This window comes from Streptomyces sp. NPDC047974, from assembly GCF_040653375.1.
In the GTDB taxonomy this organism is placed as follows: domain Bacteria; phylum Actinomycetota; class Actinomycetes; order Streptomycetales; family Streptomycetaceae; genus Streptomyces.
Genome location: NZ_JBEZNU010000018.1, coordinates 1 through 54,579, shown reverse-complemented (window position 1 = coordinate 54,579; position 54,579 = coordinate 1). Strand labels below are relative to the sequence as shown.

58 protein-coding genes and 3 tRNA genes (1 of these 61 only partly in view) are annotated in these 54,579 nt (G+C 72.9%); 32 read left to right on the top strand and 29 right to left on the bottom strand.

All coding sequences use genetic code 11. From position 1 onward, the window contains the following. On the bottom strand, positions 1-1,574 hold the 5' portion of the coding sequence (locus tag AB0E19_RS24475; protein ID WP_362184022.1) for a helicase HerA-like domain-containing protein. It extends 151 nt beyond the left edge of the window; 1,574 of the gene's 1,725 nt are visible here — the first part of the coding sequence; its start codon is at positions 1,572-1,574; its stop codon lies off the left edge, out of view. 96 nt (positions 1,575-1,670) lie between these two features. Between AB0E19_RS24475 and AB0E19_RS24470 the strand changes: the two genes are divergently transcribed. Together AB0E19_RS24470 and AB0E19_RS24465 are read left to right on the top strand one after the other, a co-directional pair. After that, complete coding sequence (locus AB0E19_RS24470; RefSeq protein WP_003999914.1) at positions 1,671-1,967, top strand: type II toxin-antitoxin system VapB family antitoxin; 297 nt, start codon at positions 1,671-1,673, stop codon at positions 1,965-1,967. A gap of 115 nt (positions 1,968-2,082) precedes the next feature. After that, the gene (locus AB0E19_RS24465) at positions 2,083-2,712 is read left to right on the top strand and encodes a LytR C-terminal domain-containing protein (protein WP_362184019.1); all 630 of its coding nucleotides are present in this window, start codon (positions 2,083-2,085) and stop codon (positions 2,710-2,712) included. Between the two features lie 30 nt (positions 2,713-2,742). Here AB0E19_RS24465 and upp read toward each other — a convergent pair whose 3' ends face one another. Continuing rightward, the gene (upp, locus tag AB0E19_RS24460) at positions 2,743-3,378 is read right to left on the bottom strand and encodes a uracil phosphoribosyltransferase (RefSeq protein ID WP_360604471.1); all 636 of its coding nucleotides are present in this window, start codon (positions 3,376-3,378) and stop codon (positions 2,743-2,745) included. Between the two features lie 92 nt (positions 3,379-3,470). Between upp and AB0E19_RS24455 the strand changes: the two genes are divergently transcribed. From AB0E19_RS24455 to AB0E19_RS24435, 5 genes are all read left to right on the top strand, one after another. Beyond that, the gene (locus AB0E19_RS24455; RefSeq protein ID WP_362184015.1) at positions 3,471-3,689 is read left to right on the top strand and encodes a hypothetical protein; all 219 of its coding nucleotides are present in this window, start codon (positions 3,471-3,473) and stop codon (positions 3,687-3,689) included. A 198-nt stretch (positions 3,690-3,887) separates the two neighbouring features. Beyond that, on the top strand, positions 3,888-4,436 hold the full coding sequence (locus tag AB0E19_RS24450) for a hypothetical protein (protein WP_362184012.1): 549 nt from the start codon (positions 3,888-3,890) through the stop codon (positions 4,434-4,436). Beyond that, positions 4,436-4,912 carry a tRNA adenosine(34) deaminase TadA gene (tadA, locus tag AB0E19_RS24445; RefSeq protein ID WP_360604465.1) on the top strand — a complete coding sequence of 159 codons (477 nt, stop codon included), beginning with the start codon at positions 4,436-4,438 and terminating at the stop codon, positions 4,910-4,912. Before AB0E19_RS24450 ends, tadA begins: the two co-directional genes overlap by 1 nt. A gap of 55 nt (positions 4,913-4,967) precedes the next feature. Then, positions 4,968-5,055, top strand: a tRNA-Ser gene (locus AB0E19_RS24440). Between the two features lie 436 nt (positions 5,056-5,491). Then, complete coding sequence (locus AB0E19_RS24435; protein ID WP_360604463.1) at positions 5,492-5,656, top strand: hypothetical protein; 165 nt, start codon at positions 5,492-5,494, stop codon at positions 5,654-5,656. Between the two features lie 15 nt (positions 5,657-5,671). Here AB0E19_RS24435 and AB0E19_RS24430 read toward each other — a convergent pair whose 3' ends face one another. After that, positions 5,672-7,585 carry a transposase gene (locus tag AB0E19_RS24430; protein WP_362184007.1) on the bottom strand — a complete coding sequence of 638 codons (1,914 nt, stop codon included), beginning with the start codon at positions 7,583-7,585 and terminating at the stop codon, positions 5,672-5,674. A 271-nt stretch (positions 7,586-7,856) separates the two neighbouring features. Between AB0E19_RS24430 and AB0E19_RS24425 the strand changes: the two genes are divergently transcribed. The 4 genes from AB0E19_RS24425 to AB0E19_RS24410 all read left to right on the top strand — a co-directional run bounded on the left by AB0E19_RS24425 (position 7,857) and on the right by AB0E19_RS24410 (position 11,319). Next, on the top strand, positions 7,857-8,150 hold the full coding sequence (locus AB0E19_RS24425) for a Dabb family protein (protein ID WP_362184004.1): 294 nt from the start codon (positions 7,857-7,859) through the stop codon (positions 8,148-8,150). A gap of 251 nt (positions 8,151-8,401) precedes the next feature. Continuing rightward, complete coding sequence (locus AB0E19_RS24420) at positions 8,402-9,250, top strand: RNA polymerase sigma factor SigF (RefSeq protein WP_362184001.1); 849 nt, start codon at positions 8,402-8,404, stop codon at positions 9,248-9,250. Positions 9,251-9,487: 237 nt separating this feature from the next. Next, positions 9,488-10,411 (top strand): RNA polymerase sigma factor SigF, encoded by a 924-nt coding sequence (locus AB0E19_RS24415; RefSeq protein WP_362183998.1) that lies wholly within the window; start codon positions 9,488-9,490, stop codon positions 10,409-10,411. 62 nt (positions 10,412-10,473) lie between these two features. Continuing rightward, a complete protein-coding gene (locus tag AB0E19_RS24410; RefSeq protein ID WP_362183995.1) occupies positions 10,474-11,319 on the top strand; it encodes a hypothetical protein in 846 nt (281 codons plus the stop codon). On the opposite strand, the gene AB0E19_RS24405 is transcribed toward AB0E19_RS24410, so the two are convergent. Beyond that, positions 11,306-12,262: an oxidoreductase gene (locus AB0E19_RS24405; protein WP_362183992.1), complete on the bottom strand. Its 957-nt coding sequence runs from the start codon at positions 12,260-12,262 to the stop codon at positions 11,306-11,308. The two genes, AB0E19_RS24410 and AB0E19_RS24405, sit on opposite strands and share 14 nt — an antisense overlap. 202 nt (positions 12,263-12,464) lie before the next feature. Here AB0E19_RS24405 and AB0E19_RS24400 point away from each other — a divergent pair, with 202 nt between their 5' ends. After that, the gene (locus tag AB0E19_RS24400; protein ID WP_362184276.1) at positions 12,465-13,118 is read left to right on the top strand and encodes a TetR family transcriptional regulator; all 654 of its coding nucleotides are present in this window, start codon (positions 12,465-12,467) and stop codon (positions 13,116-13,118) included. A 71-nt stretch (positions 13,119-13,189) separates the two neighbouring features. Here AB0E19_RS24400 and AB0E19_RS24395 read toward each other — a convergent pair whose 3' ends face one another. Further along, entirely contained in the window at positions 13,190-13,417 is a 228-nt protein-coding gene (locus AB0E19_RS24395; RefSeq protein ID WP_362183989.1) for a hypothetical protein, read from the bottom strand. Between the two features lie 182 nt (positions 13,418-13,599). Here AB0E19_RS24395 and AB0E19_RS24390 point away from each other — a divergent pair, with 182 nt between their 5' ends. Together AB0E19_RS24390 and AB0E19_RS24385 are read left to right on the top strand one after the other, a co-directional pair. Beyond that, complete coding sequence (locus AB0E19_RS24390) at positions 13,600-14,058, top strand: MarR family transcriptional regulator (RefSeq protein ID WP_362183987.1); 459 nt, start codon at positions 13,600-13,602, stop codon at positions 14,056-14,058. Between the two features lie 68 nt (positions 14,059-14,126). After that, complete coding sequence (locus AB0E19_RS24385; RefSeq protein WP_362183984.1) at positions 14,127-15,719, top strand: MDR family MFS transporter; 1,593 nt, start codon at positions 14,127-14,129, stop codon at positions 15,717-15,719. A 79-nt stretch (positions 15,720-15,798) separates the two neighbouring features. Here the strand turns inward: AB0E19_RS24385 and AB0E19_RS24380 are convergent, their stop codons facing one another. The 13 genes from AB0E19_RS24380 to AB0E19_RS24320 form a co-directional block, all read right to left on the bottom strand. Further along, on the bottom strand, positions 15,799-16,581 hold the full coding sequence (locus AB0E19_RS24380) for a TetR/AcrR family transcriptional regulator (protein ID WP_362183981.1): 783 nt from the start codon (positions 16,579-16,581) through the stop codon (positions 15,799-15,801). 34 nt (positions 16,582-16,615) lie between these two features. After that, on the bottom strand, positions 16,616-18,139 hold the full coding sequence (locus AB0E19_RS24375) for an MFS transporter (protein ID WP_362183978.1): 1,524 nt from the start codon (positions 18,137-18,139) through the stop codon (positions 16,616-16,618). 77 nt (positions 18,140-18,216) lie between these two features. Then, positions 18,217-20,382 (bottom strand): glycosyltransferase family 39 protein, encoded by a 2,166-nt coding sequence (locus AB0E19_RS24370; RefSeq protein ID WP_362183975.1) that lies wholly within the window; start codon positions 20,380-20,382, stop codon positions 18,217-18,219. Continuing rightward, positions 20,379-21,662, bottom strand: a complete 1,284-nt coding sequence (locus AB0E19_RS24365; RefSeq protein WP_362183972.1) for a bifunctional glycosyltransferase family 2/GtrA family protein — start codon at positions 21,660-21,662, stop codon at positions 20,379-20,381. Before AB0E19_RS24365 ends, AB0E19_RS24370 begins: the two co-directional genes overlap by 4 nt. 26 nt (positions 21,663-21,688) lie before the next feature. Then, positions 21,689-23,245, bottom strand: coding sequence for a HAMP domain-containing sensor histidine kinase (locus tag AB0E19_RS24360; protein ID WP_362183969.1), 1,557 nt, complete (start codon positions 23,243-23,245; stop codon positions 21,689-21,691). Between the two features lie 5 nt (positions 23,246-23,250). Beyond that, positions 23,251-24,006: a response regulator transcription factor gene (locus AB0E19_RS24355; protein ID WP_169093979.1), complete on the bottom strand. Its 756-nt coding sequence runs from the start codon at positions 24,004-24,006 to the stop codon at positions 23,251-23,253. A 94-nt stretch (positions 24,007-24,100) separates the two neighbouring features. Then, on the bottom strand, positions 24,101-24,979 hold the full coding sequence (locus AB0E19_RS24350; RefSeq protein ID WP_362183964.1) for an amidohydrolase family protein: 879 nt from the start codon (positions 24,977-24,979) through the stop codon (positions 24,101-24,103). Next, positions 24,966-25,301: an antibiotic biosynthesis monooxygenase gene (locus AB0E19_RS24345; protein ID WP_362183961.1), complete on the bottom strand. Its 336-nt coding sequence runs from the start codon at positions 25,299-25,301 to the stop codon at positions 24,966-24,968. The genes AB0E19_RS24350 and AB0E19_RS24345 overlap by 14 nt, the downstream gene beginning before the upstream one ends. A gap of 81 nt (positions 25,302-25,382) precedes the next feature. Next, positions 25,383-26,282 (bottom strand): DUF2797 domain-containing protein, encoded by a 900-nt coding sequence (locus AB0E19_RS24340; RefSeq protein ID WP_362183958.1) that lies wholly within the window; start codon positions 26,280-26,282, stop codon positions 25,383-25,385. Between the two features lie 15 nt (positions 26,283-26,297). Then, entirely contained in the window at positions 26,298-27,119 is an 822-nt protein-coding gene (locus tag AB0E19_RS24335; protein ID WP_362183955.1) for a Bro-N domain-containing protein, read from the bottom strand. 144 nt (positions 27,120-27,263) lie between these two features. Then, the gene (locus AB0E19_RS24330; protein ID WP_362183952.1) at positions 27,264-27,629 is read right to left on the bottom strand and encodes a PH domain-containing protein; all 366 of its coding nucleotides are present in this window, start codon (positions 27,627-27,629) and stop codon (positions 27,264-27,266) included. 136 nt (positions 27,630-27,765) lie between these two features. Then, a tRNA-Arg gene (locus AB0E19_RS24325) sits at positions 27,766-27,838 on the bottom strand. A gap of 339 nt (positions 27,839-28,177) precedes the next feature. Next, positions 28,178-28,268 (bottom strand) — tRNA-Ser (locus AB0E19_RS24320). Between the two features lie 247 nt (positions 28,269-28,515). Between AB0E19_RS24320 and AB0E19_RS24315 the strand changes: the two genes are divergently transcribed. Next, a complete protein-coding gene (locus AB0E19_RS24315; RefSeq protein ID WP_362183949.1) occupies positions 28,516-28,971 on the top strand; it encodes an SSI family serine proteinase inhibitor in 456 nt (151 codons plus the stop codon). A 155-nt stretch (positions 28,972-29,126) separates the two neighbouring features. After that, the gene (locus AB0E19_RS24310; RefSeq protein ID WP_362183946.1) at positions 29,127-32,999 is read left to right on the top strand and encodes a PAS domain-containing protein; all 3,873 of its coding nucleotides are present in this window, start codon (positions 29,127-29,129) and stop codon (positions 32,997-32,999) included. Positions 33,000-33,055: 56 nt separating this feature from the next. Here the strand turns inward: AB0E19_RS24310 and AB0E19_RS24305 are convergent, their stop codons facing one another. From AB0E19_RS24305 to AB0E19_RS24260, 10 genes are all read right to left on the bottom strand, one after another. After that, positions 33,056-34,708 carry a long-chain fatty acid--CoA ligase gene (locus tag AB0E19_RS24305; protein ID WP_362183943.1) on the bottom strand — a complete coding sequence of 551 codons (1,653 nt, stop codon included), beginning with the start codon at positions 34,706-34,708 and terminating at the stop codon, positions 33,056-33,058. A 140-nt stretch (positions 34,709-34,848) separates the two neighbouring features. Beyond that, on the bottom strand, positions 34,849-35,460 hold the full coding sequence (locus AB0E19_RS24300) for a SigE family RNA polymerase sigma factor (RefSeq protein WP_169093991.1): 612 nt from the start codon (positions 35,458-35,460) through the stop codon (positions 34,849-34,851). A gap of 281 nt (positions 35,461-35,741) precedes the next feature. Further along, entirely contained in the window at positions 35,742-36,908 is a 1,167-nt protein-coding gene (locus tag AB0E19_RS24295) for a lipid-transfer protein (RefSeq protein ID WP_362183939.1), read from the bottom strand. Further along, positions 36,905-37,303 carry a MaoC family dehydratase gene (locus tag AB0E19_RS24290; RefSeq protein ID WP_362183936.1) on the bottom strand — a complete coding sequence of 133 codons (399 nt, stop codon included), beginning with the start codon at positions 37,301-37,303 and terminating at the stop codon, positions 36,905-36,907. The genes AB0E19_RS24295 and AB0E19_RS24290 overlap by 4 nt, the downstream gene beginning before the upstream one ends. After that, the gene (locus tag AB0E19_RS24285) at positions 37,300-38,337 is read right to left on the bottom strand and encodes an acyl-CoA dehydrogenase family protein (RefSeq protein ID WP_362183933.1); all 1,038 of its coding nucleotides are present in this window, start codon (positions 38,335-38,337) and stop codon (positions 37,300-37,302) included. The genes AB0E19_RS24290 and AB0E19_RS24285 overlap by 4 nt, the downstream gene beginning before the upstream one ends. A 1-nt stretch (position 38,338) precedes the next feature. Beyond that, the gene (locus AB0E19_RS24280; protein ID WP_362183930.1) at positions 38,339-39,376 is read right to left on the bottom strand and encodes a bifunctional MaoC family dehydratase N-terminal/OB-fold nucleic acid binding domain-containing protein; all 1,038 of its coding nucleotides are present in this window, start codon (positions 39,374-39,376) and stop codon (positions 38,339-38,341) included. Beyond that, on the bottom strand, positions 39,373-40,539 hold the full coding sequence (locus tag AB0E19_RS24275) for an acyl-CoA dehydrogenase family protein (protein WP_362183927.1): 1,167 nt from the start codon (positions 40,537-40,539) through the stop codon (positions 39,373-39,375). Before AB0E19_RS24275 ends, AB0E19_RS24280 begins: the two co-directional genes overlap by 4 nt. A 191-nt stretch (positions 40,540-40,730) precedes the next feature. Next, complete coding sequence (locus AB0E19_RS24270; RefSeq protein WP_043224849.1) at positions 40,731-41,036, bottom strand: hypothetical protein; 306 nt, start codon at positions 41,034-41,036, stop codon at positions 40,731-40,733. Between the two features lie 549 nt (positions 41,037-41,585). Next, the gene (locus AB0E19_RS24265) at positions 41,586-42,110 is read right to left on the bottom strand and encodes an O-acetyl-ADP-ribose deacetylase (RefSeq protein ID WP_362183923.1); all 525 of its coding nucleotides are present in this window, start codon (positions 42,108-42,110) and stop codon (positions 41,586-41,588) included. Between the two features lie 91 nt (positions 42,111-42,201). Beyond that, positions 42,202-42,588 carry a hypothetical protein gene (locus tag AB0E19_RS24260; RefSeq protein WP_362183920.1) on the bottom strand — a complete coding sequence of 129 codons (387 nt, stop codon included), beginning with the start codon at positions 42,586-42,588 and terminating at the stop codon, positions 42,202-42,204. Positions 42,589-43,005: 417 nt separating this feature from the next. Between AB0E19_RS24260 and AB0E19_RS24255 the strand changes: the two genes are divergently transcribed. Next, positions 43,006-43,782, top strand: a complete 777-nt coding sequence (locus tag AB0E19_RS24255; protein WP_362183917.1) for an NUDIX domain-containing protein — start codon at positions 43,006-43,008, stop codon at positions 43,780-43,782. Here AB0E19_RS24255 and AB0E19_RS24250 read toward each other — a convergent pair. Beyond that, positions 43,766-44,902 carry a helix-turn-helix transcriptional regulator gene (locus AB0E19_RS24250; RefSeq protein ID WP_362183914.1) on the bottom strand — a complete coding sequence of 379 codons (1,137 nt, stop codon included), beginning with the start codon at positions 44,900-44,902 and terminating at the stop codon, positions 43,766-43,768. The two genes, AB0E19_RS24255 and AB0E19_RS24250, sit on opposite strands and share 17 nt — an antisense overlap. 787 nt (positions 44,903-45,689) lie before the next feature. Between AB0E19_RS24250 and AB0E19_RS24245 the strand changes: the two genes are divergently transcribed. From AB0E19_RS24245 to AB0E19_RS24175, 15 genes are all read left to right on the top strand, one after another. After that, positions 45,690-45,956 carry a DUF6284 family protein gene (locus AB0E19_RS24245; protein WP_362183911.1) on the top strand — a complete coding sequence of 89 codons (267 nt, stop codon included), beginning with the start codon at positions 45,690-45,692 and terminating at the stop codon, positions 45,954-45,956. After that, on the top strand, positions 45,953-46,294 hold the full coding sequence (locus AB0E19_RS24240; RefSeq protein ID WP_362183908.1) for a hypothetical protein: 342 nt from the start codon (positions 45,953-45,955) through the stop codon (positions 46,292-46,294). The genes AB0E19_RS24245 and AB0E19_RS24240 overlap by 4 nt, the downstream gene beginning before the upstream one ends. Then, positions 46,291-47,292 carry a DUF2637 domain-containing protein gene (locus AB0E19_RS24235; protein ID WP_362183905.1) on the top strand — a complete coding sequence of 334 codons (1,002 nt, stop codon included), beginning with the start codon at positions 46,291-46,293 and terminating at the stop codon, positions 47,290-47,292. Before AB0E19_RS24240 ends, AB0E19_RS24235 begins: the two co-directional genes overlap by 4 nt. Then, the gene (locus tag AB0E19_RS24230; protein WP_362183903.1) at positions 47,292-47,531 is read left to right on the top strand and encodes a hypothetical protein; all 240 of its coding nucleotides are present in this window, start codon (positions 47,292-47,294) and stop codon (positions 47,529-47,531) included. Before AB0E19_RS24235 ends, AB0E19_RS24230 begins: the two co-directional genes overlap by 1 nt. Beyond that, positions 47,531-47,866 carry an RRQRL motif-containing zinc-binding protein gene (locus tag AB0E19_RS24225; RefSeq protein WP_362183900.1) on the top strand — a complete coding sequence of 112 codons (336 nt, stop codon included), beginning with the start codon at positions 47,531-47,533 and terminating at the stop codon, positions 47,864-47,866. Before AB0E19_RS24230 ends, AB0E19_RS24225 begins: the two co-directional genes overlap by 1 nt. 11 nt (positions 47,867-47,877) lie before the next feature. Next, entirely contained in the window at positions 47,878-48,270 is a 393-nt protein-coding gene (locus tag AB0E19_RS24220) for a DUF3307 domain-containing protein (RefSeq protein WP_362183897.1), read from the top strand. A 14-nt stretch (positions 48,271-48,284) separates the two neighbouring features. Beyond that, positions 48,285-48,497: a hypothetical protein gene (locus tag AB0E19_RS24215; RefSeq protein ID WP_362183894.1), complete on the top strand. Its 213-nt coding sequence runs from the start codon at positions 48,285-48,287 to the stop codon at positions 48,495-48,497. Positions 48,498-48,534: 37 nt separating this feature from the next. Then, a complete protein-coding gene (locus tag AB0E19_RS24210; protein WP_362183891.1) occupies positions 48,535-49,149 on the top strand; it encodes a hypothetical protein in 615 nt (204 codons plus the stop codon). Continuing rightward, the gene (locus AB0E19_RS24205) at positions 49,146-49,370 is read left to right on the top strand and encodes a hypothetical protein (protein WP_362183887.1); all 225 of its coding nucleotides are present in this window, start codon (positions 49,146-49,148) and stop codon (positions 49,368-49,370) included. Before AB0E19_RS24210 ends, AB0E19_RS24205 begins: the two co-directional genes overlap by 4 nt. A gap of 633 nt (positions 49,371-50,003) precedes the next feature. Beyond that, on the top strand, positions 50,004-50,570 hold the full coding sequence (locus tag AB0E19_RS24200; RefSeq protein WP_362183884.1) for a hypothetical protein: 567 nt from the start codon (positions 50,004-50,006) through the stop codon (positions 50,568-50,570). 23 nt (positions 50,571-50,593) lie between these two features. Beyond that, complete coding sequence (locus AB0E19_RS24195) at positions 50,594-50,986, top strand: hypothetical protein (RefSeq protein ID WP_362183881.1); 393 nt, start codon at positions 50,594-50,596, stop codon at positions 50,984-50,986. A gap of 13 nt (positions 50,987-50,999) precedes the next feature. Next, complete coding sequence (locus AB0E19_RS24190) at positions 51,000-53,207, top strand: type IV secretory system conjugative DNA transfer family protein (protein WP_362183878.1); 2,208 nt, start codon at positions 51,000-51,002, stop codon at positions 53,205-53,207. Then, a complete protein-coding gene (locus tag AB0E19_RS24185) occupies positions 53,204-53,665 on the top strand; it encodes a hypothetical protein (RefSeq protein ID WP_362183875.1) in 462 nt (153 codons plus the stop codon). Before AB0E19_RS24190 ends, AB0E19_RS24185 begins: the two co-directional genes overlap by 4 nt. 15 nt (positions 53,666-53,680) lie before the next feature. Continuing rightward, positions 53,681-53,848: a hypothetical protein gene (locus AB0E19_RS24180; protein ID WP_362183873.1), complete on the top strand. Its 168-nt coding sequence runs from the start codon at positions 53,681-53,683 to the stop codon at positions 53,846-53,848. A gap of 455 nt (positions 53,849-54,303) precedes the next feature. Continuing rightward, positions 54,304-54,579, top strand: a 276-nt coding sequence (locus AB0E19_RS24175) for a bifunctional DNA primase/polymerase (protein WP_362183870.1), incomplete at its 3' end; no start/stop codon positions are given.

Genomic DNA, 54,579 nt, shown 5'->3' with positions numbered 1-54,579 from the left:
GTTCCGGCCGCCTCCGCCTCCGCCTTCTGCTTGGGCTTCGCGGCCTCCGCCGTGCGCGCCTCCTCGTCCGCCGCCAGGCGCTCGTACGCCGACTCCCGGTCCACCGCCTGCGCGTACCGTCCGTACAGCGGCGAGCCCTGCACCGCCGCGTCGAGCGCGGCCGGGCCGACCGGCCCCATCAGCGACTCGGGCGCCCGCAGCCGGGTCGCCGCCACCGGCGTCGGCGCGCCCCGCTCGCTCAGTACGGTGACCACCGCCTCGCCCGTACCGAGCGAGGTGAGCACCTCCTCCAGGTCGTACGCCGACTCCGGGAAGGTCCGCACCGTCGCCTTCAGGGCCTTGGCGTCGTCCGGGGTGAAGGCGCGCAGCGCGTGCTGCACCCGGTTGCCGAGCTGGGCGAGGACGTCCGCCGGCACGTCCTTCGGGGTCTGGGTCACGAAGAAGACGCCGACGCCCTTGGAGCGGATCAGCCGGACCGTCTGCGTGATCGACTCCAGGAAGGCCTTCGACGCGTCCTCGAAGAGGAGATGGGCCTCGTCGAAGAAGAAGACCAGCTTCGGCTTCTCCAGGTCCCCGACCTCCGGCAGGTCGTGGAAGAGGTCCGCGAGCAGCCACATCAGGAAGGTCGAGAAGAGCTGCGGCTGCCGCTGTACGGCCGGCAGCTCCAGGACCGAGACGGTGCCCCGCCCGTCCGGCGCGGTCTTCAGGAACTCGGCGGTGTCGAACTCCGGCTCCCCGAAGAAGCCGCCCGCGCCCTGCTGCTCGAAGGCGGTCAGGGCGCGCAGGATGACCCCGGCGGTCACCGTCGAGAGGCCGCCGATCCCCTTCAGCTCGGGCTTGCCGACGTCCGAGACGAGGAAGGCGACCACCGCGCGCAGGTCCTTGAGGTCCACCAGCTCAAGGCCCTTGGCGTCCGCGTAGTGGAAGATCAGGCCGAGGGACTGCTCCTGCGTCCGGTTCAGCTGGAGCACCTTGGAGAGCAGCACCGGGCCGAAACTGGTGACCGTGGCGCGGATCGGGATGCCGGGGCCGAGGCCGCCGAGGCCGTAGAAGGCGCAGGGGAAACCGGTGGGCGTCCACTCCTGGCCGACCTGCGCGGCCCGCTCCCGCACCTTCGCGCCGTCCTCGCCGGGGGCGCCGACGCCCGAGACGTCGCCCTTGACGTCGGCGAGGAAGACCGGGACGCCGTGGGCGGAGAGCTGTTCGGCGATCAGCTGGAGGGTCTTGGTCTTGCCGGTGCCGGTGGCGCCGGCGACGAGACCGTGCCGGTTGAGGACGGGCAGCGGGACGCGTACGGGCGCGTCCGGGTGGCAGGCCCCGTCCCACAGCACGGCGCCCAGGTCGAGCGCGGGGCCCTCGAAGGCGTACCCGGCCGCGATCTCCGCGACGGGACCGGGAAGCGCGGCCCGCCCGGGCGCCGCCGGCTCCGGTGCAGCCGGCTCCGGTGCCGTCTGCTCCGGTGCGGCCTGCTCCGGTGCCGCCTGCTCCGGTGCCGCCGGCTCGGGCGTGGTGCGCTCCGCCGTGGCGCGCTCCGGCGCGGCCTGCCCGGACTCCTGCTGCTCCGCCTCGCCCATGCGGCACCCCAATGTCGGTTATGTCATGGTCTGTGACAGCATCCCATCGGTTCCGCGTGGCTGCGCCGGGGACCGCTCGCCCGGTAGGCTTTCCGTGTGATCTTCAAGCGCATCGGAAACGGCCGGCCGTATCCCGACCACGGCCGGGAAAGCACCCGGCAGTGGGCGGACGTCGCCCCGCGCCCGGTCCGCCTCGACCAGCTCGTCACCACCAAGGGCCAGCTGGACCTGGAGACCCTGCTCGCCGAGGACTCCACCTTCTACGGCGACCTCTTCGCGCACGTCGTGAAGTGGCAGGGCGACCTGTACCTCGAGGACGGACTGCACCGCGCCGTCCGCGCGGCCCTCCAGCAGCGCCAGGTGCTCCACGCGCGCGTGCTCGAACTGGACTGACGTCACCGCCGGGGACCCCGCGCGCTGATCCTTTCGGGGGCAGTTCGCGCCCATCCGGCCGTGATCACATGATCATCAAGTAGGCATCGCGCACGGGCGGCATTACGCTGCGCCCATGAGCATGCTCACTCCCCCCGGCATGGGCGGAAAGTACCGCATCACGGGGGATGTCTACCCGCGCATGCGCCGACCCCACCGCCGGCGCAGGATCGTCCTGGCCTCGGCCGCCGCGGTGGTCGTGCTCGGCGCGGCCGGCTGGGGCACGCTCCAGCTCGTCGACGTCTTCTCCGGCGGCGACGACACCCGGCAGAGCGCCGCCGGCAAGCAGGCCGACTGCAAGCCCGCGCCCACCCCGAGCGCCACGGCCGCGGCGAAGCCGCCGAAGCCCGCGCAGGTCACGGTGAACGTCTACAACGCGACCCCGCGCAAGGGACTCGCCAAGGCCACCGCCGACGAGCTCAAGAAGCGCGGCTTCGCCATCGGCAAGATCGGGAACGCGCCCGCCGCCTACGACAAGAAGGTGCCCGGCGCCGGACTGCTGCTCGGCGCCCCGGCCGCCTCCAAGGGCGCCTTCGCCGTCCTCGGCACCCAGCTGACCGGTGCCACGACGAAGGTCGACGCCCGCACCACGGCGGACGTCGACCTGATCATCGGTACGGCCTTCAAGACCCTGTCGCCCAAGGCGACGGCGGACGCGGCGCTCGTGGCCCTCGCCAAGCCCAAGCCCGCGCCGACCCGCTGCTGAGGCGTGGGGCGCCGCTGAACCCCGAAGGGTCTACTCGGCGGCGCCGTACATGCGGTCACCGGCGTCGCCCAGGCCCGGGACGATGTAGCCGGCCTCGTTGAGCCGCTCGTCGACCGAGGCCGTCACGACCGTCACCGGCGTGCCGGCGAGCTCGCGCTCCATGACCTCGACGCCCTCCGGGGCGGCGAGGAGCACCACGGCCGTCACGTCGTCCGCGCCGCGCCGGATCAGCTCCTGGATCGCCGCGACCAGCGTGCCGCCGGTCGCCAGCATCGGGTCGAGCACGTACACCTGGCGGCCCGAGAGGTCCTCCGGCATCCGGGTGGCGTAGGTCGACGCCTCCAGCGTCTCCTCGTTCCGGATCATGCCCAGGAAGCCGACCTCGGCCGTCGGGAGCAGCCGCACCATGCCGTCGAGCATGCCGAGCCCGGCGCGCAGGATCGGGACGACCAGCGGACGCGGGTACGACAGCTTCACGCCGCTCGTCGGCGTGACCGGGGTCTCGATGTCGACCCGCTCGGTCCGCACGTCCCTGGTCGCCTCGTAGGCGAGCAGGGTGACCAGCTCGTCGGCGAGCCGGCGGAAGGTCGGGGAGTCCGTGCGCTTGTCGCGCAGGGTGGTGAGCTTGTGGGCGACCAGCGGGTGATCGACGACGTGGAGACGCATGACCCCACAGTAGCCCGCCGCGCACTGGCACCGACCCACGCCGCTGCGGCAAGGTGGGAGCACAGGGACCCAGTGATGGGGTGGTGTGGCCGATGCCCGACCCGAAGAACACGTCCGGCCGGCTCCGGGGCGACACGGAGCCCCGGCCGCCGGAACCGCAGCCGGAGACCGACGCGGAGCGCCGCAGGCGCCGCGCCCAGTTCCTCCGCGAGCTCGGCGAGGCGAAGGCGCTGCGCGACCGGGTCCAGCCCCGGCGCGCCCGGGCGGCCCGGATGAGACAGGCGATGCGCATGCGCACCTTCCGTTGGTGAGGCCCCTGGCCACGGCCGATGCGCCCCCTCCGTGCGCCGGGGTCGTACGCCCACCCGAACGCGGTGTGGTTCAGACTGATGCACGACGCAAGAGCCGAAGACCTCTCCTGAGGCCGTCGTTTCTGTCACGATGCCGATTGGGCGGGGCTCAGGAGCGCGCCGCCGGATCATCACACCTCTGATCAGTGGGAGAGTCAGGTGTACTTCGCCGCACTGCTCGCGCGCACCGAAGACGGGTGGGAAGCGAGCGATACGGAGCTCGACGACGTGGAGACGCTGGCGGACCTGGCCGAGCTGGCCCGTGAGGCGGCGGCCGACGAAGGGGAGACCGTCCTCGTCTTCATCGAGCAGGAGGACGCGTGGTTCGGCGTCGTCCGCGTCGACGGAGAGGACGACCCCCGGGTCTACGTCTCCCACGCGGCGGCCGCGGCCCGCTCCTCGTACGGGGAGATCCTCACCTCGGAACTGCTCGGCGACGACGACCCGGACAGCGAGCTGGACGAGCTGGACAAGCTCGCGGACCTGGACGGCACCGAGGACGGCGAGCCGGAGCACGCTGCCGACGGGGACGAGGACGACGCCTCCGCCGGCAGCGCCGGCATCGCGCCGGCCGGCCCGCTCGGCGACGGCCGGATCCTCGCCGACCTCGGCATGCCGGAGCGGACCCTGCTCGGGCTGACCGAGGACGCCCTCGGGGAGATCGCCGACGCCATCGGCGCCTCCGAGATCCTGGAGGCCGTCCGCTAGTGCCGACCGCGGTACCCGGCCCCGTGCCGGACTCCTGGCGGGACGCCATGCGTCTCGCCCTCGCCGAGGCCGACGCGGCCGTGCCGGCCGGTGACGTACCGGTCGGCGCGGTCGTGCTCTCCCCGTCCGGCGAGGTCCTCTCCCGCGGCCACAACGAGCGGGAGGCGACCGGCGATCCGACCGCACACGCCGAACTCCTGGCGCTGCGCCGGGCCGCCGCCGCCACCGGCGAGTGGCGGCTGACCGGCTGCACCCTCGTGGTGACCCTGGAGCCCTGCGTGATGTGCGCGGGCGCGCTCGTCCAGTCCCGCGTCGAGCGGGTCGTCTACGGCGCCGACGACGAGAAGGCGGGCGCCGCCGGCTCCCTCTGGGACCTCGTCCGCGACCGCCGTCTCAACCACCGCCCGGAGGTCGTCCGCGGGGTCCTCGGCGAGGAGTGCGCCGAGCTGCTGACCGCCTTCTTCCGCGCCCGCTGACCTGCGCGGGGATACGGATTTCTTGGCTGGGCGACTTTGGGCTAAGCTCTCTCTCGGTAGCGTGTCCGAGCGGCCGAAGGAGCTCGCCTCGAAAGCGAGTGTGGGGAAACTCACCGAGGGTTCAAATCCCTCCGCTACCGCCAGAACGAAGGGCCCGACGCGAAAGCGCCGGGCCCTTCGGCGTTCCCCGTTCCGCGCCGCCGGACCGCGCGGGGGACACGACGAAGGGCCCTGGCGCATCGCCAGGGCCCTTCGTCGTGCCGCCCACGTCCCGCCCTGACGTTGGGACGGGGGGAGCGGCATCGGGGGGACAAGCCGCTCCCCCCGATGAGAACCGGTCCGGCAAGCCCTGCGCCGCAGTCAGGGGGGAAGCTCGCGGCGCGGACCCCGCAGTGCGGGCCGGTTCCATGTGCCCTGCGGATTCCTGCCAGATCCGCCGGGCTCGACATCCATCCTGCTCCCCGTACCCCCTTCCGGGGGACGGCGAAAGACCCCGAACGCAGGGCCCTTGGTCCATAAAGGCTCGGTTAGAGTGGCCACCGCCCAGGCGGGGTCACGGTACGGGGAGGGGAGGGGCCGATGTCCCAGGCGAGGAAAGTCGCGGTCTACGCGTTCGGGGTCTTCGTGCTGTACGCGATCATCACGGCCCCCGACCGGTCCGCCGAGCTGGTCCAGATAGGCTTCGAGGGCCTTTCCAGCGCCGCCAAGGGTGTCGGAGAGTTCATGACCGAACTCATCAACTAAGACTTGGTCCGTCCTTCACCAAGGGGTGAGCTGTGGACTGCACGCGGGGCGGGGTCCGGGCTTTCCGGCGTGGTCGCGCGCGGGGCGCGTCTCATCCGGGGTCGCTCGGTCCCGCCGTCCGGCGGTTGGGGAAGCAGAGGCCCCGTGCTGACGCGGGACTGCCACGCGACCAGCAGCCCGAGGGCTGTTCTGGCACGGTGTGGTTGACTTCCACAGCGCTTCTTCCAGCGCTTCTGTGGATGTGATCTGTGCGTTCCGGGACGCGGTGGTGTCCAGGAACGCGGTCTTGGGGTCGTCCATGTCGGTGAAGCGGACGAACGCGGCCAGTGCGGCGGACACGAGGTCACGCTTGCCGACGAGGCCGCACGCTATGCACTTGTGCTCACGGTCCCGCAGCGTCTTGGGTGCGCGCTCGCCGCACATGCAGTGCTGGGACAGGGCGGTGGACCAGGTGGAGGCCCGTACGAGCCCTCCTCCGGCGGCCTTGCACTCGATCTCCAGGGCGGAGATGAGCATGCCGGGTGTGGTCTGGGCCAGGCGTTTACCCCACAGCCGGTACCAGGTGCGGATGTCGCAGTCCTCCACCACCAGCACGGGGCCGTGGACGGCGATAATCTCCCGCGCTACGAGGCGGGCGCGGTGGCGCCGGTACTCGGCAGCACCGGCGGCGGCTTCGGCCTGGCGGGCGCGCAGCTCCCGGTAGCCGGCGGACAGCCGGTCATGGCGGAACGCCTGCTTCGGTACCCCGTCGACGCGGGAGGCGCGGGCACCACCCGGTACCGTCACGGACTTGGACGTCAGCCCCTGGGCGGCGCGGCGTTCGGCGCGCTGCCGCTGCCGCTTCGACAGCCCGTATTGGGCAGTGTTCGTGGCCCGGCGGGAACGCTCCAGGGCTCGCGTCCGGCCGCGCCGCTTCCTCTCCTCCCTCTCCAGCCGCGCCCGTTCCTGGTCGGTCAGCACAATCTCCGAGGATGCCGGGGCGCCGTCGGCGGGGTCCAGGGTGGCGGGGAAGGAAACGACGGACAGGTTGGCGACGTTGCCGTCCACCCCGCCGACCCGGTCCAGCCCGGCGGCCTCGGCGCGCATGGCACGAACCGCCGGGGAGGCGTAACCGGGGCCGAGGACCATCATGTGCGCCTCGTACACCCAGCCCCCCGGCGCGGACGCCTTGCGGCGGCGGACGAGATCCACCTTGTGCCAGTGCGCGTCGGCTTCGAGGAAGTGCCGTACGCGGTCCTCCTGGCCAGGGCCCTGGGGGATGCGGACGGGCAGGACGAGGTCACCGCGCCTGCCGTCCGGGCCGCCCGCGAACACCACGGCGAGGGGTCCGGTGTGGTCCCACCAGGTCGCCCTGCGCGTGCCCCTGCCGGTGGGGATCCGGCCGTCCGGCTGTGCCGGCGTCGGCATCCGGCGCGGCTGCGTCAGGTCGCGCTGTCCACCGCCGGTGTAGGCCGTCATGTGCCCGGCCAGGGTGCCGACGAGGCGGAATGTCTCCCACTTGCGTTCGGCGGTGTGGGAGCGGGCGCGGCCCGGAATCCGGGTGAAGTCGTGCCACCGCCCGACCTTGGGACGGCCGTTACGGTGGCCGGTTGCGTCCGGGAAGAGGTGCCGCTGTACGCCGTTCCACACCTCATCGGCCATGTGCAGAGCAAGGGCCTTGGACACGTGGTGCTCGAGGTGGCCGGAGCGGTCCAAGTGCCGGTACGCACACCGCTCCAGCGCCTCGCGTGAAAGGCCGAGGCGCTGCCGGACGGCCTTCGCACCATGGGTGTCGCGTTCGCGCTCGGCGGCCCAGTAGGCGTCGACCCTTGCGCGGGCGTCGCGCTGAACGGCCCGCTTGACCGACCACATCGCCCCGAACAACTTCCCCAGCCGGACAAGATCGGCCGGATCGGCGACGGCCAGCGGCAGCACCACCACCGACACCATCCCGTCATCGGGCCTGGTCCACCTCGGGGCCTTGTTCTTCCCCCGGAACTTCTTCGGCACCTGGACCGCCCGCACCGCGATCCCCCCCAGCCGTAAACGAGCCGACCTCAGGCAAATTACGTGATAAGTCCGACGATGGGAAAAGAATCGGAAATAGAGTGATAATCATTCAGGAATCCTGGCCCTGCAGACGCCTGGCGGACGGCCGCAACGGCATCGTCGGCTTCCGTGCCACCATGGCCAACAAACGGAACAAGCCTAAGGAGCCCTCGTGATCCGCCATCTGGTCCTCTTCAAGCTCGACGAGGGTGTCGAGCGGGACGAGCCGCGCGTCGTCGCCGGCGTCGAGGCCTTCCGCGCCCTCGGCGGGCAGATCCCCGAGCTGCGCTTCTGGGAGTGCGACTGGAACGTGTCGGAGCGGCCGATCGCCTACGACTTCGCGATCAACTCGGCCGTGGAGGACCTGGAGGCGCTCCAGCGGTACCTCGACCACCCGGCGCACCAGGCGGGCGTCGCGCTCTGGCGCGAGTTCTCCACCTGGGTGATCGCGGACTACCCCTTCTAGGTCCCCCTCAGGGCCGTTCGGCCCCGTACGCCTTCGAGACCCCCCGCCGTCCGGGCGGGGGGTCTCGCGCGTTTCCGCCCATCACGCCTCTGGCCTCCGCTTTTTGCTCCACCATGCCCTCAACACGTGGTTATGCGGTGCTTGCACACAGTGGACATGTCTTGTGATGCTATGACCGCTTTTGACGGATGAGTTGACCGTAGTTGAACGACCAGTCGACCAGCTACACCAGCCAAAGGGGTGGCGTGAACGTGCCGGCCAGTACAGCGCCTCAGGTCCCGCCCCAGCACGAGGGGGGCGAAGCCCCGGAGACCCCCCGGCCCCGGGACCGGAGCAGCCGCGGCGCCGACACCAGGGCGCTCACCCAGGTGCTCTTCGGGCAGCTCAAGAACATGGAACCGGGCACCCCCGACCACGACCGGGTGCGCGGGGCGCTCATCGAGGCCAACCTGCCGCTCGTGCGCTACGCGGCGGCCCGCTTCCGCTCGCGCAACGAGCCGATGGAGGACGTCGTCCAGGTCGGCACCATCGGCCTGATCAACGCGATCGACCGCTTCGACCCGGACCGGGGCGTGCAGTTCCCGACCTTCGCCATGCCGACCGTGGTCGGCGAGATCAAGCGGTACTTCCGCGACAACGTCCGCACCGTGCACGTGCCGCGCCGGCTCCACGAGCTGTGGGTGCAGGTGAACGGCGCCACCGAGGACCTGACGACCGCGCACGGCCGCTCCCCCACCACCGCCGAGATCGCCGAGCGGCTGCGGATCGGCGAGGACGAGGTGCTCGCCTGCATCGAGGCCGGACGGTCGTACCACGCCACCTCGCTGGAGGCGGCACAGGAGGGCGACGGGCTGCCCGGACTGCTCGACCGGCTCGGCTACGAGGACCCCGCGCTCGCCGGCGTCGAGCACCGCGACCTGGTCCGGCACCTGCTCGTCCAGCTGCCCGAGCGGGAGCAGCGGATCCTGATGCTGCGCTACTACAGCAACTTGACGCAGTCTCAGATCAGTCAGGAGCTCGGGGTCTCGCAGATGCACGTGTCAAGGCTCCTCGCCCGCAGCTTCGCCCGGCTGAGATCCGCAAACAGAATCGAGGCATGACCGGAACGGGTAGACCGGTTCGGAGCAGTTCCACGGCGCCCCAATTGCCGTACACCCCTTGTTTCCTGCGGATATGCGCCCCCTCCTTGTCGACAAGTCACTACAGCGTGTTGCCGACATGTGACATTCTGCTGGGGACGCGTTTGCCGCAGCCCCACGGCCGGTATTGAGGTGGAAGCTGCGTTCCTCCGATGGTCGCGGCCCCACCGCGACCGTCCGCGACCTCAAGGGGGTGGCATGTCCGCAGAACAGGGCAGCTCGAAGGTGCTCACGCTCACGCCCGTTCCGGTCCTCGTGTCCGAGCCGGTACCCACGCAGACGACGGCGACGACCGCGGCCGAGAGCGAAGCGCTCCTCCCCCCGGCACCCACCGTCGCCCCGGAAGCCCTCGACACCCGCACCCTCTCCCGCTCCCTGTTCCTGCGGCTGCGCGCCCTCGACGCCGTGGGCGCCGCGGCGGACAGCCCGGAGCGCACCTACGTCCGCGACACCCTCATCGAGCTGAACCTCCCGCTCGTGCGGTACGCGGCGGCCCGCTTCCGCTCGCGCAACGAGCCGATGGAGGACATCGTCCAGGTCGGCACCATCGGCCTGATCAAGGCGATCGACCGCTTCGACTGCGAACGGGGCGTGGAGTTCCCGACGTTCGCCATGCCGACGGTCGTCGGCGAGATCAAGCGCTTCTTCCGCGACACCTCGTGGTCGGTGCGCGTCCCGCGCCGGCTCCAGGAGCTGCGGCTCGCGCTCACCAAGGCCAGCGACGAGCTCGCGCAGAAGCTCGACCGCTCGCCGACCGTGCCCGAACTCGCCGCCGTGCTCGGGGTGTCGGAGGAGGACGTCGTCGACGGCCTCGCGGTGGGCAACGCCTACACCGCATCCTCGCTCGACTCCCCGTCCCCGGAGGACGACGGCGGCGAGGGCTCCCTCGCGGACCGCCTCGGCTACGAGGACGCGGCCCTGGAGGGCGTCGAGTACCGCGAGTCGCTGAAGCCGCTGCTCGCCAAACTCCCGCCCCGGGAGCGGCAGATCATCATGCTCCGCTTCTTCGCGAACATGACCCAGTCGCAGATCGGCGAGGAGGTCGGCATCTCGCAGATGCACGTCTCGCGCCTGCTCACCCGCACCCTCGCACAGCTCCGCGAGGGCCTGATCTCCGACTGAGCAGCCGGCGGACTTCCGCGAATCCGCCCCTTGTTGACGTGATGTCAGCCACACTGGGGCGCATGAGCCGCAGGAAGCAGCCGGTACTCGTGGCGGTGGCGCTCTGCCTCGGCGGAGCGCTCACCGCGTGCGGAGGCGGAGGAGACGGCGAGGGATTCACGGCGGTCGGCGCCGGCCCCTCGCCCGGCGGCCCGGTCGCCCCCTCGGGCGCGGTCACCCTGGTCCCGCTGGACAGCCCCACGGCGAGCGGCACCACCTCCAGCACCTCGTCCCCGCCCCCGGCGCCGGACGCACCGCCGGACGGACCGGGGCCGTCACCGTCGCCCGGCACCGGTACGCATACGGGCGCGGGCGCGGGTCCGGGCGCCGGATCCTCCGGGTCCGGGTCGGCTTCCGGCGGGCGTACGGAACCGGGGGCGCCGCCCGGCGGCTCCTCCGGCGGAGGCTCGTCCGGCGGGGGCTCCTCGTCCGGCGGGACGGCGGCCCCGCCGCGTACCCCCGGCACCACGCCCGGCACACCCGGCACCACCGCCGCGCCGACCACCTCCCCCGCGCCCACCCCTCCCTCGCCCCGGCCCTCCACGCCGACGCCCGCGCCCGGGCCCGCCGTGCTCACGGTCTCCGCGCCGGTCACCGCCGACGGGGAGCGGCGCTGGTGCGAGCGGGTCACGGTGACCTTCCGGAACACCGGCGGCTCCCCCGCCACCTCCGGCACCGTCGGCTTCGAGACCCATGTCATCGGCGCGCTCGGCGTCGACTGGGGCGCGGTCACGACCACCCAGCCGCTGCCGGCCCCGATCGCCGCCGGGGCGGCGCGGAAGCAGACGTACACGGTCTGCCTGGAGTCCTGGCGGGTGCCGCTCGGCATGCGCGTCGAGACCCGCGAGGTGACCGCTAGCTGGCGGTGAGCCCGTACCGGACGCCCGTCAGCTCCTCGGAGAGGTCCCAGAGGCGGCGGCCCGTCTCCGGGTCGGCGGCCGTGGCGGAGGGTTCCACCCGGGTCGGGTGGCCGCGGAGCTCGCCGAGGCCGTCCGGGCCGATGAAGTCGCCGCCGGCCGCGTCCGGGGCGGTCGCCGCGTAGAGCTGGGGCAGGACGCCGCGCTCCGGGCGCTGGGCGAGCAGCGGGTTGCCGATCCGGCTGTAGAAGAACCGGGAGAAGCCGGTGATGTCCCGGGTCTGGAGGCCGGTCGCGGTGTAGCCGGGGTGGGCGAGGATGCTGCGGACCCCGCTGCCGACGGCGGTGAGCCGACGGTGCAGTTCGTGACCGAAGACCGCGTTGGCCAGCTTCGACCGGCTGTAGAAGGGCATCGGGGCGTAGTCGCGCGCGCCGGTGAGGGCGGCGGGGTCGGCGGGGTCGGCGAGGGGGAGGGTGCCCCGCCGGTGCATCAGCGAGCTGACCGTGACCACCCGGCCGTCGGCCGGCAGGCGGTCGAGCAGCAGGCCGGTGAGGGCGAAGTGGCCGAGGTGGTTGGCGGCGAACTGGAGCTCGTGGCCCTGGGCGCTCAGCGTGTGGGGCGGGCCCATGACGCCCGCGTTGTTCACGAGGACGTCGAGGCGCGGATGGTCGGCGCGCACGCCCTCGGCGAAGGCGCGCACCGAGTCGAGGTCGGCGAGGTCGACGCGGCGGACGGTCAGGAGGTCCGGGGGGACGCCGTCGGCGGTGAGCGCGGCGACGGTCCGCCGGCCCTTCTCCTCGTCCCTTACGGCGAGGATCACCCGGCCGCCCCGCAGGGCGAGGGCGCGGGTGGTCGCGAGGCCGAGGCCGCTGGTGGCCCCGGTGACGACGTGGATCCGGCCGGTGAGGTCCGGGATGGCGTCGGCGGTCCAGTGTGGGGTGCGCGTTCGACTCATGCGACACACATTGCCGTGCGTGTCACTCGGTGTCAAACATGGCGGGTGATGTCATGGACGTCACCGCGTTAGCATCGGTCGGGTGAGCACCCCATCCGCGTCCCGCACCCCGGCCCCCGCGCCCGGCGCCCCGGCCCCCGCCGCTCCCGTCCCGCGTGCCTCGACGCTCGCCCAGCGCAAGCGTCAGCTCGTCGCCACCGAGCTGACCGAGACCGCGCTCCAGCTCTTCGCGCACAAGGGCTTCGAGGCCGTCACCGTCGACGAGGTCGCGACCGCCGCCGGGGTCTCGAAGCGGACCTTCTTCCGCTACTTCGCCTCCAAGGAGGACGTGGTCGTCCAGTTCCTGGCCGGGATGGGCGCCGACATGCGGGCGGCGCTGGCCGCCCGGCCGGCCGGGGAGCGCCCCTCGGCCGCGCTGCTGCACGCGGTCTCCGTGCCGCTCGCCGCCTGCGGCGACCACCCCGAGCGGACCCTCCCCGTGGTCCGGCTGATCCTGGGGACGCCCGCGCTGTTCGCCCGCCTCCTGGAGCACGAGGCCGGCTGGCGGGAGGAGCTTGCCGCGGAGCTGGCGGCCCGGCTCGGGCTCGACCCGGCAGGCCTGTACCCGCCGCTCGCGGCGGGCATGGCGCTCACCGCCTTCGAGACGGTGCTCTCCCGGTGGAGCCAGGACGCGGGCAGCGGAAGCGGGAGCGGGGAGAACGGGGGCGCGGGGAGCGGAAGCGGGAGCGGGAGCGGGAGCGGGAGCGGGGAGAACGGGGGCGCGGGGAGCGGCGGGGGCCGGGGCGCCGATCCGCTCGCGCTGATCACCGAGGCCTTCGGGATCCTCGCCCCGGCGCTGGACGCCGTACAGGGGTGAGGAACGACGGAGGGGGCCGGTCCCGTACGGATACGGAACCGGCCCCCTCCGTCGTACCGGGGGAACGCGGGTCAGGAGACGGCGAGCCAGACGACCGCCGCCACCACCACGATCGCGCCGATCACGCCGGCGATCACGCCGAGGCGCGGGCCGCCCGCCGAGACGGTCGCGGCCTGCTGCGGCTGGTGCTGGGGGCCCTCGTCGACGAAGGCGCGGAACATCTGGGTGCTGCCGGCGGGGTCGTAGCCCTCGGGGCCCTGGGCGCCCTGGCCGTACGGTGCTTGCGGGTTGTGTGCCATGGGCCAGGACCCTAGCGAAAGCGGGGTGAAGGGCCCAAGCCCCGGCACCCCGCCGCACCCCGACCTCCACCTCGCCTCCGCTTTGCCGATTCTTTAGCACCGTTTGACCGATTTAGTTTGCCTGGAGCAACCATCCATCTTTATGGTTGCCCTAAGCAACAAGTTGGAAGGGGTGCGGTGCCGTGGAGCGTCTCGTGGAGCCGAACAGCAGCCGCTACGAGGATCTCGCCCGCGCCATCAGCGCGATCGGGGCCGTGAAGCGCGGCGTCGCCCGCGTCCTGCCCGGCGACTGCCAGGGCGGCGCCGCCGCCGTCCTCGCCATGCTCAAGCACCACGGGGACATGCGGACCAGCCGGCTGGCCGAGCTGATGGCCGTGGACATGTCCGTCTGCAGCCGCCACGTCGCGCACACCGTCTCGCGCGGCTGGGTCGAGCGGCTGCCCGACCCCGACGACGGGCGCTCCCGCATCCTGCGGCTGAGCCCCGAGGGCTTCGCGATGCTCACCGAGCTCGACCGCCGGGTGACCGAAGCCTTCACCCACTACCTCGCGGAGTGGTCCGACGACGACGTCGCACTGCTCACCACCCTGCTCGCCCGACTCCGCGACTCCTTCGGGGACTGCCGGGCCACCCACGCCTGACCACGCCGACCGCGCGTGAGCCTGCCCGACCACCCTGACCACGCTCGCAACCAGAGGAATCCCACTTCATGGCTACGACCACACCCGACACCGGTGTGCGGGGCGCCCCGGCCGCCGAGACCGGAGGCCCCGCGGCTCCGATGACACACCGTCAGATCATGGAGGCGCTCTCCGGGCTGCTGCTCGGCATGTTCGTCGCCATCCTCTCCTCGACGATCGTCTCCAACGCCCTCCCGCAGATCATCACCGACCTGGAGGGCGGCCAGTCCGCCTACACCTGGGTCGTCACCGCGACCCTGCTGTCGATGACCGCCACCACCCCGCTCTGGGGCAAGCTGGCCGACCTCTTCTCCAAGAAGCTGCTCATCCAGATAGCCCTGACCATCTACGTGGCGGGCTCGGTCGTCGCGGGTCTCTCCCAGTCCACCGGGATGCTGATCGCCTGCCGCGTGGTCCAGGGCATCGGCGTCGGCGGTCTCACCGCCCTCTCCCAGGTCATCCTCGCCGCGATGATCGCCCCCCGTGAGCGCGGTCGCTACAGCGGCTACCTCGGCGCGGTCTTCGCCGTCGCCACCGTCGGCGGCCCGCTGCTCGGCGGCGTCATCACCGACACCGAGTGGCTCGGCTGGCGCTGGTGCTTCTACGTCGGCGTGCCGTTCGCGCTGCTCGCCCTGGTCGTCCTGCAGAAGACCCTCAAGCTGCCGACCGTGAAGCGCGAGGTCAAGGTCGACTGGGCCGGCGCCTTCTTCATCAGCGCCGCCGTCTCCCTGCTCCTCGTCTGGGTCACCTTCGCCGGCGACAAGTACGACTGGATGTCCTGGCAGACCGCCGCCATGGTCGGCGGATCGGTCCTGCTCGGCGCGCTCTTCGTGCTCGTCGAGTCGAAGGCCTCCGAGCCGATCATCCCGCTGCGGCTCTTCCGCAACCGGACCATCACGCTCGCCTCGCTCGCCTCGCTCTTCGTCGGCGTCGCGATGTTCGCCGGCACGGTCTTCTTCAGCCAGTACTTCCAGCTGGCCCGCAACGAGTCGCCGACCATGTCCGGCGTCCTCACCATCCCGATGATCGCCGGCCTCTTCGTCTCCTCGACGGCCTCCGGCCTGATCATCACCAAGACCGGCCGCTGGAAGGCCTGGCTGATCAGCGGCGGCGCGCTCGCCGCCGCGGGCCTCGGCCTCCTCGGCACCCTGCGGTACGACACCCCGTACTGGCACATCGCCCTCTTCATGGCGGTGCTCGGCCTGGGCATCGGCATGATGATGCAGAACCTGGTGCTCTGCACGCAGAACCAGGTCGCCCCCGCCGACCTCGGCGCCGCCTCCTCCGTCGTCACCTTCTTCCGCTCCCTCGGCGGCGCGATCGGCGTCTCGGCGCTCGGCGCGGTCATGGCGCACCGGGTCACGGACTACGTGAAGGAGGGCATCGCGGAGCTCGGCCCGAAGGCCGCGTCGGCGATGGGCCAGGGCGGCCCCGGCGGCGCCATCCCCGACATGGACACGCTGCCCGCCCCGATCCGCACCGTCTTCGAGAGCGCGTACGGACACGGCGTCGGCGACGTCTTCCTCTACGCGGCGCCGTTCGCGCTGCTGGCCTTCCTGGTGACGCTCTTCATCAAGGAGGTCGCGCTGAAGAGCAGCACGGTCACGCCCGAGGAGGCGTAACGGACTCCCGGCCGCGCTTCGAGCGGAGGCGCGGCCGGGTCAGGACGGAGCGGCGGGCAGGGGACGGCCCGCCGCTTCGTCATGCTTCCGGTGCCCCCGCGGCCTCGCGGGCCACCATCGCCTCGATGCCGGCGACCAGGATGTCCAGGGCGTAGGCGAAGTCCCGCTCCCAGATGGTCGTGACGGAGCCGTGCGAGGCCCGCTCGTCGAGGATATCGGTCATCGGCTCCAGCGCCTCGCGGAACTGCGGGTCCTCGCGGAAGGCGGCGACGGAGCCGGTGTAGAAGTCGTCCTGCGTCATGCCCGCCTCGGCCGCCCGCCGCTCGAACTGCGACTCGATCGTGCCGTAGCCGTACACGAACTGGAAGACCGCCGACATCGCGCCCGGCTGGCCGCTCAGCGGCAGCCCGGTCTCCCGGACGGCCTCCTGGATCTTCCCGCCGACGGCGATCGCGTGCGGCCCGATGTTCAGGTACTGGCCCGCGCACGGCGACATCCAGGGGTGGCGGACCAGCATCCGCCGGTAGTGCAGGGCGAGCGTCCGGAGCCGCTCGCGCCAGTCGGCCCCGGCGGCGACCGCGTCCAGGTCGATCTCCGCGTACACGGTGTCGATCGCGTACTCGATGATGTCGTCCTTGGTGTCCACGTACCAGTACAGGGACATCGCGGTGACGCCGAGCTCCGCCGCGAGCCGCCGCATCGACAGCTTGGCGAGCCCGTCCCGGTCGAGCATCCGCACCGAGGCGGCCACGATCCGGTCCCGGTCGAGCCCGGCGGGGCCGCCGCCGCTGCGGGCGGCCCGCTGCTCCAGCCAGACGCTGGAGCTCGTCGGGTTCTTGGTCCGGTCCGCGGCCTTGACCATGCTCGTACTCCGTCCGTCGGCAGTCGCCACCATGCTAGGCAGCGACGACGGGCTCGGCCGCCACGGGCTGCTCCGTCCGCTCCGCCCGCCTCAGCAGGAAGGCGGCGAGGAGGCCGCCGACGAGGACGGCGATCGCGCCGACCAGCTGGCTGGTCTGGAGCCCCGAGGCGAAGGCGTCGGAGATCCGCGCCCGTTCGGCGTCGTCGCCGGCCGCCGCGAGAGCCGCCGGGAGCGAGGTGGCGGTGACGGTGACGAGGGCGGCGAAGCGGGCGTTGAGGACGGCGCCGAGGACGGCGACGCCGAGGCCGTTGCCGAACTCGGCGAGGGTGCCGTTGACGCCCGCGCCCACACCGGCCTTCTCCGGCGGGATCGCGCTCATGATCGCGTTGGCCATGGCCGGGTTGGAGACCGCGAGGCCGACGCCCATCAGGACCAGGCCGAGCAGCATGCCCCAGTAGGTGCCGTCCGTGCCGCCGCCGATCAGGGCGATCGACGCGAGACCGGCGGCGACCAGCGTCATGCCGACCGTGACGGTGAGCGGGGTGCCGAGCTTCATCACGATCCGCGGGCCGACGCCGCTGAGGTTGAGGACGACCACGGTCAGCGCGAGCGGCGCCATCCGCAGACCGGCCTCCAGCGGCGCGTAGCCGAGCACGAACTGAAGGTGCTGGGTGAGCAGGAACAGCGAGCCGCCCATCCCGAACATCACCAGGATCGCGCCGGCGACCGCGCCCACGAACTTCTGGTTGCGGAAGAAGTGCATGTCGAGCATCGGATACGGGGTCCGCAGCTCCCACAGCGCGAAGGCGGCGAGCACGACGACGCCGATCGCGGCCGGGACCAGCACCTCGGTGGAGGTCCAGCCGTGCTCGGGGCCGGTGATGATCGCGTACACGGCGGCGGTCATGCCGATGGTGGAGAGCAGCGCGCCGAGCAGGTCCGGGCGGTCCCCCTGGGGGTTCTTCGACTCGGGGACGAGCCTGACCACGGCGACCAGGCCGATCACGGCCACCGGGATGTTGATCAGGAAGATCATCCCCCACCAGAAGTGGTCGAGGATCACGCCGCCGATCAGCGGGCCCGCGGCGAAGCCGAGCGAGCTGACGGTGGCCCAGAGGGCGATGGCCTTCACGCGCTCGGAGTCGTCGAAGATCTGCATGACGACGGCGAGGGTGGTGGTCATCAGGAGCGCGCCGCCGACGCCCATGCCCGCGCGGGCGGCGATCAGCTGCGCGGTGGAGCCGGCGAGGCCGGCGGCGAGCGAGCCGAGGCCGAAGAGGGCGAGTCCGACGGCGAGCAGCTTCTTGCGGCCGTAGCGGTCGGCGGCGTTGCCCGCCGTCAGGAGCAGGCCGGACTGGACGAGCGAGTAGGCGTTGATCATCCACTGGATGTCGCTGGTGGAGGCGTGGAGCTCGGTGGTCAGCGAGGGGATGGCGACGCTGAGGACGGTGTTGTCGAGGAGCACGGTGAGCTGGGCGAGACAGATGACGCCGAGGATCAGCCAGCGCTGGGGATGGCCGCCTGTGGCCGTCGGCGTGGCCGTGGGCGTGGCCGTCATGAGCACTCCTTATACGGTGTACGAGGTCGGGGTCTCGTACACCGTATAGGAGCTCTCGTACGCTGTATAGCGCTTTTCTACGCGGGCGCGGTCAGGTCGTAGAAGGTGGTGTCGCCGACGGTGGTGGCGGTGAAGTTCTCCTGGACCCAGGTGCTGATCTCGGAGCCGCCGCCCATGCCGCCGCCCATGCCGCCTCCGCCTCCGCCGCCTCCGATGAAGTAGTGGATCCGGCCTTCGGCGACGTACTGCTTGAACTGGGCGAGGGTCGGAGACGGGTCGCTGCCGTTGAAGCCGCCGATCGCCATGACCGGCTTCTCGGTGGCGAGCTGGTAACTGGCCGCGTTCTGCGCGCCGACGGCCGCGGCGGCCCAGGTGTACGCGTCGGCGTCCTGGAGCAGCTTCGCCTTGGCCTCGGCACCGACGGAGGCGCCGTTGAGCAGCCCGCCCATGCCGCCGCGCTCGCCGAAAGCCGGCATCCGACCGGTCCCGCCCGTGGGGGGCTGCTGACCGCCCTGGGCCTGACCACCGCCGGGGAAGCCGTTCGGGGGCTGCATGCCGTTCGGGGGCTGCATGCCGTTGGGAGGCTGTGCGCCGCCCGCCTGGCCGCCGCCGTCCGCGCCCCGGCCGCCGCCGTCCGTCCGCTGCGTCCCGGCGGGGAGTTCGCCGCCGCCCGGGAACCCGCGGCCGCCGCCCGGGCCCCGGCCGCCGAAGCCGGCGCCCGCAGGGCCCGCCGTGACGATGGAGCCCTGGTGGCCGGTGGAGAGCGTCTCCAGGGTGTACGCGAACGGGGCCGCGAGGCCCGCGGCCAGGCCGAGGCCCGCCGCCGCCAGGCCCAGGCGCCGGTCGACCCGGCCCGCGGCGAGCAGGCCGAGCGCGGCCACCGCGCCCGCGACGAGCACGGTCCAGCGCAGCCACGGGAGGTAGTCCGGCGTACGGCCAAGGAGCGTCCAGGACCACCAGGCCGTCACGCCGACCGCGGCCGCGAGCGTCGCCGAGGCAGCGATCCGGGTCCGCTCCTCCCACAGCACCGCCGCGCCCATGCCGACGAGGGCGGCGAGGTACGGGGCCAGGGCAACCGTGTAGTACTCGTGGAAGATGCCTGCCATGAAGCTGAAGACGCCGAGGGTCATCAGCAGCGAGCCGCCCCACACGAGGAACGCGGCCCGGGCCGTGTCCGTGCGCGGCGCCCGCCAGGTGACGACGAGTCCGGCGACGAGCAGCAGCAGCGCGGCCGGGAGCAGCCAGGAGATCTGGCCTCCGATGGAGTCGTTGAACATCCGCAGCAGCCCGGTCTCGCCCCAGCGGCCGCCCTGTCCGCCGCCGGGTCCGCCCCCGCCGCCGACGCTGCCGACCTCGTCGCCGTTGATCCGGCCGAGGCCGTTGTAGCCGAAGGTCAGCTCCAGGAAGCTGTTGTTCTGCGAGCCGCCGACGTACGGGCGCGAGGCCGCCGGCCAGAGCTCGACGAGCGCCACCCACCAGCCGCCGGAGACGATCAGCGCGAGCCCGGCGAGGCCCAGCCGGCCGAACCGCTTCAGCGGCCGGCCGGGCGCGCAGACGGCGTACACGAGCGCGAGCGGCGGCAGGATCAGGAAGGCCTGGAGCGTCTTCGCCAGGAAGGCGAAACCGAACGCGACCCCGGCCGCGACCAGCCACTTCGTCCCGCCCTCGGCCGACTCCAGGGCCCGCAGCACCGCGTACGCGGCCACGGTCATGAGCAGGGCGAGCAGCGCGTCCGGGTTGTTGAAGCGGAACATGAGCGCGGCGACCGGGGTGAGCGCGAGGACCGTGCCCGCGATCAGGCCGGCGCCCGCGCCGAAGCGGCGGCGGACGGCCGCGTACAGCACGGCGACCGTGCCCACGCCCATGAGCACCTCGGGCAGCAGGATCTGCCAGGAGCCGAGGCCGAAGAGGCGGACGGAGAGCGCCATCGGCCAGAGCGCGGCCGGCGGCTTGTCGACGGTGATGGCGTTCGCGGCGTCGAGCGAGCCGAAGAAGAAGGCCTTCCAGCTCTCGCCGCCGGCCTGGACGGCCGCCGAGTAGAAGGAGTTGGCGTAGCCGGACGCGGTCAGGTTCCACAGGTAGAGCGCGGTGGTGACGGCGAGCAGGCCGAGGAAGGCCGGGCGCACCCAGGGGGCGTCGTCGGGACGGCCGCGCCACAGCCGGGCGAGCCGGCCGGGGGCGCGGGGGCCGGCGTGCGCGGCCGGGGGCGCGGGTGGGTTCACGGGCGGGGTGAGGGCGGTCATCGGGGGTCCCCCGTGGGGTGTCGGCGGTCCGGGAAGACCCAGAGCCGGAAGAGCAGGAAGCGGAGCACGGTCGCGGCGAGGTTGGCGACGACGAGCACGGCGAGTTCGGTGGAGTGCGCCGGGTCGCCGGTGGCCGCGCCGAGCGCCGCGAGGGAGCCGCTGGTCAGGGCGAGGCCGATGGCGAAGACGACGAGCCCCTGCGCCTGGTGGCGGACGGCCCGGTCGCGGCCCCGGACGCCGAAGGTGAGCCGGCGGTTGGCGGCCGTGTTGGCGACGGCGGAGAGGAGGAGGGCGGCGGCGTTGGCGAGCTGGGCGCCGGTGCCGAGCCGGAAGAGGGAGTAGAGCGCGAGGTAGAAGAGGGTGGAGAGCACGCCGACGACGCAGAAGCCGACGAGCTGGCGGGCGAGTCCGCCGGGCACCCCGGAGAGCTCGCGGTCGCGCGGGTCGTCGCCGAAGGGCCGGGCGAGCCGGTCCAGCGGCAGCGAGCCGGTCGCGAGCGCCCTCCCGACCCGCCAGACGCCCTTCAGGTCGTCGGTGGCGGTCTTCACGATGTGCACGGTGGAGTCGGGGTCGTCGATCCAGTCGACCGGCACCTCATGGATCCGCAGTCCGGCCCGCTCGGCGAGGACGAGCATCTCGGTGTCGAAGAACCAGCCGGTGTCCTCGACCATCGGGAGCAGCCGCTCGGCGACGTCGCGCCGGATCGCCTTGAAGCCGCACTGGGCGTCGGAGAAGCGGGCGGCGAGCGAGCCGCGCAGGATCAGGTTGTAGGCGCGGGAGACGAACTCCCGCTTGGGCCCGCGCACCACCCGCGAGGAGCGGGCGAGCCGGGAGCCGATGGCCAGGTCGGAGTGGCCGGAGATGAGCGGCGCGACCAGCGGGAGGAGCGCGTTGAGGTCGGTGGAGAGGTCCACGTCCATGTAGGCGAGGACGGGGGCGTCGGAGGCCGACCACACGGTCCGCAGCGCCCGGCCGCGGCCCTTCTGTTCGAGCCGTACGGACCGCACTTCGGGCACCTCGGCGGCGAGGGCGGCGGCGATGGCGGGCGTGGCGTCGGTGGAGGCATTGTCGGCGACGGTGACGCGGAAGCCGTACGGGAAGGTGCGCGTGAGGTGCGCGTGGAGCCGGCGGACGCACGGCTCCAGGTCCTTCTCCTCGTTGTAGACGGGGATCACCACGTCCAGAACGGGCCGGCCCGCTTCGCTCACCGGCAGGTGCTCCCGGGCGGGGAGGGTGCCGGGGGCCTGCGTCGCGGGCCCCGCGAGGGTGTGGGTTCGCATGTCCACGACCCTCGACGGGCCCGCTGTCACGGCTGTGTGATCAGCCTGTGGTCAGCCTGTGAGTGCGGGCCCACGGGGTCCTTCTCCGCCGGGAGGATCACCGAGAAGACCGTCCGTCCGGGGACCGACGCGACGGTCACCTCGCCGCCGTGGGCGGCGACGACGGCCCGCACGATGGCGAGGCCGAGCCCGGTGGAGCCGGCCTGCCGGGAGCGGGAGGCGTCACCGCGGGCGAAGCGCTCGAAGACGGCGGGCAGCAGCCCGGGCGGGATGCCGGGCCCGTCGTCCTGGACCTCGACGACGACGGCCGCGCCCTCGCCCCGGACGCGGGCGGTGACGGTGGTGCCGGGCGGGGTGTGGGTGCGGGCGTTGGCGAGCAGGTTGAGCAGCACCTGCTGGAGCCGGGCGGCATCGCCGCGTACCGCCGTCTCCCGCCCGTCCTCGGGCAGTTCGAGGCGCCAGTGGTGGTCGGGCCCGGCGGCGCGGGCGTCCCCGACGGCGTCCACGACCAGCGGGACCAGGTCGGTGGTCTCGTTCGAGAGGGGGCGTCCGGCGTCGAGCCGGGCGAGCAGCAGCAGGTCCTCGACCAGTCCGGTCATCCGGGTCGCCTCGGACTCGATCCGGCCGAGCGCGTGCCGGGTGTCGGGGCCGCACTCCTCCCGGCCGCGCCGGGTGAGTTCGGCGTAGCCGCGGATGGAGGCGAGCGGGGTGCGCAGTTCGTGGCTGGCGTCGGCGACGAACTGCCGGACCCGGGTCTCGCTCTGCTGGCGGGCGTCGAGGGCCGCGTGGACGTGGTCGAGCATCCGGTTGAGGGCGGCGCCGACCTGTCCGACCTCGGTCCGTGGATCGGCCTCGGCGTCCGGCACCCGCTGGTGGAGCGCGACCTCGCCGCTGTGCAGCGGCAGCCGGGCGACCTGGGCGGCGGTGGCGGCGACCCGGCGCAGCGGCCGCAGCGCGATCCGGACGAGGACCGTCCCGGCGAGCGAGGCGGCGGCGAGGGAGGCGCCGGTGAGGCTGAGCTCGACGAGGACGAGGGTGGAGAGGGCGTTCTCGACCTCGGTGAGCGGGATGCCGGTGAGGAAGGCGCCGTGGGCGCCCTCGGTGTAGACGACCCGGTACGAGCCGAGCCCGCCGGGGAGGTCGACGGTGTGCGCCCGGCTGTCGCGGGGCACGGCGGCGAGCGCGCTCTCCTGCGCCGCGTCCAGCTCCCTGACCGGGAAGCGGGGTCCGTCGCCCGTACCGCTGCCGGCCACCTCCGTCGAGTACCCGGCCTCGGTGACCTTCCCGTCGTCGACGACGGCGCCGAGCGTGCCGATCGGCGAGCCCGGCGTGCCGAGGAAGGCGAGCGGCTCACGGCCGCGGAGCGGGTCGGGGCCGAGCGGCGCTCCCGGCGGCCCGGCGGCCCGCTGGGCGAGGCCGGTGAGCTGCTCGTCGGCCCGGTCGTAGAGGTAGGAGCGGTACGCGATGGTGGTGACCGCGCCGATGACGGCCGCGACGACCGCGATCAGCGCGACGGCGGAGACCACGAGCCGTGTCCGCAGCGACCACGGCCGCGGGGACCCGTTCCGGGGACGGAGGCGCACGGGGCCTACTCCCCCGGCTTGATGAGGTAGCCGGCCCCCCGCCGGGTGTGGATCATCGGCGAGCGTCCGGCGTCGATCTTCCGGCGCAGGTAGGAGATGTACAGCTCGACGACGTTGGCCTGGCCGCCGAAGTCGTACGACCACACGCGGTCGAGGATCTGGGCCTTGCTGAGCACCCGGCGCGGATTGCGCATGAGGTAGCGCAGCAGCTCGAACTCGGTGGCGGTGAGGTGGATGGAGTCTCCGCCCCGGGTGACCTCGTGGCTGTCCTCGTCGAGGGTGAGGTCGCCGACCACGAGGACCGACTCGCTGCGGGCCTGCGCCGCGCCCGAGCGCCGGATCAGGCCGCGCAGCCGGGCGACGACCTCCTCCAGGCTGAACGGCTTGGTGACGTAGTCGTCGCCGCCGGCCGTGAGCCCGGCGATCCGGTCCTCCACGGCGTCCTTCGCCGTCAGGAAGAGGACCGGCACCTCGGGCAGCTCGCGCCGGATCGAGCCGAGCAGGCTGAGCCCGTCGACGTCCGGGAGCATGATGTCCAGGATGACGACGTCGGGCCGGAACTCGCGTACGGCCCGCAGGGCACCGGCCCCGTCACCGGCGCTGCGGACCTGCCAGCCCTCGTAGCGCAGGGCCATCGAGAGCAGTTCGGAGAGGGAGGCCTCGTCGTCCACGACGAGGACGCGGACGGCGGTGCCGTCGGCACGGAGCAGATCGGCGCGGGTGCCGCGGCGGGCTGAAGTGCTGCGAGTGGTGACGGTCATGGCACCACGCTGGCCGCCGCCGCTGAGATCGCTCTTTCGCTTTCCTGTGAATTCCCTGAGAAAGCCGTGAGCTCCCGGCCGCCCGGCCTCCCCGTCAGGGTTTCACGTGAAACATCGCGGCGCCGTTGTCGTGCAGGACCGCCCGGAGCCAGTCGTCGCCGAGCCCGAGCCGCTCCAGGGCGTCGAGCTGGTGGACGTACGGGTACGGGATGTTCGGGAAGTCGGAGCCCAGCAGGATCCGGTCCTGGAGGTCGACGAGCCGCTTGAGCGCCTCGCGCGGGAAGGGCGCGAGCCGCTCGCTGAAGTCCGTGAACGCCATGGTGGTGTCCAGGTGCACGCCCTCGTACCGCTCCGCGAGCCCGAGGAAGTCCTCGTACTCCGGCATGCCCATGTGCGCGACGATCATCCGCAGCCGGGGATGCCGGGCGAGCAGTTCCCCGGCCGGTCCCGGCCCGGTGAAGGCGCCGGGCGCGGGACCGGAGCCGCAGTGGACGACGACCGGCGTCCCGCTCTCGGCAAGGAGTCCCCACACCTCGTCGAGGAGCGGGTCGTTGGGATCGAAGCCGCCGACCTGGACGTGCACCTTGAAGACCCTGGCCCCGGCGTCGAGGGCCTGCCGGACGTAAGCGGCGGCCCCGGGCTCGGGGAAGAAGGTCGCGGTGTGCAGACAGTCGGGCGTCCGCGCGGCGAAGTCGGCGGCCCAGGAGTTGAGCCAGGCGCCCATCCCCGGCTTGTGCGGGTAGAGCATCGAGGTGAAGGCCCGCACGCCGAAGCCGCGCAGCAGCTCGACCCGCCGGTCCTCCTCCTCGCGGTAGGTGATGGGCCAGGGCTGCCCGGTCATCGGCCCGACGGCGTCGAAGTACGCCCAGACCTTGTCGAGCACGCTCTTGGGCATGAAGTGGGTGTGGACGTCGACGAGCCCGGGCAGCCCGAGCCGGGCGGTCAGTCCCCGGGCGGCCTCACGCTCGTTCAAAGCCGTAGCTCCGCTCGACCTTCCCGATGTGGCAGCTGTACGCCTCGTACCAGTGCTCGCGCCCGTACGTCTTCGCCGCCACGTGCGCGGAGTCGAGCCGCCAGGCGTCCAGGGCCTCCAGGTCGCGGAAGTAGGCGACGGTGATGCCGAGGCCGCCGGGGGTGCGGGCGGACTCGTAGCCGAGGAAGCCGGGGACGGAGGCGACCCGCTCGCGCAGCTCGGCGGCGGTGTCGGCGTACCCCTCGGGGGCGTCGGGCCGCAGGGAGGTGAAGACGGCGGTGTAGTAAGGCGGTTCGAGCCCGGAGATCGGTTTCTGCGTCATGCGATCACCCTCGCCGGGCGGCCCGGACGCTGTCCACGGCCGCCGGCCAAAGGGATCCAAGACTTTACGAACGGCGGCCGGTCAGAACAGCCCGTCCTGCCCGCTCTCCGCGGCGACGACGCCCACGGGCACGCTCCAGACGTCCGCCTCCCCGCCCCTTTCCAGCCCCCACCCGCCGAGCAGCCGCCCGTCGAGCACGAGATGGCGGCCGGCGGGATCGCTCAGGTGCAGGTCGGGGCCGGCCGCGGCGAGCACCCGCCCGGTGACGATCCCGCCGTCGACGAGCTCGGTGACGCTCCCGTCGAGCGCGGGCAGCCCCCCGAGCCCGAAGGCCTCCCCGTGGTCGTACGCGGCGAACGGCAGCGCCTCCAGGGTCTCGCCCCAGCCCCCGACGCCCAGGGCCCGGCGGTACAGCTCCTCGATCTCACCGCGCCGGGCGGCGGGGTCCGGCAGCCCGACCCGCAGCGCCCGCTTCCGGTCGTACGGCACCCGGTCGGGCACGCCGAGCGCCCGCCGCAGCACCTCCTCGGTCCGCCGGGCGGCCATCAGCGGCCCGCGCCCGAGCCAGCAGAAGGCGACCGCGCCCTGTTCGAGGAGACGCGCGGACCCCCGGTGCTCCCCGGTGATCCCGACCTTCACGGTGCCGGGCCCGAACCAGGCGAGGTAGACGCGGTAGGGCCGGGGGTCGTCGGCGAAGGTGTCGGCGGCCACGGAGTGCGCCCGGTCGAGCCGCGCGCAGGCGGGGCAGAGCCCGCCGGTGGACCGCCCGGGCACGGCGGCGCCGAGCGGGCAGGCATTCCCCCGCACCCCCGCGCAGACCCGGCCGCCGACGGCCCGGAAGCCGAGCGGCCCCCCGTACGCGACCGGACTCGTCCGACCGCCCCACCACCGCAGCACGGCCGCGCCGTCGACCCATCCGACCCCGCCGCTCCGCCACACGCCCCGGTCACCTCCCGTGCCCCCGTCCATGCCCCCGTCCATGCCCCCATCCTCCCCTCAGGGCAGGACGTAGATCCGCGTCCCGTCCGGGCAGGGGTCGCCGACCTCGCGCATGCAGCCCCGCTCGATGAGCCGCCGGACGCAGTCGCGGACGCGCTCGCCGGAGAGGCCGGTGCGCCGGGTGACGTCCTGGGGGCGGCAGCGGACGCCGCCGCGGACGAGGGCGGGGGCGAGATAGCTGGCGACGGCCCGCATGTCGCCGCTGATCTCCCAGGACTCGACCAGCTCCTGCGCGCTGAGCGGCGGCGGGCCTTCGCCACCCCGCTGGCGGGGCACGGCGAACGAGCGCTCAAGGGAGTCGGCGACCCTTGAGAGGCTGCGCCGCGTCTCCCGCAGCAGCTCCGCGTACGCGACGAGGTCCGCGGCGCCCTCGTCGATGTGCCCTTCCAGCCGGACGAGGACGTCGACGAGCTCGGGCGGCAGCACGAACCCGCTGTGCGCGGGCGCCGGTTCGAGGCCGTAGCCGCCGTGCCGCTGCACCTCGGCGACCAGCTCGCCCACCCAGGCCCGGAACGGCCCGGCCTCCGGCGCGCGGCAGGCGGTGACGAGCTGCACGAGCCCGGGGAGGCTCACCATGCGGGCGGTGCCCCGGATGCCGCTGCGCGCGAGTATGTCCGGGCTCGGGGCCAGTTCGCGGGCCGGCGCCAGGCACCAGGCGGGCAGGACCACGCTGCGCAGCGCCTCCCGCGGCCGGGCGTACCCGAGCTGCCGGGCCACGTCCACGACGGGGAACCAGTGCGCCCCGTCGACGGCCGTCAGCCGTCTCAGCCGGCCTCCCGCGGCGGCCCGTACGAAGTCATCGATGTCGATCGCGTCCAACGATCATCACCTCCACCCGCACGCTAGGCCGAAGGCATATTCAACTGACATGCAAATCTGATGGGTTCACCCAAAAGGGGAAGGCCCCGGGCAAACCCGGGGCCTTCGTAGTAATCTCCGCGTCCGCCGTGTCCGGCGGCTCCGCTAGCGGGCGACGAACTGCGTGAGGATCGCCTGCACCTCGTAGATGTCCACGCCCTTGGTGAACGTCTTGGTGACCGGCAGCTGCGAGCCCGAGATCCAGATCTTCAGCTCGGCGTCGAGGTCGAAGGTGCCGGCCGTCTCGACGGCGAAGTGCGTGATGCTCCGGTACGGGATCGAGTGGTACTCGACCTTCTTGCCGGTGATGCCCTGCTTGTCGACGAGCACGAGCCGCCGGTCCGTGAAGAAGATGACGTCCCGGATCAGCAGGTACGCGGCGTGCACCTGCTCCCCCTGTCCGAGCAGCCGTGCGTAGTCCTGCTGCGCCTGCGCCGGATCGATGGCGTGCGCGTTCCCGAAGAGCGCCATGGCTCTACCCCCCACATTTCAGCCAAAAAATACGATCATCCGTACCTAACCCCACCCGCCCCGCCCCTGGCAATGCCCGAAGCCCCTTAACGACAACGCGAGAGGCCCGGACTCTCGTCCGGGCCTCTCGACTCTGTGCACTCGGCAGGATTCGAACCTGCAACCTTCTGATCCGTAGTCAGATGCTCTATCCGTTAAGCTACGAGTGCTTGTTTTTAGTTCTTGTCTCCGTTTCCCGGCCCTTTCGGCCCGCTGTCCCGGCGACAGGAAGAACATTACATGAGTCCCGGCGTCATGTGAAATCCGATTAGCCCACCCCCTCTGACCTGCGGAAACGCCATCGCGAGGGGTCGGGGGCGACGGGGTGGAGCAGCGGGTTCCGGCGTGGGGAACGGGGCTGGAGGGGGAGAAAGAGACCGGGGTCACATGCGGGCGGGGACCGGTCGCGTGCTCCGTGGCAAGAGGGCCTCTCCGGCCGGAGGGCGCGGGTGGGGAAACCGGTCCGGGAACGGCGGAAGCCCCGGCCGTGGGGCCGGGGCTTCCTGAAGCGGAGGCGGAGGGATTTGAACCCTCGATGGACGATAAAGCCCAAACCGCATTAGCAGTGCGGCGCCATAGACCGGACTAGGCGACGCCTCCTCGCACCACGCGCATGCGCGGACGGTGCGTGCAGATGATGACACAGGCGAGCCTCGTGTCACCAATCGCTTTCACCGTACCGGGCGGGCGGGGTGCAGGGCAAAGCCCCGGCGCGTCCCGAGGACCGCGTCCGGGCCCCGCGCGGCGCACCCCGGTTGCGCAACGCCCCCGGGGTCGCAGCGTTAGAGAAGTGTCCCGCTCCTTCTCCCTCCCGCTCCTCCCGTACGCACGTCTCCGGAGTCGTTCCATGCCGCTGCGCCGTCTCGCCCGCCCCGCCGCCCTCTCCGCCGCGCTCGCCGCCGCCTTCGTCACCTCCCTCGCCGGCGCCGCCTCGGCCTGGCCGCTGCCGCCGCTGCCGCTGCTCTCGCCGCCCGACGCGCTGACGGTGACCGTCAGCGGGAGCGGGAACCCGGAGGCCGAGGGGAGCTGGAAGCTGACGTGTGACGACCGGCCGGGCGGCGACCATCCGGCGGCCGCGCGGGCCTGCGAGCGCCTGGCGGGCTTCACGCGCGCCGGGGAGAACCCCTTCGCGCCGGTCCCGGCGGACGCCCTGTGCGCGCAGATGTACGGCGGGCCGGTGACCGCCCAGGTGACCGGCACCTGGCAGGGACGCCGGATCGACGCCCGCTTCTCCCGGGCGAACGGCTGCGAGATCGACCGCTGGGAGAACATGGAACCGCTCCTTCCGAGCGTCCGGGGCTGACGGGACGATCCGGGGCGCCGTTAGACTCCCTCCGTGACAGGGCCGCCGCCCGAGGGGCAAGATGGGGCCGGCCCGCCGTCACGGCACATGCCGGACGGCGCACACCGCGGGCACGGCCCGCGCGCAATTGCAGGCGTCAGGGAGGAAGCGTCGTCGTGAGCAGCAGGCCATCCCGAGGCGCTGCTCGCCTCGCAGCCATACTCGACGCCCTCCCCGACGGCCTCGTGCTCGTCAATTGCAACGGCACGGTCGTCAACGCCAACACCATCGCCCTCGGCATGTTCGAGACCCCCGGCACCGCGCTCGTCGGTCGCGGGCTGCTCGATCTGCTGCCCACCTTCGACTCGCGCCTGATCCCCGGCTCGATGCGCCGCCCCGACCCGGCGGACGAGCGCGGCCGGACCAAGCCGATGCGGATGATGGCCCGCCGCACCGACGGCGGCGAGTTCCCCGTCGAGGTGACGAGCGCCAGCCTGGAGGACGGCCGCGAGGCATACGACTCGTACGCCTCCTACACCGGCGACGAGCTGCTGATGCTCGTCGTCCGCGACCTCACCGGCACCCTCGACACCGAGGCCGAGCTGGCCCGCTCGCAGCGGCAGACCGAGATGATCCTGCGGGCGGCCTCCGAGGGCGTCGTCGGCACGGACACCGACGGCCGGGTCGTCCTCGTGAACCCCGCCTTCGCGCAGATCCTCGGCTATCGCGCCGGCGAGCTGGGCGGCGCCGAGCTGCACCCGCTGATCCTCCCCAAGCGCGCCGACGGCACCCCCTTCCCGTACGAGGAGTCCCCGCTCGCCGACACCCTCAAGTCGGGCCGCAAGCACCGGGTGCGCGGCCAGGTGCTGTGGTCGAAGGCCGGCGACCGGGTGCCGGTCGACCTGACGACGGCTCCGGTGCGCGACGGCGACCAGCTCGTCGGCGCCGTGATGACCTTCACCGACCGCCGCCCCCACGAGGAACTGGTCGCGCAGCAGGAGGAGCTGGTCGAGCGGCACGCCGCCGAGCTGGCCGAACTGACCGAGCGGCACGCCACCGAACTCGCCGACCGGGCCGAGCGGCACGCGGCCGAGCGCGAGGCGCAGGCGGAGAAGTACGCGGCCCTCGCCTCCCGGCACGCTCAGCTGACCGCCGTGCTGGCCGAGTCGCTGCGCGGACCCCTGGAGGCGCTGCGCGGCGAGCTGGGTTCGCTCGCCGCCGACGACGGCGTGCAGCTGTGGCCCGAGGCCAACCGGCTGCTGCACCACCTGGTCGCCGGGTCCGCCCGGATGACCACCCTCGTCGACAACGTCCTCGGCTACCAGCGCCTGGACGCCGGCGAGGAGGAGCTCGACCGGAAGGTCGCGCTGCTCGACGGGATCGTCACCGGCGGCATCGACGCGGCCGTGGAGCTGATCGGCCCGGGCCGCGCGCAGTTCGCCGTGCACGCGCCGCCGATCGAGGCCGAGGTCGACGCCGGCCGGCTGACGACCGCGCTCGCCCACCTCGTCGCGGACGTGGCCGGTGTCGATGCCACGGGCAGGACCCGCGCCTCGGCGCAGGGCACCGCCGGTCCCGCAGACTCCACGATCGTGGTCGCGGCGGCGCAGCGCGGCGAGGTCGTCCGCATCGAGGTCCGCGGCCCGTACGCGGGCGGCGACCCGGTCCACGGGCCCATCGTGCGCGGGATCGTGGCGGCGCACGGCGGTGTCGTGCAGACCCACGAGGTGCCGGGGACCAGCGGCGGCGCGTACGTCCTGGAGGTGCCGATCGGCGCGGGCCGGGGAACCGTTCCCGCAGCCGAGGTGGCACTCGCGTCCGCGTCCGTACCCGAGGCCGCGCCCGAGGCCCTTCCCGAGGCCGGGGCCACGCCCGCGCTCGCGCCTGCGCCCACTCCCACTCCCCCTCCCGCTCCCGCGTCCGAGACCACGCCCGAGACCTCGCCCGAGGCCGAGCCGTCGGCCGGACCCTCCTCCGGCGCCTCGCCGGAGGCAGGGCCCGCGGCCGGTGTGCCCGCGCTGCCCGCGCAGGCCTCCGGTCCGGTGGACGGCTCGACCGCGGGCGGTTCCGGGCGGCGCCGGGCCCGGCGCTCCTCCACCGACGCGTTCCTGGAGAGCGCGACCTCCCCGGAGGGCGGTGCCGGGGCGGTCGCCGTGCCGGCCGCGGGTGGCGGACGCCGCCGCGCCCGTACGGAAGAGGCCCCCGGGCCCGCCGAACTGATCCCCGCCCAGCAGTCCACCGGCGTCGAGCCGACCGGCCGCCGCCGGGGCCGGCCCGCCGAGGGCTCCGTGGTGACCGCCGCCGAGGGCGCCCAGGAGCGGCCCGCGCTCGGTGCCGCCGTGCCGCCGCAGGGCGTGGCCCCCGTCGAGCCCGCCGGTGCCCTCGCGCCGGCTCCCGCCCTGCCGGCCGCGCCGCAGGGCGGCGCGATCGCCGTGGCGTCTCCCGGGGGTGCCGAGGCCGAGCGGCCGACCGGTCGCCGCCGGCGGGCGCTCGCCGCCGCGCAGGAGCGGGCCGCCGCCGCCGAGGCGGGGCCCCGGACGCCGTTCGCCCTGCCGCCGGCCGAGGCCGACCGCGACGAACCGCCGGCCGCCGACGCGAGCGAGGCCGGTGCCGCGCCCGAGGAGCGGCCGCAGCACGGAGCCGTTCGGGACGTGCCCGCCGGGCACACTCCCCCGCAGCCGCACCCCCTCCCGGCGGCTCCGGCGGCTCCGGCCGCCACCGCGGTCCCGGCCACGGGACTCGCGCCCGTGCCCGCGCCCATGCCGGCGCCCGCGCCCCTCGCCGTACCGTCGTCCGCCGCGGCCGCCCCGTCCGCGACGCCCGCGCACGGCACCGCCACGCCGTCCGGCACCGGCACCGGTTCCGTACCGCTGCCTCCCGAGCTTCCGATGCCCGCGCCCAAGCCCGCCGCCGCGCCGTCGGCTCCGCTGCCGAAGGACTCCACGCAGGGTCGGGCGTTCAGCGTGCGCACGCTCGGGCAGGGGGTGCCCTTCGCGCCGCCGCTCCAGGCGGGGACGCCCGTGGCCGCTCCGTCGAACGGCTCGGGCCGTCGCCGCAAGCTCGCGACGCCGCCGGAGCTCGACCCGCCGGCCCCCGCCCCGGCCCCCGCTCTCGCTCCCGCCCCGGCCGCCGCGCCGGCACCGCTCCCGGCTGCCGCGCCCGTGACCGCTCCCGCGCCCGCCGCCGAGTCCGAGGGCCGCGGACGGGCGTTCGCGATAGGGGCGCCGGCCGAGGGGTCCGACGAGGGGCCCGAGCCGCTCGACGGCCCCGGCGGTGCCGTCGAGGTCGTGAACCGGCCCGCGCCGCTGCCCGTCGACGACGAACTGCCCCCGGAGCCGCTCGACAACCCGCGCCGGCTGCTCGTCTGGCCCGCGCCGGACGTCACCACCCAGCAGGCGCTGAGCGACCGCGGCTACCGGCCGGTGATCGTGCACTCCCGCGAGGAGGTCGACGCGCAGATCGCCGCCTTCCCGGCCGCGCTCTTCGTCGACCCGCTGACCGGTCCGATCACCCGGACCGCGCTCCAGTCGCTGCGCCAGGCGGCCGTCTCCGCCGAGGTGCCGGTGCTGCTGGCGGCCGGGCTCGGGCAGGCGGGCCGGGAGGAGGCGTACGGCGCCGATCCCGCCGTCCTGCTCAAGGCGCTCGCGCCGCGCGACAGCGAGCAGCACCCCTCGCGGGTCCTGGTCATCGAGGAGAACGAGCACATCGCCGAGGCCCTCGCCGCCACCCTGGAGCGGCGCGGGATGCAGGTGGTGCGCGCGGCCACGGACACCGAGGCGGTGGCGCTGGCCGGCGAGACGCGGCCGAACCTGGTGGTCATGGACCTCATGCAGGTGCGCCGCCGACGGGCCGGGATCATCGACTGGCTGCGGGCGAACGGCCGGCTCAACCGCACCCCGCTGGTCGTCTACACCTCGGCCGGCCTCGACGCCGAGCGGCTGCCGGAGCTGTCCTCCGGCGAGACGGTCCTCTTCCTGGCGGAGCGCTCCAACAGCGCCGAGGTCCAGGCCCGGATCGTCGACCTGCTGGCGAAGATCGGCACCAACTGACGGGAGGGGGAGGGCCGCTTCTGCGGCCCTCCCCCTCCCCTCTCCCCGTGCGGGCTCTACAGCTGGGTGACGTCCAGCTCGCCCTCCGCGTACTGCCTGCGGATCACCTTCTTGTCGAACTTGCCGACGCTGGTCTTCGGGACCGCCGCCACGATCGCCCAGCGCTCCGGCAGCTGCCACTTGGCGATGCCGCCCTCGGTGGCGAGGAAGTCCCGCAGGGTCGCGTAGTCGGCGGTCTCGCCCTCCTTGAGGACGACGGTCGCGAGCGGACGCTCGCCCCACTTCTCGTCCGGGACGGCGACGACGGCGGCCTCGGCGACGGCCGGGTGGGCCATGATCGCGTTCTCGAGCTCGACGCTGGAGATCCACTCGCCACCGGACTTGATGACGTCCTTGGCGCGGTCGGTGAGGGTGAGGAAGCCGTCGGGGCTGATCACGCCGACGTCGCCGGTCTTCAGCCAGCCGTCCTCGCTGAACTTGTCCTCGGGGCGGATCGGGTCGGCGCCGATGCCGCCGAAGTACGAGCCCGCGATCCAGGTGCCGCGCACCTCCAGCTCGCCGGCGGACTCGCCGTCCCAGGGCAGGTGCTCGCCGGAGGGGCCGACGAGCCGGCCCTCGACGCCCGCAGGGAAACGGCCCTGCGTGACGCGGTACGGCCACTCCTCCTCCGGCGTCAGCCCGGCCGGCGGGTGCGCCATCGTGCCGAGCGGGGAGGTCTCCGTCATGCCCCAGGCGTGACAGAGGCGGACGCCCAGCCTGTCGTACGCCTCCATGAGGGAGGGCGGGCAGGCGGCGCCGCCGATGGTGACCTGCTTCATCGAGGAGAGGTCGCGCGGGTGGGCCGTGACCTCGGCGAGCAGGCCCTGCCAGATGGTGGGGACGGCGGCGGCGTGGCTGGGCTTCTCGCGCTCGATCATCTCGGCGAGCGGGGCCGGCTGGAGGAAGCGGTCCGGCATGAGCATGTTGATGCCGGTCATGAAGGTGGCGTGCGGCAGGCCCCAGGCGTTGACGTGGAACTGCGGGACCACGACCAGGGTCGTGTCCATGTCCGTCAGGCCCATCGACTCGGTCATGTTCACCTGCATGGAGTGCAGGTAGATCGACCGGTGCGAGTAGACGACGCCCTTCGGGTCGCCGGTGGTGCCGGAGGTGTAGCACATGGCGGCGGCCGTGCGCTCGTCGAGCTCGGGCCAGTCGTAGGTGGTCGGGCGGCCCGCGATCAGCTCCTCGTACTCGTGGACGCGCGGGGCGGCGCCGTCGAGGAGGGAGCGGTCGCCGGGGCCGGCGACGACGACGTGCTCGACCGTCGGCAGGTGCGGCAGGAGCGGGGCGAGGAGGGGCAGCAGGGAGCCGTTGACGAGGACGACCCGGTCGGCGGCGTGGTTGACGATGAAGGCCAGCTGCTCGGGGGGAAGCCGCAGGTTGAGGGTGTGCAGGACGGCGCCCATGGAGGGGAGCGCGAAGTACGCCTCGACGTGCTCGGCGTTGTTCCACATCAGCGTCGCGGTGGGCTCGCCCTGCCGGACGCCCAGCTCGTCGCGGAGGGCGTTGGCGAGCTGGGCGGCGCGGTCGCCGATCTCGGCGAAGGTGCGGCGCTGCGGCTCCGGCTCGCCGGTCCAGGTGGTGACGGTGGACCGCCCGTGGACCCGTCGGCCGTGTTCGAGGATGCGGCTGATGGTGAGCTGTACGTCCTGCATGGTGCTGTACACGGGGCGTCCTCCCGGTGGGCGCTACGTGGCAGTAAGGATGTGCAGATTCTGCGCACGTACCGCGCGGTATGTCACTACCCGGGAGTACCGAAATTGCCAGTGATCACTGGCAGAGGTCGACGGCCGGCCGCTTCCGGGCGTCAGGCGCCGACGCCCGCCGTCAGTTCCGGGTCCTCGCGCAGGCGGCCCAGGGCGCGGGAGACCGCGCTCTTCACCGTGCCGACGGAGACGCCGAGGACCTCGGCCGTCTGGGCCTCGCTGAGGTCCTCGTAGTACCGCAGCACGACCATCTGCCGCTGCCGCTCGGGGAGCTTCATCACGGCGCGCCACATGGCGTCGTGGAGGACCTGGCGCTCGGCCGGGTCCGGCTCGGCCGGCCCGGACGGCTCGGGCAGCTCCTCGCAGACGAACTCCTCGACCTTGCGCTTGCGCCACTGCGAGGTGCGCGTGTTCACCAGGGCCCGGCGCACGTACCCGTCGAGTGCCCGGTGGTCCTCGATCCGCTCCCAGGCCACGAAGGTCTTGGTGAGCGCGGTCTGGAGCAGGTCCTCGGCGTCGCTCGGGTTCGCGGTCAGCGAGCGGGCGGTGCGCAGCAGCAGCGGCTGCCGGGCCTTCACGAAGGAGGAGAAGGACGGGTACGCGAACGGGCGCGGGCCCTGCCGCGGCGAGGTGCGCGGGGCCGTGCGCTGTCCGGGCCGGGTGGCGGCCGTCGAGGCGCCGGCGCAGACGGGGCCAGTGGGTGGCGGAGTCATGGTTCCACGCTAGGAGCGGCGGGGTCCGGGCGGATCGGCCCCAGGTCCCGAACCCGGCTCCCCCTCAGGTCGGAGTCCCCGGGGTGCCCCGACCTCCTCTGGGTGGAGCCGCCGTCACCCCGGGGTCAGGGTCGCTCCGGGAACACGGCCGCTCCCGGAGCGGGCCGGCCCGGGCGACGGGGCGCCCGCCCGGGTCGGTCCGGGCGTCCGCCGGGTGTCGGTCCGGTGTCCGTTCAGGTGTCGGTCCGGTGTCCCCTTCAGGTGTCCCTCCAGGTGTCCGTTCAGGTGGCGGTGCCGAGGACCAGGCCCGAGGTCGGGACGCCCGTGCCGGCCGTGACCAGGGCCCGGGCCGCGCCGGGCACCTGGTTCACGGAGGTGCCGCGCAGCTGCCGCACCGCCTCCGCGATGCCGTTCATCCCGTGGAGGTACGCCTCGCCCAGCTGCCCCCCGTGGGTGTTGAGCGGCAGCGCGTCCGCCGCCACGAAGTCCCCGCCCTCGCCCGGCCCGCAGAAGCCGAACTCCTCCAGCTGCATGAGCACGAAGGGGGTGAAGTGGTCGTAGAGGATGCCCACGTCGATGTCGGCCGGGCGGAGCCCCGAGGTCTGCCACAACTGCCGCGCCACGACGCCCATCTCGGGCAGCCCGGTGAGCCCGTCCCGGTAGAAGCTGGTCATGGCCTCCTGTCTGCGGCCCGCGCCCTGCGCCGCCGCGAGGACGACGGCGGGCGGGTGCCTCAGGTCGCGGGCGCGCTCGGCGGTGGTGACGACGATCGCCTGGCCGCCGTCGGTCTCCTGGCAGCAGTCGAGGAGGCGGAGCGGCTCCGCGATCCAGCGGGAGGCGGCGTGGTCGGCGAGGGTGATCGGCTTGCCGTGGAAGTACGCGGCGGGGTTGGTCGCCGCGTACCGGCGGTCGGTGACGGCGACGTGCCCGAAGACCTCCGGCGTGAGCCCGTACACGTGGAGGTAGCGCTGGGCGGCCATGGCGACCCAGGAGGCCGGGGTGAGCAGCCCGAAGGGCAGCTGCCAGCCGAGCGCGGCGCCCTCGGCGGAGGGCTCGCGCCGCTGCACGCCGGAGCCGAACCGGCGCCCCGACCGCTCGTTGAAGGCCCGGTAGCAGACGACGACCTCGGCGACGCCCGCCGCGACGGCGAGCGCGGCCTGCTGGACGGTGGCGCAGGCGGCGCCGCCGCCGTAGTGGACGCGGGAGAAGAAGGTGAGTTCGCCGATGCCGGCCGCCTGGGCGACGGTGATCTCGGGGTTGGTGTCCATGGTGAAGGTGACGAGTCCGTCCACGTCGCCGGGGGCGAGCCCGGCGTCGTCGAGGGCCGCGCGGACCGCCTCGACCGCGAGGGAGAGCTCGCTGCGGCCGGAGTCCTTGGAGAACTCGGTGGCGCCGATGCCGGCCACGGCCGCCCGGCCGCCCAGGCCGTCGGGGCGGAGCAGGCTCATCGGGGCACCTCCACGGTGACCGTGCCGGTGACGTGGTGGCCGAGGCCGTTGGCCCCGGCGATCCGGACGACGGCGGTGACGGTGTCCTCCGGGCCTCCGGTCACCTCCTCCACCGTCCCGGTCAACGTCATCGTGTCGCCAGGGTAGTTGGGGGCGCCGAGCCGGATGGCGACCCTGCGGAGCACCGCGTGCGGGCCGAAGTGGTCGGTGACGTACCGGCCGACGAGGCCGTTGGTGGTCAGGATGTTCATGAAGACGTCCGGGGATCCCTTCTCCCGGGCGGCCTCGGCGTCGTGGTGCACGTCCTGGTAGTCGCGGGAGGCGACGGCCCCGGCCACGATCAGGGTGCGGGTGACGGGGATCTCCAGCGGCGGCAGCGCGTCACCGGCCTTCATATCGAGCCCTTCCTCGCGAGCAGATCGCCGAGTTCGGCGAGGAGTTCGGTGCCGTGGCCCAGGTAGGCGTCGAGCTGCCGGCCCCACAGGAAGTGCCGGTGGACGGGGTGGTCGAGGTCGGCGCCCATGCCCCCGTGCAGGTGCTGGCCGCTGTGCACGACCCGCTTGCCGGCCTCCGAGGCCCACCAGGCGGCCGTCAGCGCCGCCGCGGCGCCGTCGAGGCCGGCGTCGGACCGCCAGGCCGCCTCGTAGGCCGTGACCCGGATCGACTCGGTGTCCATGTAGGCGTCGGCGGCCCGCAGTTGGACCGCCTGCCGGGTGGCGAGCGGCCGCCCGAACTGCTCCCGTACGGCGGTGTACGCGACGGCCCGGGCCAGCGAACCGGCGCAGACGCCCGCCTGCAGTCCGGCGAAGGCGGTACGGGCGGCGGCGAGCACGTCCTCGTACGCCTCCGGCCCCGTCCCGTCCCCGAGCCGCTCGGCGGGCGTCCCGTCGAGCACCAGCCGCCCGGCCGACCACGGCGCGGTCAGTTCGACCGGTGCGACGGCGGCGAGGTCCCCGGCCCGCACCAGCCACAGGATCCGGTCCGCGTCCGGTACGAGGACGTGGGTGGCGTCCCGCAGCCACGGCACCCAGCCGACGGTCCCGGTGAGCCGCCCGCCGCGGGCCGTGACCGCGCCGGTGGCGGGGAAGGCGCCCGTCGCGACGGCGGTCCCGTCCCGCAGCCCCGGCAGGAGGCGGGCGCGCTGCTCCCCGGTGCCGTGCCGGGCGACGGCGAGGATCCCGTACACCCCGGTCGCGGCGAGCGGCACCTGGGCCGTCACCCGGCCCTGCTCCTCCAGGAGGAGGACGAGGCCGAGCAGGCCGATCTCCTCGACGGCGCCGGGCAGTCCGGCCGCGCACAGCGCCTTCCACAGCTCGGCGTCCGTGCCGGTGCCGGCGGCGGCCAGCCGCTCGTGCGTGGAGAGGTCGCCGAGGATCCGGGCGGCCAGCTCCCGCGCGGCGTCCTGCTCCTCGGTGGGCGTGAAGTCCATGTCAGCGCTCCCCTTCCCCGGCCTCGGACGCGTCCCCGCCGTCCGCCGCGCGGAAGACGGGCAGTTCCAGCTCCTCGTCGAACCGCCGGAACTCCAGCCGGACCGGCATCCCGATCCGGACCTTGTCGTACGGCACCCCCACCACGTTCGCGATCATCCGGACGCCCTCGGCCAGCTCGATCAGACCGACCGCGTACGGCGGGTCGAAGGCCGGGAAGGGCGGGTGGTGCATGACCACGTACGAGTGGACCGTCCCCTCGCCGCCCGCCTCGACGGTGTCCCACTCCGCCGCCCCGCACTCGCTGCACCCCGGCAGCCAGGGGAAGCGGAACGTCCCGCAGGCCGCGCACCGCTGGATCAGCAGCCGGTGCGCCGCGACGCCCTCCCAGAACCCGGCGTTGTCCCGGTTGATCACCGGCCGGGGCCGCCGGGGTGCGGCGGCCCGCGGCTTCGGGGGGCGGGCGGCGGGGGCGTACTTGAGGATCCGGAAGCGGTGGGTGCCGGCGAGCTCGCCGCCCGCCCGGACGTCCATCCGGGTGGTCACGAAGTGGCCGGTGCCGAGCTTGGTGGTCTTGCGCGGCGAGACGGACTCGACGACGGCCTCGAAGGAGATCTCGTCGCCGGGCCGGAGCGGACGCAGGTACTCCTGCTCGCAGTCGGTGGCGACCACCGAGGTGTACCCGGCGCCGTCGAGGAGGCCGAGCAGCTCCCCGTACGCCTCCGAGCGGTCCTCGTGCCCGGAGAGCCCGCCCATCGTCCACGCCTGGAGCATGGCCGGCGGCGCCACCGCGTCCGGTCCCCGGTACGCCGGGTGCGCGTCCCCCATGGCCTCGCACCAGTGCCGGATCATCGGCAGGTTCACCGGGTCCTTGCCGCGCCCCCCGACGGCCGCGGGCCGCCCCTCGTACGCCTTCAGCCGCTCGTACAGCGCGTCCTGCCCGTGCCGCGCGTCCTGCCCGTCCTGCCCGTGCCGCGCCTCCTGCGCCTGCCCCTGTCCCTGCCCCTGTCCGTGGCTGTACCCCCCTCGGGTCCCGCTCATCGCCGCCCCCTCCCCCGCATGCCGAGCCGGGCCCGCGCGACGATCTCCCGCTGCACCTCGCTGACCCCTCCCCCGAAGGTGTTGATCTGGGCGGCGCGGTTCATCCGCTCCAGTTCGCCGCCGTCGTACGCCCCCGGCGAGCCCGCCCGCACCGTGCCCGCGTCGCCCGCGATCTCCTGGCAGATCCGGTACACCTCCACGGCCGATTCGGTCCCCGCGAACTTCACCCCGCTGGCGTCCCCCGGGGTCAGCCGGCCGGCCCCCACGTCCCCCACCAGGCGCCAGTTGAGCAGGCGCGTCGCCGCCAGCCGGGCGTGCGCCTCGGCCGCCCGGATCCGCACCCACGGATCGTCGGTCCGGCGCCGGCCGCTCACCGGATCGGGGGTACGGGCCCGGTCGAGGGCGGCGGCGAAGAAGTCCTCGGCCTGCATGCCGATGGCGGCGAGGGCGACCCGTTCGTGGTTGAGCTGGTTGGTGATCAGCCCCCAGCCGCCGTTCTCCTCCCCGACGAGGTTCCCGGCCGGGACCCGGATCCCGTCGTAGTGGGTCGCGGTGGTGGTGAGACCGCCGACCGTCTCGATCGGGGTCCAGGAGAAGCCCGGGGCGTCGGTGGGGACGAGGACGAGGGAGATGCCCCGGTGCGGGGGCGCCTCGGGGTCGGTGCGGCAGGCGAGCCAGATCCAGTCGGCGTTCTGCGCGTTGGAGGTGAAGACCTTCTGGCCGTCGACGACCCAGGAGTCGCCGTCGCGCACCGCCCGGGTCCGCAGCGACGCCAGGTCCGTACCGGCCTCGGGCTCGCTGTAGCCGATCGCGAAGACGCACTCGCCGCGCAGGATCCGCGGCAGGAAGGCGGCCTTCTGCTCCTCGGTGCCGTACCGCATGAGGGTGGGGCCCACGGTGTTGAGCGTGACCATCGAGACGGGGGCGCCCGCCCGGTACGCCTCGTCGAAGAACACGAACTGCTCGTCGGGGCCGCGGCCGCGACCGCCGTACTCCTCCGGCCAGCCGAGGCCCAGGAGCCCGTCGGCGCCGATCCTCCGCAGCAGCCGGCGCTGGGCGGCTCCGTCGCTCGCGGGCGGCGGCCCGTCGGGCATCGTCTCGCGGAAGTACGCGCGGAGTTCGGCGCGCAGCCGGAGCTGCCGCTCGGTCGGGGCGAGGTGCACGGACGGCCTCCCGGAGGGGACGACGAAGGTTTCTGACTGTCCGTCAGATCGACCCGCCCTGTCAAGGCACCCCCGTGCGCGAAGGCCCCCGGAAACGGCGAGGCGGCCCGCGCGGCCGGTACCGAAGTACCGTCGCGCGGGCCGCCGTTCACACCGCGGTCACGCCCCCTCGGGCCGGGCCCGTGGGCGGGTCACCACCACGGGTAGAAGTTGACCGTGTTGTTCGCCTGCGAGATGTGGGTGAAGGCGGAGCCGTTCACGCTCGCCGTGTTGTTCTGGTTGGAGGCACCGGAGCCGGTCGCCACCTGCTGCGTGGTGGTCGAGTTGCCGTTGTTGTCGCCACCCACGCCGCTGCCGATGATCGTGGCGACGCTCGTGTTCGATCCGTCGTCCGCGAAGCCGCCGTTGTCGGCCTGCGCCACACCGCCGAAGAGGGCTGCGGCGAGCGGCAGGGCGACGACGGCGGCGGCGATGCGGGCGGTACGGATGCTTGCCATGTCTGTTCCTCCGGGAACTGAAGCCAGTCTGCTGTGCACGGAAATGCGGATCACTGAAGGCGGGCCGTGAACTCCGGCCCTGACCAGGGAAGTTGGCCGACCGCCCCGGTCGTTTTCTGCTCGACGTCGCGAATCCAGAGTTGCCCACCGAATCCCCGGCGAACCACCCCGGAGTGCCCGATTCCCCCGCAAGCGTGAGGACAAGCCGATAAACCCTTCGTAGCCGAGAAGCCCCCAGCTCACCGCGGACGGCACCGGCGAAACCACCCTGGATCCGTTACACCGCAAGGGAGGAAGCGTTCCGTCAGAACCCCCGACAAACCGGACCCCGCAGGAGGAGACCAGCCCCCTCACCCGAGTGAGCCGAGGAGCTCTCGAACAGACGCCCCATTCGCCCCTCGCCCTCGTCCGCATCCTCGCCCTCGTCCGCGCCCGAGGCCGCAGCCGAGGCCGCAGCCCCGACGTGGACTCCGGCGGACTCGGACGGACTCAGGCGGACTCGGACGGACTCAGGCGGACCCGGACGGACTCAGGCGCACTCAGGCGCACTCAGGCGGACGCGACCGCGGCCTCGAAAGCGGCGTACGCGGTCGCGTCGAAGAGCACGAACCGCACCTCCTCGACCCCCGTCCCCGCCGCTGCGGCCTGTCGCACGGTCTCGACCGCGATCCGCGCCCCGTCGTCGATCGGCCAGCCGTAGACCCCCGTGGAGATGGCGGGGAAGGCGACCGTACGGGCCCCCGACTCGTCCGCCACCCGCAGGGATTCGCGATAGCAGGACGCCAGCAGCGCCGACCGGTCCTCGCTCTCCGACCACACCGGCCCCACGGTGTGGATCACGTGCCGGGCCGGCAGCCGCCCGGCCGTCGTCGCGACCGCCCGCCCGGTCGGCAGCCCCTTCCCGTACCGCGCCGCCCGCAGCTCCCGGCAGGCGGCGAGGATCTCCGGCCCGCCCTTCCGGTGGATCGCGCCGTCGACGCCGCCGCCCCCGTACAGCGACGAGTTCGCGGCGTTGACGACCGCGTCGACCGCCTCCTCGGTGATGTCCCCGCGCACCAGCACGATCCGCACCACGCCACCCGCCTCCGTCCCGTGCCCCCGGCCCCGGCCCCACGGCCATCGTCCCGCCGCACGGCCGCCGCGGCATCCGGAAATGCGCCGCGCGTCACCCGCCCGCGGCCCCCTCGGCGGCCACGACCACCTGATAGGCGTCCTCGTAGAGGATCCGGCCGGGGTCCGAGGACTCCACGCGCCGGCACTCCACGCCATGCGCGGCGAGCAGCTCCAGATACCCGTCCACGCGCGCGATCAGCTCATGCGCGGACGCCTTGAACCAGGCCACCGCTCCGGGGTGCACCGCCGGGTCGTACACGGCGGGGTCGACATGGCTCGGATTCGGATAGCGGGCGTCGTACCAGTCGTTGGCGGCCCGCCAGAAGCGGTACTGCTCCTCGCTCAACCTGCCCTGCGCCGCCAGCTCGTTGGCGAGCACGAAGACCCCGGGAAAGTGTCCGCGCGGATGCCGGACGACCCCCTGGAACCTCACGAACACCACCCGCTCCACGGCCCTCCACCCCCGTCCTCCCTCGCCACGCCCCCGTGACGGACGAGAGCCCCCGGCCGGACTCGCCGGCCGGAGGCTCTCGCATCCCGCGGTGGGTGTGGGATTTGAACCCACGGTGACATCGCTGCCACGACGGTTTTCAAGACCGACCGGCGGACAGCGCCCATACGGCTTCCTACCTGCATCTTCTCCGGGCCAGTGTCGCCGTGTCGAGATCCTGGCCCACACATGGCCCACGAGCCCCCGAAACGGCCCCCTCTCGGGGCTCCAACCGCTGCCCGCTGATACCGCACGTCGGGAGGTCGAGCGATCTACGGAAGAGAGGTTCACATGGCCGAGTCATCCGTTCTGCTCCCCGGATACGCTGGCTTTCACCAGCCGACGATCCGGGAGTGTGCGCCGAGGATGGGACCCAAGACGCAGAGGGTCTACGAGACGATCCGTTCGTGGATCGAGTCCGGGCGCTACGGCCCCGGCGACAAGCTGCCGTCCGAGCGCGCGCTCAGCGCCGAGCTGGAGATCGGCCGCACCGCGCTGCGCCAGGTACTCGCCCGTCTGTCGAACGAGCACTTCATCAAGGCTCACGACCGCAGCTCCTACCGCGTCCTCGGCGGTGAGAGCGTCCCGACACCGTCGGAGCTGGAGCCGTGGAAGATCCACGGCTCCCGCCACGTCTACGAGAACCCGTGGGTGAATCTCGACCTGGTCGACGTCGAGCCCCCCGGTGTCGAGCGCTTCGAGCACCACGTCGTCCGGCTCTTCCGCGTGGCAATCACAGCCGTGATCGACGACCAGGACCGCGTTCTCATGCTGTGGCGGTACCGCTTCGTGCCGCAACAGTGGGGCTGGGAACTGCCCGGCGGCATCGTGGACGCCGGCGAGGACGCGGCCACCACGGCGGCGCGCGAGACCGAAGAGGAGACGGGGTGGCGCCCCGGCCCCGTCGAGCACGTCGTGAGCTACCAGCCGATGATCGGGATGGTCGACTCGCCCCATGAGGTCTTCGTGGCCCGTGGCGCCGAGAAGGTCGGCGAGCCGACCGACGCCGAGGAGGCCGGCGAGGTCGCTTGGATCCCCCTCGACGACATCCCGCGTCTGATGACCGAGGGCAAGCTCATGGGCTCCGGAACGCTCGTGGCACTGCTCCACATCCTCGCGTCCCGGTCTAGAGGCGCCCGGTAAGAAGCTCCACGCGCCGGCGGTACCGCACGGATCCCGTGCGGTTCGCCAGCAACCGGGCCTTCTGGAGGTGGGACCGAGCGTCGTCCAGCTCGCCGCGGGCGAGGTGCGCCTGGGTGAGGTCGCAGTGGATGCCGGAGTTCGCGCGCACGAAGGTCTCATCGGCGCTGCCGAGCGACGCGTACAGCTCCTCCATCGCTGAGGCGTCGCCGAGCTTGGCCAGGACGTTCCCCCGCCACCTCGACAGGTGCCCGGTGTTGAGAAAGATGCTCAGCATGTCGGCGTCGCGGACCTCTCCGTCGTCCGGAAGGAGTGCGGTCGCCCGCTCAAGGGCCGCCCTCGCAGCCGACTCCATCTCCGGGCCGCCGACGGCAGCGCACAGCTCAGCCTCTACCGCCGCCAGCCACGCCCTCAGGCGGGGTGACTGGCGTTCGGGATGGGTGCGCTGCGCATCTCGCACCAGCTCGACCGCCAGCTGAGGCCGACCGGCGTCCGCGAGTACGTACGCCTGCTCGCCCATGGCATGCGCCAGGTACAACGGGGACTCGGCGTCCTGGGCCGCCTTCTTGGCAAGCTCGTACCGCCGCCATGCCCGGTCCACGGCGCCGGCGTCCAACGCCTGCCAGGCGGCGAGGGTGGACGCTCCCGCGAGGGCAGTCGCGAGGGGCCGTCGCGCGGCTGGCAACACGGCGAAGGTCAAGGCTTCCTCCATCGCCGCCAGGTGGCCGTTCATCTGGTCGACCAGGCCCGTGGCGCCCATCTGTCGGTCCATGGTTCGCAGCAGCTCGGTCTGGGCCAGGAACGACGGGACCATGGACTGACTCAGGCTGCCGGCCGCATCGATCCGGCTCAGGAGGTCCGCGTAGCCGTCCGCCTGAGGCTCGGGCACATCGAGCTCGCCACGCAGCTCGGCGTCCGTGGCACCCAGAAGTTGCCGCAGGATCAAGGCGTACCGATCCGTGAGGACGCGGCGCCCGTTCTCCCACTCCGACACGTAGGTCTTGAGGCTGGCCGCCGAGGCGATGTCGAGTAGTCGTTGCTCCGCGAACCGCCGCATCTCAAAAATCAGCCGGTCCTGCGACCAGCCGCGCGCGGTCCGGATCGCCTTTAACCCCTTAGCCACGCCGCCTCCGTAAAGCCGCAGGTGAGAGCTGGTTAACCCCCTTGAGGTTAACCCCCGTTGGCTACCGGCACCCCCTGCTTCGGCCGTTCTCTGGAAGAGCACACCGACACGCAACCCGAACCAAGGGGTTGCATCTGGTGCGCACCAGATGCCAATCTATTGGTGCGCACCAGATGGGCCTCAAGGCCCCGATGGTGCGTGCCTAAGGGGCCCGGGACAGAGCGGGCCGAGGGTCCCGGGTCCTTGTCATCCCGGAGGGCGAGACCGAAAGGTCACCGTCTCGCATGCCTCAAAGGGAGCTCGTGTTCCCCAAGGCGAGACACCAGCAACACCCGCACCACCTGCACATGTCCGACCGAAACCGGGAGGTTGATGTGTACCGACGAAGACTCTGGGCGTCACCCCCGGCTGGACCGGCAGGGGTGGCTGTGCCCGCCGCGTCACCCCGTCCCCCTGTCCACGGACCCTGTCCGCTGCTGGAGGCCGACGTGAAGCGCTTAAGACCCTGGGCGTCACTCCTGCTGGACCGGCGGAGTGGCCACGCCCACAGCGTCCCCCTGATCCGCCGCCGATCTGGCGCACCGGACTAGCCGGTGATTCGCGGACGTCAGGTCACCTGCGCAGCGGTGCTGCGGCCGGTTGCCTCCTCCGCCCGTCCGGGCCCCTTCGTCGGGGTGCCGTACGGGCGGGGTCGAGGGGAGCCGGATGGTTCCAAACGGCGAGAGGCCCCGGAGCGGCTACTCCGGGACCTCGTTAGGGCCGTTCCTCTGAGAAGGGAGCACGACCCATGAAGTCCATCATCACACTCCCCACCACCTCCCAGGCGCTGGCGTTCGACGGTGAGCCGTCGGACGCGGAGCTGGACGCGATCGAGCTGGAGCTGCCGCTGATCGAGGCGGAGGTCGACCTCCTCGACGTGGAGATCATGACCCTGGACCGTCCGGCCACGGAGCTGGACGAGCGGCGCGTGCGCCGGGCCCGCAACCGGGTCCTGGACGAGCGCCGGAAGCTGACCAACCGCGCCACCACGATGCAGTCCGGCGGCGCCGCGTGAAGGCGCGGACCCTCTCCGACCTGACCGGGCCGGTGACGGCGCTGATCGCGCTGGAGGCGAGGTTCCCCCACCTGCCGGCGCCGTGCGTGCGGGTGACGACGGTCTTCCCCGACCTCCTGGAGCTGTCGTTCCACTACGACGACTTCGCCGCCTTCGAGACCTGGCGCGAGGCGCTGAACATCGCGCCGGCGGAGGTCGAGCACCACGTTCAGAACGACGGTGCAACGGCCGTCCGCTCGGCCGCCGGGACGTTCGCCGGAGCCACGCTGCGGCTGGTCGGCTTCGCACCCATCCCGGTCCTGAAGCCGCTGTCGGCGGGTTCGGGGGCGGGGTCGTGAACGCTGTTCAGATCCGTTCAGCCGAGCAGGCGCTGAACGTGGGCACGTGGCTGATCGTGTGCGGGGCGATGCTGTACTCCGTCCTCACCGTCACCCCACTGATGCGGGCCCACACCCCCGACCCGTGGGACTGGACCGCCCCCATCCTCCCCATCGTCGTCGACGCCGCCGTCGTCATCGTCGTCCGCCTCGACTCCGTCCTCGCCCGCCTGGGCGGGGAGGGCGGACGGTGGCCGGTCGTGCTGCGGTGGATGACCGGCATCATGACCCTCGCCCTCAACACCGCCGACTCGGCACTGATGAAAGACCTGGTCGGAGTGGCCGTCCACGCCGTCGCACCCCTCCTCCTCATCGTCACCTCCGAGACCGGCCTCGCCTACCGGCGCGCCATCACGGCGGCCGTGAACGGCCTGGAAGAGCGTGAACGGGCCGAGCGCCGGCGCCGCGAGCAGGAGGCCCGGCAGCGCGCCGAGGAGGCCGAGGAGGCCGCCCGGCGGAAGGCCGACGAGGAGGAGCGACGCGAGCGTGAGCGCCGAGAGTTCGACGCGAAGCTCGCCCGTGAACACCGTGAACACGAGGCGGCTCTGGCCCGCGAAGAGGCCGAGCGCGAGGACCGCCGGGAGCAGGCGGACCGGGAGGCGCGTGAACGCGCTGAACGCGACCGTGAACAGCAGCGCCAAGCGCGTGAACGCCGTGAACGCGAGGCAGCCGAGACGGCCGAACGCGACCGCCGAAACGCTGTCGAGACGGCGGCGCGTGAACAGCGTGAACGCGAGGAGCGGGCCGCGCGTGAACGCGCCGCGCTCCTGGCTGCCGGGCCGGTGAACGGCAAGCAGGCCGAGGAGCAGGCCCGCCGCACGGTGGCCGCGGCGTTCGCCGCGGGTGTGCCGGTGCGGCAGGCGGCCGAGCTGTGTGGCTGGTCGGTCGGCTGGGTCTCCACCCGCTACCAGGAACTGCGCGACACCAACCCCGGACCGGCTCTGGAGGAAGCGGCCTGATGAAGCTCTCCCCGAACACCAACCCTCCCGAGCCCACCAACCTCCTCATCCGGTTCCACAACCAGACCGGCGCCGCCGTCGACGTCACCGGCACCCTGGCCTACCGGGGCTCGCGCTGGCACTGCCACGGCTGCGGCGACCACTCCGAGACGCCCGCGCTCGACAGCCTCACCTTCACCCGCCGCAAGGCGAACACGCACGCCACCACCTGCCGCGGCTCGTACTACCGACGCGGCTGATGGCCAGCCTGCCCGTCTACCGGTGGCGTCTGGCACCGGAAGGGTTGGCAACGTTCCGACAGCTCCGGGCACTGGGGCTGCGGCCGGGCGGTTCGCCGGTCGTGGCCCAGCTCGAACGCCCCCGCCGCCGGCGCGAACCCCTGGTCGCCTACCTCTACCGGATCGACCTAGCCCGCCCGGTGCGTCCGATGACCCCGGCCAAGCGGGCCGCGCTCGCCAAGGCGAACGCGGCCCGCCGCATCTGCCCCGAGTGTGGGCGGGACGCCGGATACCGCATCCCCGCCTCGCTCGGCATGTGCACCGCCTGCGCCTACCCCCACACCGCTGCCGCCTGAGGAGGCCGCCCTTGTTCGCGACCCTGTTCCTGCTGCTCTACGTCGGGCACCTGCTGGCCGACTACCCGTTCCAGACCGACCACCAGGCCGCTCACAAGGCCGACCCCGGCGCGGCCGGATGGCGGGCGAACCTCGACCACGCCGCCACCCACGTGGCCACCTGCGCGTTCGCGCTGCTGGCCGGCATGACCGTCCTGGACCTGAAGGTCAGCACCGGGGCCGCGTTCACCGCGCTGGCCTGGATCGGCGCCACGCACGCGTTCATCGACCGCCGCTGGCCCGTGCGCTGGTGGATGAACCGCTTCGGCCAGACCGGCTGGGCCGCGAACGGCGGCGCCGCGCACGTCGACCAGACCGCTCACATCCTCGCCCTCGCCATGGCGGCACTCACTCTCGCCGCCTGACCTGGAGGTTTCCCATGCCCCACGCCCAGCCGCAGGGCTCGCTGATGTACGTGCTGACCCTGACCACCAACCACGGGCAGGGCACGGTCACCGGCACCTACAACCCGGCCCCCGGAGAGACCCGCTACGACGCCTACAGGGCGATCCGCCGGCACGCCCTGGACTCCTACCCGCACCTGGAGAACGGGACCGTCCTGTTCTTCTGCCTGGAGCCGAACACCCTCTGACCTGCACCGCTCAAGCCCTCGGAAGGAGGGAGTAGCCATGTCCGGGATCGACTGGGACAAGGAGTTCAGCCGTATCAACTCCGAGGCCCCGGAGAAGCCCAGCACGTCCACCAAGTTCTCGCTCAAGGCCGACGGCCTGCGCCGCAACACCGGTGCGCTCGCGGTGTGCGGTGCGATCGCTGTCCTCGCGGTGTGCGGCACGGTCGTCGCCGTCACCAGCATGCAGACCGAGCAGGCTGCCCAGGAGCGTGCGCGGGCCCAGGAGGACGCCGCGAACTCCCTGGTCGCGGCCGAGGCCGACAAGCAGCGGGCGCAGATCGAGGAGTCCGCGGCCAAGGCCGCGTACGAGCGGGAGATGACCGTCTACCGCGAGTGCATGAAGGGCCGCGCGGCGTCGGTCGCCAAGGCGTCCTCCTGGGAGGTCTCCAGGATCCCCCAGTGCGCCACCCCGGTCTTCAGCGGCACGACCGCCAGGGCCCAGCAGCCCGCCGGCGCCGCCTCCGGCGGCGGCATCACCTCCAGCCCGTGGCTGTGGGTGGCACTCGTCGGAGGCGGCGGCCTCCTGGCCTACAAGAAGCTCTCCGCGCCCTCCGGTTCGGGCGCGGCAACCCCCGCAAGCAACAAGGGATTCACCTTCGAGAAGGGTGCATGAAAATGACGCTCCAGTTCTTCGCTCTCGGCCTCTTCTGCTGGGCCCTGTTCTTCACCTTCAAGAAGACGAAGGGGAAGCAGATGGTGGTCTGCATCATGCTGATCGTCTCCGGGATCTTCCTGCCCTACACGCCGTTCAGCGAGTCGATCCGCAGCACGCTGGAGTCCGTGTTCAACACGGCGAACTCGACCGTGAACAACATCGGCTCGCCGTCGCACTGAGCGACCAAGTGCGGTTACCGGTTACCGGTTACAGCCCCCAGACACCCCCTCGAACCCCCGCCGGACGGCCCGAACCGGGGTCCTGGGGGCCTGTAACCGGTAACCGGTAACCGACCGCAACCACGCAGAGTCACAGAAGGGAGGGTCATGGAACTACTCCTGCTCCTCGCCATCAGCTACCTGTTCGGCGTGGAAAAGACGCACGGGAAATACGAACAGTCGGGAACCAAGAAGCCCCCCGCTAAATCGAAGTCGAAGTGGGAGCCGACCCGGACTCCGGACACGTTTCGGAACCGGCCGTACAACATCGCCGCGAAAGCACATTACGGGCTTCTGGCGGGCGCTCATATGGCTGGTGGGCTGCGGGATGGATGGCGATCGGCCTACCTGAAGAAACCGGTCGAGAAGCCTTCCGTTTCCCCGTCCGCCGAGCCCGCTGACGCGGCCTCGCCGACAGGCTCCCCAACCTCGACGACTCCCCCCACGGGGCCCACATCCTCGGCTACACCGCCGCCTTCGGCGTCTCCTTCAACAACGCCCCCGCCGCCGTCCGCACCCCCACCGCCGGCGGCGCCTCCTCCCCCGACGGCCCCACCGCCGCCGACGGCGCCCCCGCCCCCGACGACGCCGCCGGTGACGGTGCCGCCGGGCTCCGCGGTCCCGCCCGCGGGCACCATCCCGCGGCCCCGCACCGTCAAGCTGCCCGACCACATCCGGAAGGACCCCGCGATGCAGCCCAACCCGCCTGTCCCGCACGCCGCGACCGTCGACGACAAGGGCGTCCACGTCACGACCGCCGCGGGCAAGTCCCGCACTTACAGCGGCGGTGAGGTCATGACCCTCACCCAGGTCATCGACCTCGCCGAGGGCTCGGCCACCTTGTGCCAGGCCAGCACCGACACCGCCCTGGAGCTCATGGACGACGCCGTGCAGCTGGCGTCGGACTGCGAGGAGCTCATCGCCGACATCACCGCAAAGGGCGTCGGCGCGAACCTCATCGGCAAGTGCGAGGTGCTCAAGGAGCAGCTCGACCTCCAGGCCGCTGCCGCCAAGAAGGTCCACGACCAGATCGAGGGGGGCGAGGAGGCGTGCCGCACCGCCTCGGCGAACGCCGAGGCCCGGCACGGCGGGATCTTCCGGGCCGTCGCCGACAGCCCCCTGACCCGGCCCGCCGAGCGCGACTTCTACAACGCCCGCTGACCACAGACAGGAGAAGCCCCCGCATGAGCGCCACCGAGACCCTGAAGGACGCCGCCAACTACGCGGCGCTGCGCACCACGCTGGCCTGGCTCACCCACAAGGTCCACGCCCACGCCCAGACCGTCACCAAGCTCGCCGCCGACGTCGACGACGCCGCCGAGCAGATGCTCGACGCCGCCGAGACGATGAAGGCGCTCGCCGTCGACGACGCCACCACCAGCGAGTTCACCGACGCCGCGCTGACCATGACCGGTGCCAAGGACGCGGCCGGCGCCTACACCTCCGCCGCCGAAAGCGCCGCCTCGGCCGCCGACGACGCGAAGACCACCACCGAGAACGACCACGGCGGCATCGCCGACGCCGTCGCCACCTCCCCCGTCGACATGGCCGAAGCCAGCTTCTACGCCCAGAGTTAGAGAGGTCAGGACCATGGGGCCGACCCGCGCACAGTTCGTTCAATACGCGCCTGCCGCGCTCGCGGTGGTGCCACTCGCCGCCGGCCCCTGGTCCGCCCTCGCCGCCGCGGCGGCCGGAGCCGGAGCGTGGGCCGTCGGCGCCTCCGCCCCGGTGCTGCGGTCCCTGATCGCCTGCGGGCTCACCACCACAGGCTGCGGCATCGCCGCCAGCGAGGTCCTCGCCGCCGGCATGAACCCGCTGATCGCCCTCGGGCTCGCCGTCCCAGCCGGGGCAGCCGCCCTCGCCCACCACCGCAACCTCACCGGCCACATCCCGGCCCTCGTACCGGCGACCGCCACCAAGGGCGCGGGGGCGGGGCTGACGTCGCAGGAGCAGGTGATCGCGGCCTGGTGGGCGGAGTTCATCTCCGGCCCCACCCAGACCGAGGACCGCAAGCTCATCCAGCCCGGCGCCAACCTGGAGCACCTCGTCCTCCAGGTCGACGGCGGGCACGTGGTGTTCACCGGGATCATCACCCTGCCCCCCGGGCAGCAGGTGCGGGTCAGGGAAGGAGACATCGCCTCCGTCTACGGGGTCCCCGTCTCCCAGGTGGAGCTGGGAGACCCCAAGCACTACGCGCCGAACGCGCTGCCGGTCACCGTGCAGCTGACGGCACCGGCGGCGCAGCCGCAGATCGCAGCTGGCGCCCCCACGACTCCCCAGGAGCTGTGGGCCGCGTACGTGGCCGTCCCGGAGGGCGCGATGCCCGGCACCGCCCTGACCGTCACCCGCTACGACGGGCCGCTGGACTGGGAGGGCATCGCCACCCGCGACCGCCGGGCGATCGGCACCGTCAACCTCCAGGACCTCGCGGGCAACCTCGACCTGGAGACAATCCAGATCGCCCTGGCCCCCGGCGACAAGCCCTCCCAGATGGGGATCCGGGTGATGCGGGAGCACGCGCTGATGCACGGCACGATGCTCTCCTCGGTCCTGGACGAGCTGTCGATGGACTCGCGCGGCTACGTCCGCGCCGGAACCTACGTCGACGGCCGCCCCGCGCTCCTGCCGCTCGCCCAGCCCGGCTCCGGAGCCCGCCACCTCTACCTCGTCGGCGGCTCCCGGTCGGGCAAGTCCGGGCTGCTGGAGCAGCTCCTGCTCTCCGCCCACCGCTCCAACATCGCGGTGATCCTCGCCTCCCCGCAGGCCGGGACCATCGCCGGCGCCTCGCTGTCCGCGTACCTCGGGGACGGCCTGGACGAGGCGATGGGCGCGCTGCGCCTGGCCTACGCGATGATGCTCGACCGCGAAGCCCGCTACCGCTCCCCCGCCTTCCCGTTCACCGACCCGCTTGTCGAGTTCGTCGTCGACGAGGCGCACATGCTGCTGTCGGCCTCCTCCCCGTACCACGCGGAGGCGAAGGCGATCGTCGAGCAGCTCACCCGGCGCTCGCTCAAGCGGGGCATCGGCGTCGTCCTGGCCACCCAGACCCCACTCGCCGAAGACCTCGGCAACAGCACAGTCATCCGCTCCCAGCTCCTCATCGGCGGCGGCGCCGTGTTCCTGCGCTGCGCCAAGGGACAGGGATCCCTGGTCGGGGCAAACGCGGTGGAGGGCGCGGAGGGCATCGACCTGTCGATGATCCCCTCCCAGTGGCCCGGCCAGTACGCCAAGGTCGCCGACCGCGACATGTCCGGCCTGGCCACCGAAGCCGCCGCCGCCCCCGAGGACGGCACCTTCGGCCTCGGCTACCTCCTCACCCCCGGCAGCCAGGCCGTCCAGTTCCGCTCCCTCCACCTGGACGTGCCGCCGGTCTCCCTCGCGGGAGGCGAGCCGCCGGTCGGGATCGAGGACTGCGACGCCTGGCGCGAGCGCGACGCGATCGCGAGGACGCCGATGGTCGACAAGCGCGGCAAGAACCTCATCGGCAGCCTCGCCGACCTCCTCGCCGCGGCCGAGGCCGCAGCCTCCACGCAGGAGCCGGCGGCCCACCACAACCCCGCCGGCCCCCACGCCGTCACCGGGCCCGCCCGGCCGGGTGGAGCCCCGGCGGCCTCCGAAGGACAGGAGCTGATCAAGCCGCGCATCCTCGTGCTCCTCCAGGAGCACGCCACCCCCATGACCGCCGAAACCATCGCCCGCAAGCTCGAAACCTCCGCCAGGCACGTCAAGCCGCGGCTGTCCGAGCTGAAGAAGCAGAACAAGGTCACCAACGAGAACGGCCTGTGGAGGGCAGCATGAACACCCGCACCGAATCCGACTTCACCCCACTCGACCAGGGCCTGTACGCGGCCGCGTTCCAACTCCTCGACCCCAGTCCGCAGCCCGCCGCCCCGCAGGCGCCGGCCGCCCCCGCGCCGGCCTCCTCCAGCCCCACCATGGCCCCGCCCGCGCGCAGGCTCGGCCCGGTCGAGAAGACCCTCAGCGACGCGCTCGGATTCCTCGACACCCACGGCTGGGCCCGGCACTCCCTCATCCACCCCGAGGGCGCCCGCTGCTCCATCGGCGCCCTGCGCGCCGCCGCCGGAGCCCGCAACACCGCCTACCGCGACGCCGGAAACCTCCTCCTCGACGAGGCCCGCCGCCAGCACGGCAAGAAGTGGCAGACCATCCCCCACTGGAACGACTCCCACACCGGAGCCCAGGTCCGCAGCGTGTGGGAAGCCGCCATCCACCGCGCACACCACCTGAACATCTGACCCACCTGGAGCCACATGTCGTTCTCGTTCACCAACCCCGACGCCAACCGCGACGACGGCCGATCGTTCTCGTTCACCGGTCCCGACCCGGCGACCGTCGACGAACGCCTCCAGGCCATCGCCGACATGGCACACGAAACCCTCCGCCTCGTCGCCGAACTGCGCCGCCAGACCAACACCTAAGCCCGGCCATGGAGGTGGTAAGGGCCTCTGAACTGCAAGGTAAGGCCGGTAAAGGGGGCCCGTCCGGTCCTGCCGAACCCCTCTGGGGCCGGTTTCTGGGGTCTGAATGCCCCAGGGGGAGCGTTTGGGGCCGGTGGTCGCCCGCCTGTCGGCAGACCCCCGAAGGTAGGCCCTCGCCAGCACGACCACCGGTCCATGTCCCCGAGCTTGCGAGCACCCGAGGCCCGCGCAGCCTACCCAGCCACCCACCCCAGCCAGCAACGGAGTTCCGTCATGGCCGTCACCGTCTCACTCATCCTCCTGTTCGGCATCGGCCTGTTCGCCGCCTGACAGCACAAGGGCGGCCCCCGCGTCTCGCCAAAGAACCGGGGCCGCCCTCGTCCACCAGCACCTTCAACAGAACTGGAGACACCCAGCATGACCTATCCGAACGTGACACGGCAGGAGGCCGCGTGGTGACGGCTGCTCCTGGAACCCTTCAGGCGGCACTCGACGCCGCGGCCAGGGGCTGGGCGGTCTTCCCGCTCCGCCCCGGCACGAAGCGTCCCGCCCTGCACGGTGAGACCCGCTGCCCCCGCGCCGGGGCCTGCGCGGGCGGTCACGTGAAGTGGGAGGACCGGGCCACCACCGACCCCGAACGGATCACCCGCGCGTGGACGCAGGCTCCGTTCAACATCGGCCTGGCGACCGGCCCGTCCGGGCTCGTCGTGATCGACCTCGACATGCCCAAG

Excerpts from the sequence above, each read along its gene's own strand:
- AB0E19_RS24465 (WP_362184019.1), top strand. The coding sequence starts at position 2,083 with ATGAGCATGCTCACTCCCCCCGGCATGGGCGGAAAGTACCGCATCACG.
- upp (WP_360604471.1), bottom strand. The coding sequence starts at position 3,378 with ATGCGTCTCCACGTCGTCGATCACCCGCTGGTCGCCCACAAGCTCACC.
- AB0E19_RS24455 (WP_362184015.1), top strand. The coding sequence starts at position 3,471 with ATGCCCGACCCGAAGAACACGTCCGGCCGGCTCCGGGGCGACACGGAG.
- AB0E19_RS24435 (WP_360604463.1), top strand. The coding sequence starts at position 5,492 with ATGTCCCAGGCGAGGAAAGTCGCGGTCTACGCGTTCGGGGTCTTCGTG.
- AB0E19_RS24430 (WP_362184007.1), bottom strand. The coding sequence starts at position 7,585 with ATGGTGTCGGTGGTGGTGCTGCCGCTGGCCGTCGCCGATCCGGCCGAT.
- AB0E19_RS24415 (WP_362183998.1), top strand. The coding sequence starts at position 9,488 with ATGTCCGCAGAACAGGGCAGCTCGAAGGTGCTCACGCTCACGCCCGTT.
- AB0E19_RS24410 (WP_362183995.1), top strand. The coding sequence starts at position 10,474 with ATGAGCCGCAGGAAGCAGCCGGTACTCGTGGCGGTGGCGCTCTGCCTC.
- AB0E19_RS24405 (WP_362183992.1), bottom strand. The coding sequence starts at position 12,262 with ATGAGTCGAACGCGCACCCCACACTGGACCGCCGACGCCATCCCGGAC.
- AB0E19_RS24395 (WP_362183989.1), bottom strand. The coding sequence starts at position 13,417 with ATGGCACACAACCCGCAAGCACCGTACGGCCAGGGCGCCCAGGGCCCC.
- AB0E19_RS24385 (WP_362183984.1), top strand. The coding sequence starts at position 14,127 with ATGGCTACGACCACACCCGACACCGGTGTGCGGGGCGCCCCGGCCGCC.
- AB0E19_RS24380 (WP_362183981.1), bottom strand. The coding sequence starts at position 16,581 with ATGGTCAAGGCCGCGGACCGGACCAAGAACCCGACGAGCTCCAGCGTC.
- AB0E19_RS24375 (WP_362183978.1), bottom strand. The coding sequence starts at position 18,139 with ATGACGGCCACGCCCACGGCCACGCCGACGGCCACAGGCGGCCATCCC.
- AB0E19_RS24370 (WP_362183975.1), bottom strand. The coding sequence starts at position 20,382 with ATGACCGCCCTCACCCCGCCCGTGAACCCACCCGCGCCCCCGGCCGCG.
- AB0E19_RS24365 (WP_362183972.1), bottom strand. The coding sequence starts at position 21,662 with ATGCGAACCCACACCCTCGCGGGGCCCGCGACGCAGGCCCCCGGCACC.
- AB0E19_RS24355 (WP_169093979.1), bottom strand. The coding sequence starts at position 24,006 with ATGACCGTCACCACTCGCAGCACTTCAGCCCGCCGCGGCACCCGCGCC.
- AB0E19_RS24345 (WP_362183961.1), bottom strand. The coding sequence starts at position 25,301 with ATGACGCAGAAACCGATCTCCGGGCTCGAACCGCCTTACTACACCGCC.
- AB0E19_RS24340 (WP_362183958.1), bottom strand. The coding sequence starts at position 26,282 with ATGGACGGGGGCATGGACGGGGGCACGGGAGGTGACCGGGGCGTGTGG.
- AB0E19_RS24330 (WP_362183952.1), bottom strand. The coding sequence starts at position 27,629 with ATGGCGCTCTTCGGGAACGCGCACGCCATCGATCCGGCGCAGGCGCAG.
- AB0E19_RS24315 (WP_362183949.1), top strand. The coding sequence starts at position 28,516 with ATGCCGCTGCGCCGTCTCGCCCGCCCCGCCGCCCTCTCCGCCGCGCTC.
- AB0E19_RS24300 (WP_169093991.1), bottom strand. The coding sequence starts at position 35,460 with ATGACTCCGCCACCCACTGGCCCCGTCTGCGCCGGCGCCTCGACGGCC.
- AB0E19_RS24295 (WP_362183939.1), bottom strand. The coding sequence starts at position 36,908 with ATGAGCCTGCTCCGCCCCGACGGCCTGGGCGGCCGGGCGGCCGTGGCC.
- AB0E19_RS24290 (WP_362183936.1), bottom strand. The coding sequence starts at position 37,303 with ATGAAGGCCGGTGACGCGCTGCCGCCGCTGGAGATCCCCGTCACCCGC.
- AB0E19_RS24285 (WP_362183933.1), bottom strand. The coding sequence starts at position 38,337 with ATGGACTTCACGCCCACCGAGGAGCAGGACGCCGCGCGGGAGCTGGCC.
- AB0E19_RS24280 (WP_362183930.1), bottom strand. The coding sequence starts at position 39,376 with ATGAGCGGGACCCGAGGGGGGTACAGCCACGGACAGGGGCAGGGACAG.
- AB0E19_RS24270 (WP_043224849.1), bottom strand. The coding sequence starts at position 41,036 with ATGGCAAGCATCCGTACCGCCCGCATCGCCGCCGCCGTCGTCGCCCTG.
- AB0E19_RS24255 (WP_362183917.1), top strand. The coding sequence starts at position 43,006 with ATGGGACCCAAGACGCAGAGGGTCTACGAGACGATCCGTTCGTGGATC.
- AB0E19_RS24245 (WP_362183911.1), top strand. The coding sequence starts at position 45,690 with ATGAAGTCCATCATCACACTCCCCACCACCTCCCAGGCGCTGGCGTTC.
- AB0E19_RS24230 (WP_362183903.1), top strand. The coding sequence starts at position 47,292 with ATGAAGCTCTCCCCGAACACCAACCCTCCCGAGCCCACCAACCTCCTC.
- AB0E19_RS24225 (WP_362183900.1), top strand. The coding sequence starts at position 47,531 with ATGGCCAGCCTGCCCGTCTACCGGTGGCGTCTGGCACCGGAAGGGTTG.
- AB0E19_RS24215 (WP_362183894.1), top strand. The coding sequence starts at position 48,285 with ATGCCCCACGCCCAGCCGCAGGGCTCGCTGATGTACGTGCTGACCCTG.
- AB0E19_RS24210 (WP_362183891.1), top strand. The coding sequence starts at position 48,535 with ATGTCCGGGATCGACTGGGACAAGGAGTTCAGCCGTATCAACTCCGAG.
- AB0E19_RS24205 (WP_362183887.1), top strand. The coding sequence starts at position 49,146 with ATGAAAATGACGCTCCAGTTCTTCGCTCTCGGCCTCTTCTGCTGGGCC.
- AB0E19_RS24195 (WP_362183881.1), top strand. The coding sequence starts at position 50,594 with ATGAGCGCCACCGAGACCCTGAAGGACGCCGCCAACTACGCGGCGCTG.
- AB0E19_RS24190 (WP_362183878.1), top strand. The coding sequence starts at position 51,000 with ATGGGGCCGACCCGCGCACAGTTCGTTCAATACGCGCCTGCCGCGCTC.
- AB0E19_RS24185 (WP_362183875.1), top strand. The coding sequence starts at position 53,204 with ATGAACACCCGCACCGAATCCGACTTCACCCCACTCGACCAGGGCCTG.
- AB0E19_RS24180 (WP_362183873.1), top strand. The coding sequence starts at position 53,681 with ATGTCGTTCTCGTTCACCAACCCCGACGCCAACCGCGACGACGGCCGA.